Consider the following 57671-nt stretch of genomic DNA (forward strand, 5'->3'; position numbering starts at 1 on the left):
TTCATCATACACCGGATATAAAACCGCAGGTTTTTTAGGAATGGTATATTGTGCTGATACAATAGTGTAAAAGCAAATCAATAAAAATGAAAATACTATTTTAAGAGAACGTAATTTCATTTGGAAGTTGGTTTGGGTTTTCTCCTTTTACAGGAAAATATTTTTTTAATTCAATGCCTGTTTCTAGAATGGCACTTTTTAAAGCTTTATGATAATTTCCTTTGGCAAATTCGGCTGTGATATAATCATGCAGATGATCCCAATAGGATTGATGTACTTTTTCATGGATGCCGACATCTCCAATAATAGTCAGGTATTTTTGTTCAAAATTAACATGGAAAAGCACGGCGTTTCTATCAGTAGTTTTATCCATACAAAGTTCTTTGAAGACCTCGAATGCTGTTTTGGCATGATGGTCTTCAGTATTAGAGTCAATATGCACTCTAATCTCACCTGTAGAATGTTCTTCTGCAGATTGAATCGCCTCCACAAGGGAAGCGATCTGCTGATTTGTAAGGAAATTATTCATTATTTAAATACCTCAGGGGCTTTTTGAGCTCCGGCTTCAGCTTTGAAGTAAGGTTTTTCTTTAAAGTTGGTGAAGTTCGCCAAAATATTATTCGGGAAAGTCTTGATAGATGTATTATAATCCTTTGCAGCATCATTGTAGTAAACCGTTTCTGTTCTGATACTGTTTTCAATAGCTGTATACTCTCTCTGGAAGTTGATATACTGCTGATCTGCTTTTAAATTAGGATAAGATTCTACCACAGCCATTAATCTGCTCAACGCTCCGGATAATTCTCCTTGTGCAGCCTGGAATTTAGCAATATCTGCATCTGTCATATTGGTAGGATCGATATTGATGGAAGTAGCTTTAGAACGTGCTTCTACCACTTGTGTTAAAGTTTCCTGCTCAAATTTAGAATACGATTTCACTGTTCTTTCCAGGTTCGGAATAAGGTTCGCTCTTTTCTGGTAGACCGTTTCTACGTTAGACCATTTTGCGTTGACAGTCTGTTCTTTGTCTACAAAGTTATTATATCCGCTTCTTCCCCAGAAGAATAGAACAGCAACAATAATAAGGAGAGCAATACCGACTGTTCCGGCGCCCAAACATCCTTTATTTTTCATAGTTTATTTTTTTTAAATTTTTGTGCTAATCAAATATACAAATTATGTGCTAATTTTGTAAAAAATTATATTTGAATGACAACAATAGTGGTGGCAATGGGAGAGAAAAATGAAATTGGTTTTGAAAACCAGTTGCTTTGGCATCTTCCTAAAGATTTAAAACATTTTAAAGATATTACTTCCGGACATCCAGTAGTGATGGGAAGAAAGACCTATGAGAGTATTGGGAAACCTCTTCCTAACCGTACCAATATTGTTGTGTCAAGAAAAAAAGACTGGTTTGAAGAAGGGATTCTTATTGTGGGAAGCATCAAAGAAGCTGTGAAATTTGCCAAAAAGATTGATGAAGAAGTTTTTATTATCGGAGGGGGCAACATTTATGAACAAACCATGGATATTGTGGATAAGCTGGAAATTACTCTGGTAAAAGCGGATCTTAAAGCAGATACCTTCTTCCCGAAGATCGATGAAAAGATCTGGAAAAAAATCAATGAAGTCTGCCATGAACAAGACGAAAAAAACGGGTATGATTTCTGCTTCCAGACGTTTGAACGAATAAAGAAGGACGCTTAGAAATCAATAGTCAATTTTTGCTTCGCAAAGTGAATCGTGAATAGCTACCTGATATAAAAATTAACAAGCGCAACGAATTGACCATTCACCATTGACATTTTGAACTTTAAACCTTAATTTTATTATCTTTGCACTTCTAAAATTTAGTAATGAATAAATACATAAAAATTGCGGTAGCAGCACTTCTTATTCTGGCAGGACTTTGTATGATGATTTTCACAAGAAATCTTGGATGGGGAATTGTTGTTTTTCTTTTGGCTGCATTCCCTATTTTACTTTTCTTTAAAAATGAATATATTCTTTTGGCATTCTGGCAATTAAGAAAGCAAAATATGGAAAAAGCTGCGGAATGGCTGAGCAAAATAACGAATTATAAAACACAACTTCATAAATCTCAATACGGATATTTTCACTATTTATTGGGATTGACACAAGCTCAGGATCACCCTGCGAAAGTAGAACCTTTAATGAAAAAAGCGCTTGAGTATGGTTTGAATATGAAACACGACAGAGCAATGGCTACATTGAATCTTGCTGCAGCAGCTATTTCTAAAGGAAGAAAACAGGAAGGACAGAAGCTTTTGGAAGAAGCAAAAAGATTAGATAGTGCAGGAATGATGACCGACCAGATCAAAATGATGAAAGATCAGCTGAAAATGCCAACAATGCAAAAACATATGCACAACCCTAATATGAGAAACAGAGGGAAATTCTTTTAAGCATAATGAATAATATCATAAAGAGGCCGTATCACAACTCGTGAAAACGGCCTTTTTTATGAAATTTTACTGTACTCCTATACGTGAAGTTTTTCATACGATTCTCAATCCACATCGTTTAGTTATGATAGGGCTTCATTACTTCAAAAAAATAATTCTATAACTCCTTGTGCATTATGTATTAAAACAAGAGATTGTAAATAGGTATTTTAAATTAAATCACTAATTATTAATAAACAGTTGTAACTTAAATTAGTTCTAAATGCTTTTTTTTGAGGTGAAATTATAAAAATTATGGGTGTTCTATAATATAATTGCACCTTTATTCAATCTCATTTCTAAAGACTAATATTAATGACAGTATTGAACTAACAATAAATAATAGTGAAGGAAGAATGAACCAACTATTTATTCTTTTATAATTATTTGGATCATAAACTCCAGTTAGAAAAATTAAAGCTATAAATAGACTTATAAAACAAAATATTAAAAGATATCTTTCTTTATATCCCTTGCATGATAAAAATACTATAAAAGTTCCTATAAGAAATACCATTCCTAAACCTTCCCATAAAATTCCATATTCGGGATTTAAAATATCAGAAATAAATTGATATAATGACATAAATATAATTCCAATATTTAGTGTATCATGTTGACTTATACCTTGCGTAAGCAAAAATGCAATTACTGCAATAATTTTGAGAATTTTTACAATCATTATTTACAATTTCTTTTAGTTTGGGGAGCAATTCCATTTGTGCTTGTAGCACCATATTGTATACTATTTGAAAACGAAGTAGGTGTATCAACGCTTATCGGAGTCATATTAATGCCAACATTATTCAGCACAATTATTGCAAAATCGACACAATTATTAAATCTTAAATCATAATTAGTGTTTGCAAAAGCAGAAGATGTTTTAATAATTTCCTGAAGTTGTGCAGGAGTAATATTTCCTATATTCCATGCGGTAGAATAGGGATGTCCACTATCATTACCCATTTGTCCAGGGCCTATTATTTGTTCTAATCCTGAATTTTTAGGATAAAATCCATATGTCATAGTATTACTTCCTTGAGTTATAGATATAAATGCATGCCCTGAAGGACTTGAAGAAAACATTTTAGCTGCATAAACTGTAAGATTAGCAGGTTTACTAGTATCAAGACATTTTAAAAAATCGTTTATATCGTTAATAGGAGTGTCTGGAGGTAGAGGTGGAGTAAGTGAAATTGTAGGAGTGCTATTTCCTCCTCCACCTCCGCCGCCTCCACCGCTGGAGCCTCCAGAACCACCACCATTATTACATTGCCCATACATTTCACATTGTCCAGGTCCTATTATCCCCATGTCGTCTGAAGGATTAGAAGGACCTGTAATTACAACTTCATCAATCTCTGTTACTCCTCCGCTTTTGGAAAACATTTTTTCATTTGGACGATTAACCACTTTTTCAAACGCAGAAAATATATTGTTATACTCTTGGTCAGCATTTTTTAGTTTATATAATCCTAGAAGAGTGTTTTTCTTATTAATAGTAGAAAAATAGATATCAGTAACTTTGCGATTTTTAATTACTGGAAAATACATGTATATATCCCCATTTTTATCTTCAATGATTTGTGAATGTACTCTAAAATTAATATAGGAATCAGCGATTGGACCTTTTACATTAATCCCAGTATAATTTGTTCCATTTTTAAGATCGTATGAATAATAAGCTTGTTGAAAATCTAAAGCGTATAACTTTCCTATAGATGAATTGCTCTGAGAAACCTTATACTGGTAAGAATTATTTTTGTTGAAAAGGTTGAATGTTCTCTCATCATTTTGAGTTTCCAATAATCCATCCTGTTGTCTACAAGAAATTATTCCTAATGCTAGAAATAATAAGTAGAATAATTTTTTTAAATTGTGTTTTATCATATTATAAAATTAAAATATAAATATATAAATTAATTCTTTTTAAAGTGAAATTTTATTCTTCACTTTATGAGCATTAAATTTTATCATCACGGAAGTCCATAAGAGACAAAAAGACTAGCTTAGTCCTGAAATAAATAAAAACATCTCAATTTTTAAAAAAGATAAATTAACATGGATTTTAGAAATTAACAAATCTATTTTATGATATAATTCTATGGCCTAAACTATCATATAAATCATTTTCGGAACGATTCGAAATTACCTCAATGCTTCGTAATGGTAAATTACTCAAAGAAGTTATCTATTTCAAGTTTATCAGGTGCTTTTTGTTAGTTTTTCAATGTTTTATTTACATTTCAGAGGTTTGATCGTACCCATAAAATTTTGGCATCTGCCAATGATATTTTACGGCAAGAGTTCTGATGGCAACGATAAGTAAAATGGTAAATATCTGTGCGAAAGTATAGGAAAGAGTAGTATATCTGGTCATTAATAAAAATGCAGCTCCCCCTACAATACATGCTGTCGCATAAATTTCCTTTCTGAAAATCAAAGGAATTCTATTCAGTAAAATATCCCGTATAATTCCTCCGAAACACCCCGTGATTGTCCCTAAAGCAATACATATCATAGGGTGGATCCCGGCATTCAACCCTTTCTGGATTCCAATAATGGTAAATAGTCCCAGTCCGAAACTATCGAAAATAAATAGAGTAACTTTAAAGTTCTTCTCCAGAGAATTGAATACCATTGAAAAGATACTGGTCACCAAAATTAATGCGCACATCAGGAGATCATGCATCCAGAATACAGGAATGTCAAGCAGTAAATCTCTTACAGTTCCGCCTCCTACAGAAGTTACAAAGGCAATAATGAGTACCCCAAACGGATCAAGGCGCTTTTGCATCGCTGCAAAACTTCCTGACATGGAAAACGCAATGGTCCCAAGGACTTCTATCGCAAAATTGAACTGTTCGTGCATATGATTATATAAGTAATGAGTGATGAGCAATCAGTAATAAAAATTATGCCATTTAAGTTTGAGACAATTTAAATTTATAAGTAGTCATCACTTTTACAAGTTCTTCACATTCTGTTTTTAAATGTAAAATTTTTTCCGGACTTAAATATTCTAATTCTTCAATAATTTCGGGCCAAAGTTGTGTTTCATCAATTTCTTCAACTACAATACATATTTTAGCGAATTTTTCTTTTTCAGATCTAGCCCTTGAAACGGCTCTGTAATTAGCTGCAACTGAAGTTGAAGACCTGATAACTTGCTTCCTTATTATTGAAACATCGTCAGAATATGGTAATATAGAAAATGCTCTAATGATAGCAATAGAAAATTTTTTAGTTCTTTCCCGAAAGATCTGATTAAAATCCATAGTCTCAAAATTACCTATTACCTATTGCTCATTACTTATAATATCTATCTTTCCACTCTCACCGAGTCCGGGACCATGAGCTCGTATTCTCCACCGTGGGTGATGATTTCCCTTACGATGCTGCTGCTGATGAATGATTTTCCGGAAGAGGTTAGTAAGAAGACGGTTTCCAGTTTTTTATGAGCTAATGTTCTGTTGGTGTGAGCAATTGCCTTTTCGAATTCGAAGTCTGCAGGGTTTCTCAGCCCGCGGATAATGTATTGAGCATTCTTCTCAAAGCAGTAGTCCACTGTTAAACCTTCAAATGAATCTACTTCAACATTGGGGAATTCTGCTACAGAGTTTTGGATAAATTCCATTCTCTTCTCAAGAGGAAACATGTATTTCTTCTGAGAATTCTGTCCAATGGCAATAATTAATTTATCAAATAGCGGAGCCGCTCTTTCTATAATATCGTAATGTCCCAAGGTAATAGGATCAAAAGATCCTGGGAAAACAGCAATTTTCATGTTGTATGAATTATGATGATTCTTCTAATTATTTATTAAGTGCTTTTTCAACTTCATTTCCACAAAGATCCATAATGGAAATCCCATAATGTCTTGCCTGTTGAGGAAGAATGCTGGCAGGAGAGAACCCCGGATTGGTATTCATCTCAAGCATATAAGGAATACCATCCATGAGAATATATTCGCTTCGTGAGAAACCGCTCATTCCAAGGGAATTGTAAGCTCTTTTAGCAATTTCTTCAACTTTTTTTGTGGTTTCTTCATCAATCCTTGCCGGAGTAATTTCCTCAGAAGCTCCTTCATATTTTGCTTCATAATCGAAAAATTCATTTTGTGGAACAATCTCAGTAATTCCCAAAACAATCGTTTCCCCTTTGAAGTCAATAACTCCTACAGAAACCTCCATGCCATTCAGAAAACTTTCAATTAGAATTTCATTGTCTTCTTTGAAGGCAACTTCTGTTGCAGCAATCAACTCGGACTTTTCTTTAACTTTTGAAATGCCTAGCGAAGATCCGGATTGGTTAGGTTTTACAAAAAGAGGAAGGCCTAGTTCTTCTACAATTTGATCAATATTGATGTTTTCTCCTTTTCTTAAATAAATACTTTTGGCAGAAGGAATTCCATATTTTGATAATACGGCAAGTGTATCTTTTTTGTTAAAAGTAAGGGCACTCTGGTAAAAGTCACATCCCGTATACTTTTGCCCTATAGCATCCCAGTATGCCTGCAAAATACCATTTTCACCAGGTGTTCCATGGATGATATTAAAGCATACATCAAATTTTAATACTTCATCATTCTCTAAGGTAACAGAAAAATCCCCCTTGTTGATCGCATATTTTTTATCATTTTCTCCTAAAAAATACCATTCATCTTTAAGGACTACTACTTTATATACGTCATACAGATTTCTGTCTAAAGAATCATAGATCAACTGTCCGCTTTTTAAGGAAACCACATATTCGTCAGAATAGCCTCCCATTACTACGGCAACACTTTTTTTGTTCATAACCATATAGTATCAATTAAGGCAAATTTAAACATTTTATGCAATGCAATGAGGGAAATCGGCAAATTTTAAAATCAAAAATGAATTGTGTTAAATAAAAAGCACATTCAGAAATTATTAGTTATATTTGCGGTTGTAATTAAAGTAATTTTAAGTATGCTTAAATCACTTTTCAATTGGAAAGTTTTACTGAATTTAGTAGTAGCCATCGGCGTTTTCGTAGGTCTGGTATGGCTTACATTTCGTTGGTTGGAATATCATACCAATCATGGTCAGGAAATTCCTGTACCTAATATAGTCAATAAATCTGTGCATGATGCCATAAAGATATTGGATGATACAGGCCTTGAATATGAAGTAGATAGTGCGAATTATGACCCTAAATACAGACCTTTTCAAGTGTTGCAAGTGGATCCTGTACCAGGTTCTCACGTAAAGGATGGAAGAACAGTACACCTTAAAGTAAATCCAAGAACTTGGGCTCCTATTGTAGTTCCGGATGTTATCAATAAATATTCAGGATTGGCATTCCAGAGATTGGATCAGGTGGGTCTTAAAATTGGAGATACGATCTATGAGCCTAGTATTCAGAAAGATGCCCTTTTAAGAATATTATATAAAGGAAATGCTGTTAACCCGGGATCACGCTTGCCTAGATTCTCCATGATTGATGTGGTAGTAGGGTCAGGGCCGATGAGAAATATTTCTATTCCTAATGTTGTTGGACTTTCTGTAAAAGAAGCAAGAGCTGTCATTACAAAAAGTATGTTTGAAGTGGGATTGGTAGAGCATGAAGATGGTGGTAAGGATGAGTCTGATATTATCTATTATCAGGATCCGGCTTCAGGAGATGTTCGTGACCAAGGTATGCAGATTGACCTTTGGGCCAGTAAAAAGACTCCGGCCGAGCTGGGTGCTAAAATAGATCAATTGAATTCTATCTATCGTATGAAAGTAGATACTTCTCTGCCTCCGGTACGATATGAAGAAGTTCATAATGAGCCAACTTATGCACCGCCACCGGTACCTAAAAAGGAAACTCCAAAGCCTACACCGGTAAAAACAGAGGCTCCTAAAACACAGTCGACGACCCCAAAACCTACAAGTTCTGGAACGGAAAAACCAAAAACGTCTGTAAGCAATACCAATCAGACTTCAGGAAATAATACCCACAAACCGGCTGCTACAGCTTCTACACCTGCAAAAGAACCTGCAGAGAAACCTAAAGCTAAAAAGGTCGTAGTAGAATAAATACTAAAAAGATTATTAAAATATACTGGCTTCAACTGCAAAATGTTGAAGCCTTTTGTGTAAAAAATATAAAATAATGTCAGAAGATAACGAAGATTTTTTAGATGAAGAATTATTAGATTCCAACAGTATCGAGAATATCGATATTGATGAGGAAAATAAAGGATTGTATGAGCATCTTAATATCACTGTGGATGCAAAACAAGAACCCCTGAGAATCGATAAATTCTTATTGATATACAGACAGAATTCTTCAAGGAATAAAATTTCACAGACCTGCAGGGCCGGGAACGTTATTGTTAATGGTAATGCTGTTAAACAGAATTATCGTGTGAAACCGGGAGATCAGATCTCAGTATTGCTTACCCATCCACCGAGAGAAAATGTGATTATTCCTCAGAATATTCCTATTAATATCGTATATGAAGATGATGATCTGATTGTGGTGGATAAAGAAGCCGGTATGGTGGTACATCCCGGATTTGGAAATTGGGATGGAACATTAGTGAATGCACTGGCCTATCATTTTGAACAGAATGGAGAAAAGTCGGATCTTGACAGAGTCGGTCTTGTTCACAGAATTGATAAAGATACTTCAGGGCTATTGGTCATTGCGAAGAATGAATATGCATTAAGCTTTTTAGCAAAGCAATTCTTCAACAGAACGACTAAGAGGTTGTATTGGGCTTTTGTATGGGGCAACCTTCAGGAAGATGAAGGAACGATCAGAGGACATATCGGAAGACATCCGAAAAACAGAATGCAGATGTTTGTGTATGAAGATGGAAGCCAGGGTAAACATGCGGTTACCCATTACAAAGTCTTGGAAAGGTTCAAATATATGACATGGGTGGAATGTAAACTTGAGACGGGAAGAACCCATCAGATCAGAGCACATTTCAAGCATATAGGACATACTTTATTTAATGATGAAAGATATGAGGGACATACTCCTTTAAGAGGCGTAAACCTACCGAAATATAAGCAATTTATTAAAAACGTATTTGAGATTTTACCTCGACATGCTCTTCATGCCCATACCCTGGGATTTGTACATCCAACAACAAAAAAGGAATTATATTTTGAAAGCCCAATGCCCAAAGATATGACGGATGCCGTAAAAAAATGGAGAAATTATTTGGAAAACTAAAAATATATTGAGAATTTTTTTATATTTGTTGAATTGAAATCAAGATTTGTTATGAGAAAACTATATGCTATCGTATGTTTAGCTCTTTTGTCAAATGCATACAAAGCACAAGAATCACTACCATACTATCAGCAATATCTTTTGGATGGTGATTTCCTGTTCAACCCAGCTCAATACGGAAAAACAGATTACGTACAGCTTAATGCCAACTATCAGCAACAATTTTCCAAATTCAACAATTCTCCGAATGTACAATCAATCGGGATGCATGCGAATATTTTTGATAGAGTAGGTGCTGGTATTTCTGTTTTCAGGGACAGTAATGGACCTATCTCTGCAGGAGGTATTACAGCAGGTGCTTCATATTTTATTCCTCTAAGTAGTGAAGGAGACAGAAAAGATCAGTTCTCTTTCGGTACAAGTGTTAACTTTTATAACATGAATTTTGATTATTCAAAAATCAATACAGAAGAAGGAGGAGACCCATTATTAAGAGGTGAAGAAAGTAACATCTTTATGGTATATGCCAACTTTGGTTTAGCAGCTACCTATAGAGGTCTTTTTGGAGGAGTATCCGTTAATGATATTGCATTGAGTAATGATGCTTCTATCGTAAACAACTACGAACCTTCTCCTATTAAATTCTTCTTAAATTTAGGATATAACTGGAATATTGCTGATAATATTACCATCGCACCATCAGCATTGATTAACCTGAATACCAATTCTACCAGAATGATTGACTGGAACCTAATGGCGACATTCTCAAACGATATCAATGCATTCTCTTTTGGAGTAAGCTATAGAACTGTTCAAAACAGATTTGATAACCAAAACTTAAGTATTTCTCCAATTGTTAAAGTAAGATTCAACAAATTTATGGTTGGAGCTACTTATAACCTTGGAATATCTGATATTCAAAAATATGGAGGGAATAGCTTTATGTTAAGTCTTGGATATAACTTCGACAACTTTATTAATACTAGAGGATTTAGATATTAATCAATTTAATTTAAATAAATTTGAGCTCTGAAAATTTCAGAGCTTTTTTTATGATATACATTCACATTCCGTTCTGTAAACAAAAATGCAGTTATTGTAACTTCCATTTTTCAACATCCCTGAATTTTAAGGATGAAATGATTCATGCCATGAAGACTGAAATCATGCTTCGGAAAGATGAATTACAAAACAAAACTTTAAAATCCCTTTATTTTGGAGGAGGAACGCCTTCTATTCTTTCAGTGGATGAAATAAGTTCCTTAATGGATGAGGTATTACGATATTTCAGTTTTGATAAGGATATTGAAATTACATTGGAAGCGAACCCTGATGATTTGGACAAGAATTTTTTAAAACAACTTTCAGGAACGCCTGTTAATCGGTTATCAATTGGTACACAGAGTTTTTTTGAAGAGGATTTGAAGCTAATGAATCGCGCTCATAATGCTTCGGAAGCAGAAAGCTCTATCAAACGAGCTCAGGACTTTGGATTTGAAAATCTAAGTATTGATCTAATTTACGGTTCCCCTACTTCCAATCTCGAGATCTGGAAAGAAAATTTACATAAAACAATAGCACTTGAGGTTCCTCATATTTCATCCTATGCCTTGACAGTTGAGCCTAAAACCGCTTTAGAAAACTGGATTTCGAAGGGTAAAATAAAAAGTCCGAAAGAGGAAGAACAAAACAGAGAATTCTATTATCTATCAGACTTTTTAAAAGATCATGGTTTTGAACATTATGAAGTTTCCAACTTTGCCAGACCCGGTTTTTATTCCAGACATAATTCTGCTTATTGGAAATACCGGGAATATTTAGGAATTGGACCGTCAGCTCATTCTTATAATGGTTTTGATGTGAGGAGTTGGAATGTGGCCAATAACCAGCAGTATATTAAAAAACTTAATGATAAAACCTTAGCAAAAGAAGAAGAAATTCTTTCCCGGGAAGATCAGTTCAATGAGATGATTATGATTGGTCTACGAACCATATGGGGAGTTGATCTCACTAGTTTAAAAAATAAGTTTTCAGATCAAATATGGGAAGATTTTCAAACGGAAATAAAAGCCAAAATAGAAGAAGGTATTTTAATAATTGAAGATGATCATCTGAAAATTCCGGAAAAACATTGGTTTATGGCGGATGGAATTGCATCAGATTTATTTTTGGTATAGTTGTTTTAGTTGTCTGACTCTAAAATTCACTATTTTTGTATAAAATTTCAGTTCACTTGAAAACGAAAAAACAAGATTATTCGCATCTTTCACCCAGCCAACCTATCGGTATTTTTGATAGTGGAGTGGGAGGGCTTACTGTTGCTAAAGAGATTAAAAGACTTCTACCTCATGAGGATCTGATTTATTTTGGAGATACTAAACATCTTCCTTATGGAGAAAAATCTAAGGAAGCTATTATTGAATATTCTACCAAGATTACCAACTTTCTGCTGGAGCAAAACTGCAAAGCTATTGTTATTGCTTGTAACACTGCCACAGCAAATGCTTTGAATGAAGTGATGCAATCTGTTGCAGGTAAAGTACCTGTAATAGACGTTATCAATCCTGTTGCTGAGAAAGTGTCTTATGAAATCCATAATAATGTGGGAGTAATAGCGACTAAGGCAACTGTAAATTCTGGATTGTACAAAAAGAGCATCCGAAAACATAATAAGTGGATCAAAGTAGATGAGTTGGCTACTCCGTTATTGGTTCCTGCCATTGAAGAAGGATTTAAAAATCATCCGATTACCCATGCAATTATTTATAATTATTTGAGTAATAATAAATTAAAGAATATTGAAACTTTGATTCTGGGATGTACGCATTATCCTCTTTTGATTGATGAAATTAAGCAGTATTATGGAAACAGGGTTCGTGTTATTGATTCTCCAAATATTGTGGCCAATCATCTGAAAATTATTCTGGATAAATATAATCTTCTGAATGATAATAACCCGAAACCGAATTATCATTTCTATCTCTCAGACCTTACTAAAAACTTTGAAAAGATCTCCAAGAAATTCTTCGGTAAAACCATAGATTTAGAGCTTAAAGTATTATAAATAAAAAGTCTGCCTCATCTAGAAGCAGACTTTTTTCTTTCTTGCCCTCGTCATTGGGAACGTAGCGGAGCAATTTCAATAATAGTTTTATTTGAAAAACGTTAAGGTACAAATGATCTTTACTATTTTTCTCGCAGATTTCGCGAATTACGCAGATTTTTTTGTCTGTACTACGGATCTTACAGATTTGCCAGATGTTTGTGGCTATTTGTGTGAAAATTCGTGTCGTTTGTGTTTAATAAATATCTGCGTTATCTGCTCAATCAGCGAGAGAATATCCTATTCGTGTCTCTTGTGAATGAAATCTGTGGAATTGGTATTTATAATTACGCTTCCAGGATCACCTTTTCAGCTTTTAATCTTGATTTTGGATTGAATTTAGGCTGATTGGCATCTGTATCCAACTTTTCTCCGATTGCAACTGTGAAGAGGGTTTCGTATTTATCATTTTTTAGAATTTCATCATAGAGTTCGGGCTCTATTCCTTCCATAGGAGTAGAATCTATTCCCATATCTGCACATGCTGAAAGGAGGACTCCCAATGATAAATAAACCTGATGTCCTAACCAGGATTTAACAAAATGGTCTCCTTTAGGTTTTACTCTGGTTCTGTAATAGTTTACAGCACCTTCAGGAAGATTTTCCACAATTTGTTTTTCAAAGTCTTCAGGGTTTTTAATCACCTGGAAAATAATAAGGTGGCTGCAGTCAGTTACTTTTTCTTTATTGATGAAAGAAACTTCGGCCAATTTTGATTTCAGTTCACCACGATTTACAAAGATAAAATTCCATGGCTGGCTGTTGATGGAAGATGGACTTAGGTTTAAAATTTCCTTAAGTTGTTGAATTTTTTCTTCACTTACGGTTCCCTGTGGATTATACTTTTTTACTGTATATCTCGATTTCATTTTTTCTAAAAAGTTCATAATTTTATACTATATTTTTTATAGTTACAAACTTAATGTAAGTTTATTATCTTTGCAATAACGGTTAAAAATGATAGTATAAAAATGTATATAATAGATAATAAAAGTTACCCTTGCTGTACCAGTGTTACCATGCGATTTATAGGCGGAAAGTGGAAAGCGGTGATTTTACATCACCTTATTGAAGGGGCTAAAAGATATAATGAACTAAGAAAATCTATTCCTACCATTACAGAGAGAACATTGAGTTTACAGCTTAAGCAACTGGAAGATGACGGTATTGTCGATCGGACAGTTTTTACAGAAAAACCTCCTTTAATAGTTGAATATGAATTAACAGGATTTGGGAAAACCTTATTACCTGTTCTGGATGCTATTACTAAATGGGGAATAGAAGCCCCCGTCAATTCAAAAAAAATAATCAGGAATTAAAGTTCCTGATTATCTTCTTTATTAGGTTCAAAAAAACTGAAACTTACATTTCCGTATTTTCGGGTGTCGATCAGATTAGGATGTTCCAGTTTCATACGGCTTTGATGTTCTACGATAAGAACGCCGTTTTCTTTCAAGTATTTATTATTCAAAACCAGAGATATCAATTCATGATATTTCTTTTCTTCCATTTCGAAAGGAGCATCGGAAAAGACAATTTCGAAAGACTTTTTGTTTCTAAACTTTTTAAGCCAGTCAAAGACATCTCCTCTTTGTACATTGATCTGAAGTGCCATGTCAAGATCAGACGCAGTAGAGTTGATAAAGGCCGTATGTTTGGGGTTCAGTTCTACAGAAGTTACATCCTGACATCCTCTGGAAGCAAATTCTAATGAAATGGAACCTATGCCTGCAAATAAATCAAGCACGGAAATGGATTGCATATCATATTTGTTTTCCAGGATACTGAATAAAGCTTCTTTGGCAAAATCCGTGGTAGGTCTTACATCGAAGTTTTTAGGAGCGGCAATTTTTTTGGCTTTCCATTTGCCTGATATGATTCTGAACATATTTTTTAAATTTAGGTAGTAGGTTCTAGGGATTAGGAGTTACAATCATACATCATTATTATCTTTTTAGAAAGGCTAAGCCCTTATTCCTAAGCCCTTAGATCTTAATTAAGTATAAAATTCTTGTTAGGAATGTTGTCAAAAACAATTTTTAAATTTTTAACAAACTTCTGAAGCTCGGAAATGAAGGTTTCATTCTCCGTAGTTTCTCCGTAGGCGTAAAAATTGGTTTCATTAATTCCGAAACCTATTTTACTGAGTGTAAACATGATGAAGTAAAGAAAATCTACTTCCGAATTTACATCCAGGTTGTTATAAAGGATCACTTTTTTATGATCAATAGCAAAAAACTCACATTGATTATGGTAAAGATTGATGTGTATCTCTTTATTGTTTTTATTATTAATTGAGTTTAAAAACTTTTCCCCGGAAAAATTAAAATGTACCGGAATAGCCAGCTCTTTTATTTTTTTGTAATAATTTTTTGGGAAGGTATAATAAAACTGAATATTGAATTTTTTATTGATAGAAAGCATAAGCTCTTCTTTCTCCTTATCGGTAGGAGCATTGAATGCAATCAAATCAAACCCGGCATCATGCTCGGAAAAACCTTCCGGCATCAGGGTAAAATGGTTCAGTGCAGAAACAACCTGAATTTCATCAAAACGTTGTTTTATAAGAACTTCATCAAGCTTTTCTTCAATAAGGTTTGCCGGTGTCTCTTCGGTCACGAAATAAGACTTTTCTTCCAGAATGCTTTTGTTTCTTACAATCTGGTAGATCAATCCGTCTTTGGTAAAAAGTAAATTAAGTACGTTCATAATTTAATTGCTGCAAATTTAGTGAAATTCTACCATTACCGCACCTGATTGATGATGAAGTATTTCCTTATTATAGAAATCAATATTTATCTGGCTTTCCAAAACATCCCGAACCATCCTTTGCAAGGTTCCATCACCAATACCATGAACAATCTCAAGTCTCTTTAAATTATTTTTCCGGCAGAATTCCAATACTTCTATCAGTTTTTCCTTTTGAATGAACAGTCTTTCAAAACTATCATAATCATTAGGATTTTTTACCAAATTATGAAAATGCAGGTCCAAAACCAAATGGTTTTTCTGATGTTTTTTAGAAATTGCTTTTTTAGGTTCAGCTTTTCTTACAGGTTTTACGTTTTCATACAGATCAGCATTCTTTGGAACGAGTTTCTCTTTTGGATATTGATGTGTAAATCCATATTCATCTTTAAAAACCACAATATTTCCCTTCACGGAAGTCACGACTCCGCTTAAATCTTCATCTACTACAGAAACTGTATCCCCAATTTTCATTTTTCAATTTGTTAACCTAGTAACCCTATCGCTTTCAAACTCTTTAAACCCTTGAACCCAATTCAATGACTTCTAAATCCTTTATTTCTTCACCATCTACCACAAAACGCATCATTGTACGCACCTTATGCCAGCCTTGATTTCCACAGGCTCCGGGATTCAGGTGCAAAAGATTGTTTTTCTCATCATACATTGCTTTTAAAATATGAGAATGTCCTGAGATAAAAAGTTTAGGAGCTTTTTCAGCAATTTCTTTCTTGGCTAATGGTGTATACTTTCCGGGATAGCCACCGATATGAATCATTAAAACTTCCAGTTTTTCACAGAAAAAATGGTTTACTTCCGGAAATTCAGCACGGATTTTGGCATCGTCAATATTTCCGTAAACTCCTTTTACAGGTTTTACCTGCTCCAATTGTTCAATGACATCCATGCTACCGAAATCTCCACAGTGCCAAATTTCATCGGCCAGTTTGGCATAATCTAAAGTTCGGTCATCGATATAAGAATGGGAATCGGAAAGAAGAAGGATTTTTGTCATTATCTAAAGGTTCTGGCAGTGATATCTTCGTCGTATTTTTCTTTGAATATAGTAAGACGGTCCGGATTTATTTCCCCGTTCTGGTTGAGAACTCTTTCTTTAAGTAACCATTTTATGATTCTCTCCATTGCTTTTCTGGAATTCATGAAGTTGGCAACTTTCCCTATATCCTTGGATTCTATTTTTACTTTTTCAGTCAGGAAGTTAAGAGCAAAATAATCATCATTTATATAGCTCGGTGTTTCGTTATCTATATATTTATAAAATAAAATTTCCTCGTCGTCTTTCATAGAAAAGAATGAATACTGGGCAAGACTTATTTTTTCAGCTTTTAAAATCTGCTTTCCATCCAAAAATACTTTATTGTCTTTAATCGTAACGTCTTGAGCAAAATATAAATTACAGCTTATCATCAATATAAATACAGCTAATAATCGTTTTGTTGTCATCTTTTAATAATTTTTACTGCAAATATAAGCCTTATAATTTCGAAAGCCTTTTCAAAGTATTAATCCAATATATTTTTTGTTTTTCGAATAGAGTCTAATTTCTTTTCTGTTTGTGCATCAAAGAGTCTTTTTAATTTCAATTCGGTGCTGGTCAATCTTGAGATAATAAAATTACCATTCATAGCAGGATTTGAAGGAAATACAATGGCAAGAGTGCTATCCGATGTTTTTTTCCAGGCCCCTATATAGCGGTCAAATTTTAATGCTTTACTATGGATCTCTTCCAGAATACCATTTCCACTTCCCGGTCGTGGTAAGCTACCTAACAACTTTTCATTTTCCTTAAACTTAAGTCCAAAACTATTGTTATCGAAAACATCTTTCCTTTCATAGGTATAAATATAGGTGTCCAGTTTTTTCAACTTCCACGTTTGCAGAAGTAAAGGATTAGAAACTTTGTCCTGGCTTTTTACAAAATAGTTTGTAAAAAGAGATAATAAAAGGATGTAAATAGACTTTTTCATAAGTGATATCACAGATTGGATGGAAATGTAGGTAAACTTTTAACATTGACAAAATTAACATCTCCTAATATTTATTAAATTTGAGAAAATTAAAAAAAGCAATGAAGCAGAAACTTTCTTTTTTCATTTTTCTTTTGACGGTAGGGCTTTCCAATGCTCAGGTAGAAGAAAAAAAATTGGACGAATTGATCCAAAATACCTTAAAAACTTTTGATGTTCCGGGAATGTCAGTAGGGATTATAAAAGATGGAAAACTAACCTATTCAAAAGGTTTTGGAGTACGTTCACTTACCACAAAACAACCGATGGATGAAAATACTCTGGTAGGTATAGCTTCCAACTCAAAAGGATTTACCTGTGTGGCATTGGCTATTTTGGCAGATGAAGGAAAGCTGAACTGGGATGATAAGGTTTCAAAATATATTCCTGAGTTTCAAATGTATGATCCTTATGTTTCTCAAAATGTAACGATAAAAGATTTAATCACACACAGAGCAGGATTAGGGCTGGGACAGGGAGATCTGATGTTTTTTCCGGAAGGAGGAAGCTTGACGGTAAATGATATTGTTCATAATGTAAGATATCTAAAGCCTGAAAACCCTTTCCGAACTAAACTGGATTATAATAATATCATGTTCATCGTTGCCGGAGAAGTAATTCACAGGATTTCCGGATTGACATGGGCGGAATTTATCGAACAGAGAATTATGAAACCGGTGGGAATGACATCCAGCTTTGGAAGTTATAACAGAGCTAAAACGGTAACCAATAAAATTGATGCTCACGCACCTGTAGACGGAAAGGCAATCGCAGTTCCTCATGATTGGAATGAGACCGCTAATGCAGCCGGAGGAATCATGAGTAACATTAAAGATATGACAACTTGGGCTGAATGTCTGATGAATAACTTTACGACTAAAGACGGGAAAAAACTAGTTTCCGATAAAAATGCTCAACAATTATGGAGCCTTCAGATTCCTGATAGAGTAGCAGCCAAGAATCCTTATGACACGAGTTTTTACGGATATGGCTTGGGATGGTTTTTAAGTGATGTAAAAGGACACAAACAGGTCCAGCATACAGGAGGGTTAATCGGAACAGTGACTCAGTTTACTTTAATTCCTGATTTGAAGTTGGGAATTGTTGTGTTGACCAATCAGCAATCCGGTGCAGCTTTTAATACCATTACCAACACGGTGAAAGACTCCTACCTTGGAGTAGCAGACCGAAATTGGCTGAAAACGTATGGTGATAGAATGTCTAAAGTGAATGCAGACTATGATAAGCAAAAGAAAGATGCATTTGCAAAATCCGAAACTTTTAAGAAGGATAAAGCACTTCATCCAAAAGCTGAACAGGTTGTGGGAGCTTACAATGACGCTTGGTTTGGAGATGTAGAGATAGCACAGCAAGGAAATGTATACAGGATTTCATGTAAAAATTCTCCTAGATTAAAAGGAGAATTGCTTCCTTATTCAAACAATTCCTTCATCATCAAGTGGGATGATAGAAGTTATGATGCCGATGCTTACATTATTTTCGATTATGATGAAAATGGAAAAGCACAATCTGCAAAATTGAAACCGATTTCGGATGTGACGGATTTCAGTTTTGATTTTGATGATCTGGATTTGAGAAGAAAGTAAAAAGAATAAAATTTTAAAGATATTGAACGGGATAGGCTTAGGCTTATCCCGTTTTTATATTTTTCCCGGCTCATAAAAGAACAGAAGTTTCTTTTTAGCACCATCAAATTCAGACCATGAATCACAATCTACTTCAAAACCGGCCACTCCACAGGTTGGGAAATGAAAAATATCTTCAGAAATGGAGTTTGCAAAATTGGAAATTCCGTTATTATGAGAGAAAAAAGCTACCGAGCTTAGATTGTCATCCAAGTCATAAATTACAGATTCAAAATTTCTTTCTGAGGGATTGTATAACTTTTGATCAGTAGAAACGCTTAGCTGATAGGTCTGATTAAAGATTTTACAAGTATTCAACGCACGAACTGCCGGGCTGGATACAAAATGATCAATGGAAATATGGTTGTTTTTTAAGAATCTGGACATGTTCATAGCGTCCTCCAGACCTTTATCTGCCAAGGGTCTGTCAAAGTCCTCCGTTTCTTCCGGCCAGTCGCTTTTTGCATGTCTTACGAGGATGAGTCTCTTCATATATTTGTTTTTTGGAAGATTAAAATTATAAAAAAAAATATGGAATAAAACATGATTTATATAAAAAAACTGCGTTATGAATAAAATCAGTAAATTTTACTAAATTTGCAGACTTATGGGACAAATCCTTGCAATAGACTATGGAAAGGCTCGTTGCGGTATTGCTGTGACGGATGATATGCAGATTATAGCCAGTGGGCTGGAGACTGTAGATACTCGTATTTTATTGAAATTTTTAAAAAAATATTTCAGTGAAAATAAAGTGAGTGAAGTGGTCATTGGGCTTCCCATAGATTTGAAAGGAAACATTTCCGAAGTGGAAACCGATATTTTAAAATTCATTGAAGTATTTCAAAAAGAATTTTCGGATATTGCGGTGCATCGTTTCGATGAAAGGTTTACTTCCAAAATGGCTTCTTTTTTTATTTCCCAAAGTGGAAAAAGTAAGAAAAAGAGACAAGAGAAAGGATTAATAGATAAAGTAAGTGCAACAATTATTTTGCAAAATTTTTTAGAACAAAGATTAAGATGATTTTACCGATAAGAGCTTTTGGGGATCCTGTTTTGAGAAAAGTGGGAAAAGATATAGACAAAGATTATCCCGAATTACAGGAATTGATAGATAATATGTTCGAAACGATGTATAGCGCAAATGGCATAGGTCTTGCAGCGCCTCAGATCGGATTAGACATTCGTTTGTTTGTAATCGATGTAACTCCTCTTGCGGAAGATGAGGATTATGAAGATATTAAGGATGAATTGGCAGAGTTTAAGAAAGTTTTCATTAATGCCCAAATTCTTGAAGAATCAGGGGAAGAGTGGAAGTTTAATGAAGGATGTCTTTCTATTCCGGATGTGAGAGAAGATGTGAAAAGAAAAGGGACTATCGTGATAGAATATTATGACGAAAATTTTGTAAAACATACAGAAACTTTTTCCGATATTAGAGCCCGCGTTATTCAGCATGAATACGACCATATTGAAGGGATCTTATTTACCGACCATCTTAGCGCATTGAAGAAGAAATTGGTAAAAGGAAAACTAGCAAAGATTTCTCAGGGAGATGTAAACATTGGTTACAAAATGAGATTTCCAAAATAATGTAAACAAGGATTTAAAAAGAATAATAAAAAGCAAAAAGCTGAAAGCTGGTTGCAAAATTTACAAAAAATAAAATTATGCTGTTAGAAAAAATAATTTCAATTTCTGGAAAACCAGGACTTTATAAGTTAGTTTCTCAATTAAGAAACGGATTCATCATTGAAGATGTTACCAACAAGAAAAAAGTTAGCATTGGAAACTCAAGCCAGGTAAGCTTATTAGATAATATCGCAATGTTTACATTTGATAAGGAAGTTCCTTTGTTTGAAGTTTTTGAAAATATTGCTAAAAACAATGATTATAAGGAAACTATTTCTCACAAGTCTTCTGATGCAGATTTGAAAGATTTCATGTTAACTTCACTTCCTAATTATGATACTGAAAGAGTATACTCTTCTGATATCAAAAAATTGGCTCAGTGGTACAATATCCTTCACAAAGCCGGATATATCACTCCTGAAAGCTTCGTAAAAGCAGAGCCTGAAACATTAGAAGGAGAACCTGCAGAAGAAGTAAGCATTGAAAAAGAAGCTAAAAAAGCGGCTCCAAAAGCTGAAAAACCGGCTACTCCAAAAGTAAAAGCTACTGCGGCGGCTAAAGCAGCTCCAAAAAGTACACATACTAAAAAAGGATAATTCATTTCTGAATTGACAATACAGATCCCTGTTGAGGTTTTCTCAACAGGGATTTTTTTGTGATGTACACAAATTCTTAGAGAGCCTCATAAAGCTTTTACGGATCAGGTGCAAAATTTGGGCTAGGTAAAAATTAGTTAATCTGAAGAAAAAAATGAATTACCTTTTTACTCCTCTAAGCTTTATATTGAAATTTTATTTCAACGCAAAGACAAGATGCAATTGATTATTGATAAGGGAGCCAAGAAAGCGACAAAAGTCACTGATGAAGCGATGTAGATATGCATGTGCTTAGAAAGGGACTGTCTAAAATACAACACCGGATAATAGCAATCCTTTGCGTGAAATTTTAAAATTAAACAGATCTAAATATTCTAAGTCCCACAACTTTTGCTCTTGTTCCGCTTTTGCGCATTATAAAAACCTAACAGGTTTCTGAAACCTGTTAGGTTTAAAGTTGATACAGATTCTTGTTGAGATTTTCTCAACAAAGATTTATCTTTAAACATTAAACATTAAACATTAAACATTAAACATTAAACATTAAACATTTACCTCAATACCATTCTTGCATTCCACGCCTAAAACTTTCACTCCAAACCACTACCATAGACTCAAAATAACCCTTACATTTGTATAAGATTGAATTTCCAATTACTATGAACACAAAACAGGAGAAGCTAGATGCTTTCGGAAGATTATTGGATATCATGGATGACCTTCGTGAGAAATGTCCATGGGATCAGAAACAAACATTACAATCACTTCGTCATCTTACCCTTGAGGAGACTTATGAACTTTCTGATGCCATCTTACAGAATGATTTGCAGGAGATCAAAAAAGAACTGGGAGACGTTTTGCTTCATTTGGTTTTCTATGCTAAAATAGGTTCTGAGAAGAAAAGTTTTGATATCGCTGATGTTATCAACTCTCTTAATGAAAAGCTTATTTTCCGTCATCCTCATATTTATGGAGATACAGAAGTAAAGGATGAAGAAGAAGTGAAGCAGAATTGGGAAAAATTAAAATTAAAAGAAGGAAATAAATCCATTTTAGGCGGAGTTCCAAAGAGTTTACCAAGCTTAGTAAAAGCCTATAGAATTCAGGATAAAGTAAAAGGAATTGGTTTTGAATTTCACGATGCTGAGGATGCCTGGAAAAAAGTTGATGAGGAGATTAAAGAATTTCATGCAGAAACCGATTTGGATAAAAAAGAACAGGAACTTGGTGATGTGTTTTTCTCATTGATCAACTATGCAAGAATTTCAGGAATCAATCCTGACTCTGCTTTGGAAAGAACAAATTTGAAATTTATTTCAAGATTTCAAAAGATGGAAAACCTTGCAGGTCTGCAAAACTTAAACCTTGCCGATATGTCTTTGGAAGAAATGGATATTCTCTGGGAAAAAGCAAAACAGCTGTCATAGCTTTTTTCATTGTTAATATTTTATTCCTATTTTAGTGAAAAATTTATTACTTATTTAATTAAAAAATAATTATGTTACGTTTCCTCATATTACCAATTCTGCTTTGGGGCTGTAATCCTAAAGCTCAAAATTCACCGGATAAAAATGATAAATTAAAAGAACTGTTTTCTTTTCCGAAAAAACTGAAGGAAGTTTCTGGCCTTGCTTTATCAAAAGATAAAAATACTTATTGGGTAATAGAAGATAGTGGAAATAAGAATACTGTATATGGCCTTAATGGTAAAGGAGAAATGATGACGAAAGTCCCTGTGGAAAATGCAGAAAATATAGACTGGGAAGATATCATCTCGGATACGCAAGGCAATATTTACATTGGAGATTTTGGAAATAACAATAACGACAGACAAGACCTTGCTATTTTGAAAACCGATCTGAAGGATCCTTTCCAGAAAACAACAAAAGTAGTTCAGACAACCAAATTTTATTATCAGGGGCAGAAAGAATTCCCTCCTAAAAAATCCAATTTACTATATGACTGTGAAGGCTTTGTAGAGATGAATGGGAATTTTTATCTCTTTACTAAAAACAGAAGCAAAGGTTTTGACGGTACATTTCTGGTATTTAAAGTTCCCAATAAAGAAGGGAATTTTGAAGCGAAACTGGTTGGGAAATTACAACTTCAGGGTGGTTATAATGATGCCGCCATTACATCGGCAACGATCAATAGTAGCAAGGATAAGATCGTCCTTTTATCCCATAAGAATATTCACGTTCTTACGGGATTTACTGCGGATGACTTTAACTCTGCAAAAATCCAGAAGATTCCTTTACATCATAATACCCAAAAAGAAGCCATCGTATTTCTTAATGATAAAACATTATTAATAGGCGATGAGAAGGCAAAAGATGAAGGAGGGAACGTATATACATTTCCTTTTAAATAAATTTATTGAAATGATTTAAAGCTCCAAAATCCATTTCTGTAGATCGGTTTCTGTAGGAATATTTAGCTTTTTCTTAAGTCTGTATTTCTTTGTCTGTGCAGTACGGATGCTTGTGTACTCAAGCTGACAGATTTCCTTACTGCTGAGGTTGAGTCGCATGTATGCACAGAATTTCAGATCATGTTCTGATATATTGGGGGTGTGGGCCAATAGTTTTTCATAAAAATCAGGATAAACTTCCTTGAAGCGGATAAGGAACAATGGGCTTCTTTCATTCATAAGTTTTGCGAGCTCTTCAAAAGAGTCATTGATCTGCATTTTAAGTTTATACGTTTCTGCATTTTTTTCTTCAAGCTGTTGATCCTTTTTAAGTTGTTTGTTCAGATATATTCTTTTTGTAATAAATACTGCGGCTATGGAAATGATTATAATGGCTGCAATCAGTATATAAAGCTTATTTTCTTCCCTTTCCTTTTCCTTATTTTTGAATTCCATGAGTTTTGCAACCGCTAAATCCACTGCCGCCTTTTTATTGGTATCTATTGTATTGCTAAGATTTGTATATTTTCTTAAATATTCATTTGATTTCTCAAAATTATTTAGATGTTTATAAGTACTGGAAATAGAATCATAAGCTACTAAAATTTCTAAATCACCATATGATTCAAGAATACTAAGAGATTTAAGATAATAATCAAGAGCTTTTTGATGATCCTTTTTTACGGTGTATAAATCACCGTAACTAAACCATGCAATTGCTTTTTCTCTAGCGGTTGCTTTGTCGGAGAATGAAAGCGCTTTATTCATATAGTATTCTGCAGAGTCCGGCTGTTTTTGTTCTATAAAACGGTCTGCAATTCTTGTATAGCTTATAATTCCCGGGTCGATTTGGAGCATTTTTTTTTCTACACTAAGCATAGAGTCTGTTGCTTTAAGCTCAAAAAAAAGCTGCCTTTTCCAGGAATAGTTCAAAGACAGATAGTAGACTTTTTGTTTTTGATCCGGAATTTTGTTAATGTATTCCTGAGAAAGATTAAAAGATCTGCCGGATTGCTCGAATAGGCCTAAGCGGGAATAATTTTTCCCATATTCATTAAATAAATAAGCTTTTAATGAGGGCACAGTATTGTCATTACGCAATATTTCTTTGGCTTTGTTCAGATATTCTATACTTTCTTTATATTTTGCGGTAATGAACAAAAGGTTCCCTATATTGATATATACAGCAGCCATATTCTTTTGATCATTAATCTTCTTATACTTTTCAAGCTCAGCCGTATTAAATTTCATGGCATTATCATAACTCCCTGTATAAAGGTACTCTTTAGTTGTTTTAACGGGCTCAGGTAAAAAAGAATATTCCTGTGACCAATATCTTGTTGTAAATAATACTAAAAAAAGCAATATTATTTTAAGCTTATAACTTGAAAACATGTAGAATAAATATGAATTCAAATGTAATTATTTAGTATAAAAAAATAACAAACTATAAAACAAAAAGGAAAAAATACTTTAAAAGAGATAATATGTCCACTTTTTTGTTGCACTTCAATAATACTTCATTTATTTTGTAACATATTGATTGTCATTATTTTGTATTTAGAGTAGTACCATAGTAGTAACTTTTTTAAGGAATTTCGGTGATACATTTGCAACATACAAATCGAACGACTCGGACCGGTCAAGTTTTAGTTTTACGATTCTTTAAACACATGATACAAAATAAAGACTAATGAAAAAAAATGTAATACTTTTAACTGCAGTGATGCTTTCGGGTTTTGCTTTTTCCCAAGTTGGAGTTAATACTCCTTCTCCCAAAGCAAGCTTGGATATCACTGCGAAAAATCCAAAAGGGACCACCACTTCCCCGGAAGGTTTGCTTATTCCCAGAGTAGACCGCCAAAGAGCACAATCTATGACCGGAGTGGTAAATTCTACTTTGATTTATGTAGATAATGTTACAACCGGAAGTAGAACGGGTAACGCACTGAATATAGATGCCGTAGGATATTATTATTACAATGGAACTGTTTGGGCTAAGATTGATCCTGGGATTCCTGTCAATGATAACCTTTATAACTCCAATGGAACTTTTACAGGTAACCGTACTGTACAGCAAAGTGATAAAACTTTAGCTTTTACGAGTACGGCTAAAACAGGAAGTAACCATTTTTCTGTAGCAGGTAATACCTTTTCTGTGGATGCTGCTAATGATAGAGTCGGGATGGGGACATTAATACCTCAAAACAAACTAGATATGGGGCCTTCAGTAGGTAGTACTATTACAGATGTAGCAGGTAAAAAACTAGCTGTGTATAATTCTACTACAGGTACTTCTTTTTATGGATTGGGAGTAAGTGGTAATACCCTTCAGATCCATGCCAGTTCAACTGCTAATGCAGCTCCGGGAATGGTATTAATGAATACAGGAAGACTAGGAATTGGAGATCCTGCCCCTACTGTCAATTTTGATTTGGTGGGAACTCTATTCGGAATTAAAAATGGAATTACAGCCAATAGCTGGAATAATTTATGGTTTAATGTAGGTTCAAATGGTCCAACCATTAATGCGTCCAATGCTTCCGATGGAATGCAGTTCAGAGTAGGAAGCAATGCTACAGGAACGTATGGTAATGGTCAGACATTAAGGACAGTCGCTACGATGACCTCTACAGGTAATATGGGAGTAGGTAATACGACTCCAGAGCAAAGATTGAGTGTAGTAGATGTCGCGAATGCAAATCCCTATTCAGGGATAGCTGGATTTGAAGCACTTAACCGTACTCAGGGAGTAGGTATTGGCTATGCAGGAATACAATCCATAGGTACGGGCGCCAATGTATCCCTTAATCTGAATGCGAAAGCCGCACAAAGTATTAATCTACAAACCCAGGCAGTGGGTAATGTAGGGATTGGAACTGCCTCTCCCAGTGCAGGTGCTATTTTAGATCTAACTTCTACCACAAAAGGATTTCTTCCCCCAAGAATGACCACGGCACAAAGAGATGCCATGTCAGCAAGACCGGCAGGAACCATTGTTTATAATACTTCATTGAACTGTATGCAATATTGGAGTGGAACGGCGTGGAGAGACAATTGTGCTGGTAGTATTGCTACATTGAGTTGTTCCACAGTAACTAATAATGGTACTTTAACTAAGGGAATGGTAGCGTCAGGAGTTAGTTCAAGTATTTCATATACAGGTGGTAATGGAAGACCTTATAGTGGTCAATCTATACAATCCACAGGAGGAATTACAGGTTTAACAGCTACCTTAACAAGTGGTACTTTCGCAAATGGTGCCGGCACTCTTACTTATACAATTACAGGGACACCTTCTGCTGCCGGGACAGCAAATTTTATTATCAATATAGGAGGTCAGACATGTACTTTGACAAGAACAGTAGCAGCGCCTCCTATACCATATACAGCAACCAATATTCTTACTTTTAATAGGACAGAGAAAGTGGGACGAGCTGTTGGTTATTATCTTGATCACACTATTATTGGAGGAGCAGGTGGTCCTATCAGCTGGTCAGAACAAACGATAGATTTAGGTCGAGGATTATTTGCCCGCTTACTGGCAGGAACAGCTGGTGCGGGACAAAATGTGATACGTTATTGGATTTATGGTACTCCGACTTCAGCAGGAACAGTAATTTTAAATGTTAGTATTGGTGGAATAACCCGTCAAACAACATTTGTAATAAGCAATTAATCGAACTATACTTATATAGATGTAATAAAATACAAACGCAGTTAAAAATCAACAATGAAAAAAAATATAATTATACTATCGACCTTATTATTTTCAGTATTAGCTTTCTCTCAGGTTGGAGTGAATACTCCAACACCAAAAGCAACATTCGATATAACAGCAAAGGCTTCACGAGGAACAGCTATAACTGCCGAAGGATTACTTGTTCCCCGGGTAGACCGCCAAAGAGCTCAGTCTATGACCGGAGTGGTAACATCTACATTAATCTATGTAGACAGTGTGACCACCGGAACCCAAACCGGTACGGCAGCTCAGATAGATGCAGTAGGATATTATTATTTTAATGGAACTTCATGGGTAAAGCTTATTGCTGCAGCTCCAGCCAGTGTCAACATTTATAATAACAATGGAACTCTTACAGATAATCGCACTGTACAGCAGGCAGGTAATACATTAGCTTTTACCAGTACAGCTACTACAGGAACCAATCATTTCTCTGTAGATGGGAGCACTTTTTCTGTCGATGCCGTGAATAATAGGGTTGGAATGGGGACTACAGCTCCTCAAAACAGATTGGATCTTGGAAGCACAGCAGGAAGCAGTGCTACAGATGTTAACGGTAAAAAGCTTGCAGTATATAATAATGCAACAGGAAGCTCTTTTTATGGGCTTGGAGTTCATTCTAATACGCTTCAGATCCATGCGGCTTCAACAGCAACAGCAGCACCGGGAATGGTATTAACCAATACAGGAAGAGTTGGTATTGGAGATCCTGCTCCTGTGGCCAACTTTGATCTGGTAGGTAATACATTTGGAATTAAAAATTCTACAGGTTCAGGAAGCTGGGACAATTTATGGTTTAACGTAACTGCCCAAGGTGCTACCATTAATGCCTCAGGAGCAGAAAGTGGAATGCAATTCAGAGTGGGGAAAAATACTGCAGGAACCTATGGTGACAGTCAAACTCTGACCACTGTGGCTACGATGATGCCTGACGGTAATATGGGGATTGGAAATACGACTCCTGGAGAGAGGCTGAGTGTAGTAGACGGAGGTAATGCCAATCAATATTCTGGAATTGCAGCATTTGAAGCCAATAACCGTACCCAAGGGGTAGGTATTGGTTGGGCAGGAATCCAGTCTATAGGAACAAATGGCAGTGTTGCACTGAACCTTAATGCCAAAGGAAGCGGAAATATTATTATGCAAACCCAATCTACAGGGAATGTAGGAATAGGAACTGCCTCTCCTAATGCTAATGCTTTATTGGATCTTACCTCTACGACCCGAGGGTTTTTGCCGCCAAGAATGACAACGGCTCAAAGAGATGCAATTACTACGAGACCTGCAGGGTTGATGGTCTACAATTCAAGTACAGCCCGTTTAGAATATTTTAACGGAACTGCCTGGGTGGCATTTTAAAATTCTCAATGACTAATACAATATTATAAATTATAAGAGACCCTGAAAAGGGTTTAATCTAAGAATCATAGATGTTTTTTTTCATCCTTGTGTTTATGTTAAAGCAGGAGTATTATCATCCTACTACTCTTGCGATTTTGTTAAATATCAATAGGACCGGAAGTAGAATCACGACCGGAGCAGAATAGCTATTCCTGTTATATTTAGAGTTTGTGTTGGGTAGCAGGGATGATCTTTCCCTGCTATCTTTTTTAAAAAATAATTTAAAAAAAATAGAATTATGAATTTAGTTAGAAAAGCATGTTTTGCATTGGCATTAATGACATTAACAGGTGTGGTAGTATCATGCTCCAATAATAACGATATGGAAACGATAGAGCCAAGCCTTACTCCATCACAAATTTTATCTTCCACTCCATGGGAAACAACCGGCGCTAAAGACAGAAACGGTAATGCTGTAGATCTTAACGATCCAAGAGTAAACGGGTTTGTTGGTTTTGCTTATTTCAGAGCAGATGGAAACTTTGCCATTTATGGATTGAATAATGTTCTGAGATCATTAGGAACATGGACTGTAGATCCGCAAGGGAAAACCAGGAATATTAAAATATTGAATCCTGACGGTAAGGTCCTTTTAGATCGAGATGTGGAGATCTTGGAACTTAATAAAAATATTTTTACCTATAGAATTCATAGTGATAGCAGTGATCCTACAAATTACTATGATATTATCCATACCAAAACATCTCATGCAGAACCTACTAATGGGCAGGTGACTTTAGCTTCTACAGCTTGGGAAACTACCGGGGCCAGAGATAATGCAGGAAATCCTGTAGCATTGGATGATTCAAGAGTAGTTAATTTTGTGGGATACTCTTACTTCAAAGGAAACGGACAGTTTACTATTTTCGGATTAAATGATGTATTAAGATCCAGTGGAGCGTGGTCTTTATCAGCAGACGGTAAGGTAAGAAACCTGAATGGTACTGTTGCGGCTACGGGAGCTCCTTTCAATCGTGATGTGGAAGTTTTGGTATTAAACAATGGTGAATTTACATACAGAATAGCTGATATGGCAGACCCATCCATATTCTTTGATATCGTGCATACACCGGTTAAACATATGGAGCCCTAATATTTAGATAAATGACATGTAAATTCATGTTATCGGTTTTGACGACAGGAGCTTATAAGCTCCTGTTTTTTATTTAAATAGAAAACAATCGAAAAGAGAAAAAAATATCATAAAAAAAAGATAACTCCTCTTTTTAGTAACACTTCAACCATACTTCACTGATTTTGTTTTCGTCTGGTTTTCAATTGTTTATCTTAATGTAGTATTGAAGACGTAACCCTTTGGGCTTCTGATGGTGATACATTTGCAATATACAAATCGAATGACTCAGACTGATCAAGTTTTAGTTTTACGATTCTTTAAACACATTATAAAGAAATAACAATGAAGAAAAATGAAATCTTTTTAACTGCAGCAATGCGCTCAGGTATTGCTTTTTTCTAGACCGAAATGAATATTCCCTCATCCAAAGAAAATTGGACATTGGTTTAATAATTATAGCAAACCTTAAATGGGTTTCACTCAAGAATCATACACACTTTTCATCTTTGTGTTTATGTTAAAGCAGGAGTATTATCATCCTACTACTCTTGCGATTTTTTGTTAAATATAAATAGGAGTAGTCGCCGGGAGATGGAAATAATGATGAACAGAATAGCTATTTCTTTTGTATTTAGAGTTTGTGTTGGGTAGCAGGGAGGATCTCTTCCCTGCTATCTTTTTTAAAAAAAATAGAATTATGAATTTATTTAGAAAAGCATGTTTTGCATTGGCATTAATGACATTAACAGGTGTGGTAGTATCATGCTCCAATAATAACGATATGGAAACGATAGAGCCAAGCCTTACTCCATCACAAATTTTATCTTCCACTCCATGGGAAACAACCGGCGCTAAAGACAGAAACGGTAATGCTGTAGATCTTAACGATCCAAGAGTAAACGGGTTTGTTGGTTTTGCTTATTTCAGAGCAGATGGAAACTTTGCCATTTATGGACTGAATAATGTTCTGAGATCATTAGGAACATGGACTGTAGATCCGCAAGGGAAAACCAGAAATATTAAAATATTGAATCCTGACGGTAAAGTCCTTTTAGATCGAGATGTGGAGATCCTGGAACTTAATAAAAATATTTTTACCTATAGAGTTCATAATGATATCAATGATCCTACAAATTATTTTGATATTATCCATACCAAAACATCCCATGCAGAACCTACTAATGGGCAGGTGACTTTAGCTTCTACAGCTTGGGAAACAACCGGAGCCAGAGATAATGCAGGAAATCCTGTAGCATTGGATGATTCAAGAGTAGTTAATTTTGTAGGGTACTCTTACTTCAAAGGAAACGGGCAGTTTACTATTTTCGGATTAAATGATGTATTAAGATCCAGTGGAGCGTGGACTTTATCGGCAGACGGTAAGGTAAGAAACCTGAATGGTACTGTTGCGGCTACGGGAGCTCCTTTCAATCGTGATGTGGAAGTTTTGGTATTAAACAATGGTGAATTTACATACAGAATAGCTGATATGGTTGACCCATCCATATTCTTTGATATCGTGCATACACCAGTTAAACATATGGAGCCCTAATATTTAGATAAATGAAACGTAATTTCATATTATCGGTTTTGACGACAGGAGCCCTGTAAGCTCCTGTTTTCTATGTTTTTTTATAATAAGGTAATAGCCACAGACATTCTCTGTGGCTATTTTTGAATATAGTTGATAGGATTGAAGTTTAAATACATTAATGCGACCTCGATAATAATTTAATTGATATGCAATACTTAATATAATTTTGATGTCGTGTTATAATAACTGCAACGATTTCACAAAGGGATATTCTGTTGCTTTTTATTAATTCCTTATATTACTATTTATGCTGATCATTTGTTTATATCCTTAGTATTCTAAAAATCCCCACACTTGTCCTCTTGCAAAGATCTAAACGGATCATCTCATACATCAAGAATGGTCAAACTTAGACGGATATTTGTGGATAGCGTTGCCCCAATCCTACAGGGATGACAAAAGACAACAGATGATACAAATGATAATGAGACACGAGCTTTGCGGTATGATAAAATAGGTGTAAAGTTCTATCATAAAGCTATTTCAAAGTAATTTATTATAGAATCTTTATAGACCTTGTGCTAAAAAATATATCGAGTTCACGTTAAGGAGTAAGGTAAGAGATATGGATATTACCGCTCGATAATCTAAAGTCCTGGGTATACACACAACGTACCCTGAAGGTATCCCCCACATTAAAAAAATTGATAGAAGAGAGATTATGACTTAATCCTGTTGTACGTTCTCCATGGCCTGTTGATATTGCAGAAAGTCTGATGGTGGTCGGAGAAACCTTTTGAATATAGGACAGTGCTGTTCCGGCTGTTTGTCCATTAGGATTCAGATTCAGATCATAGGTAATATAGGGAACAATATTATAAAATCCTGGTTTTACAACGGTAAATAAACCTGTGCTGGTACTGTATGTAAGATAAGCATTGTCTATTTTATTGGTTACATTATACACATAAGTTTGTGTATAACTTTCGTGGGCACTGACAGGGGTACTATGTGTCCCTGTATAGCTGCCACTGGAAGGGTTGATATCGGTTTTATTTCCTACATAAATGACCTTTAAGAAATTTTGAGACTCTATGGTTTTCCATTCCGGAGCATTTCCGGTCCCGTTTGACATTAAAAACTCGCCTTTGTTTCCTGAGTTGCCTTTTGTATTGGCGCTTCCGCCTACATTGATATCTTTTACCACCTGAAGAGCACCGTTGACATGTAGTGAATGTTGTGGAGTGGGTGTTTGTATCCCTACTTGAGCGTTTATACTTATGGACATGACAAATAATGTCATGTAAAATAACTTTTTTTTCATCCGATTGTTTGTTTTATGAAATAATTTTAAGACAAATATAAAATCTTTTTGAAATGTCTGTTTTTTTTAAAATCAATAAACATATTAATCAATCTGTGTATATGATCTAAATGACTGAAAATATGACTTTTATTTGAAAACCATATTTGGGTTATGTGTGAAAAATGCTAATTGAAAATTAGAATTATTAAATTTTAGTTAAATTATTTTTTTACGAAATATTTATTTTTATCTATTGTAATTAATTGATTTTCAATAGGTAATTGTTTTAAGTGCTTATGGGTGTTTAATGTTGAAAATTGGAGTTAATTTCATTTCTTTTTTAACGGGTGAATGATTTAAAATTTCATTCCTATTCCTGCAGAAATCCTTCCTCCATCAGAACCATAGAAATAATTCAATCTTGCAGACATCATTTCGACAATGCTCAACCATACTCCAGCACCTACAGACTCATGCCATTTTCTGGAATTTTCATTGTCATTCCATACACGGCCGATATCATATCCGATTAGAATTCCCATATTGGCGGGAATAATGTTGTTTCTTATTCTTCCAAAATCCCAACGTATTTCCGAATTGTTGGTAAAGTAAGATCTTCCGGAAAACCTCTCATTTCTGAAAGCCCTCATTCCGTTATTTCCACCAATGGCTGCAGCCTGATAAAATTCAAAATTGTTGTTATTGATCCACATGACATTGCTGGAATTGGCAAATACAAAATTTCCTTTTTTGTCAATTCTATGATCAATCGCAAGCATTCCTTTAAAGGTCAGGAAGTTTTTGTTGAAGTCGGAAAGAGTCGCTTTCCAATCAGCATTAAGCATAAATTCCAATCCCAGTGTAGGGAAGGCAACATTATCCGCGTTTTTATAGCTGAAGGTATAGTTGGCTCCTACAAATTGTTGGCTGTTGAATACTTCAGGTCTTACATCAGGTGATGTATTGATGAAACGGCCTTCTTTTCTCTGTACTTTATTGTCTTCAAAACTAAGCTGCACCTGATGGTTGAAGTTCATCCAGCTTTTTTTGGAGATAGATGGTGCTACAATGAATTTTGAAATTCTGGCTCTGTTAAATTCTCTTTCCGTATGTTCTTTATCATAATCACTTTGGTTAGAGAATCCAAAGAAATTTTGAGAGAACCTTGGTGTAGTATAAGAAGCATCCAGGTTGAAATCCCATCCTGAAATTGCCTTTTTAAAAATCCCTTTATAAATAAGACTAAAACCGGCTGTAGCAGTATAAAAATTAGCTTTTAAACTGTGTTTTTGTGTATAAGGATCACGAAGGAAATTATTAACGGTATAATTAGCCAAAACACCAATGATAACACCATCATCCGGGTTATAGTCAGCATTAGGATAGCCGGCAAAGGAATTATATTTCGGATGTTTATAATTATAGGTGTTAATATCGTAATCATCAGTAATGTTCTTTGTAGCATTACCTGCGTTATACGTATTTTTTTGAGATTTGAAATCGTAGATTTTTACCTTTCTTCCATCAGCTACATTGTATACATCATGATTGTAACCACCGATCAGTCTGATATTCATTTTAGGATTCCCGGTACCTACGACGTCGTAAATGTCATCATCTTCCAGTCCATAAATCCACAATTCTTTTGTTTTTGAATCATCATATTTTTTTTCAAAAACCAGTTCGTTTTTATCTTTGTTTTTACCTAATTTATATTGTTGTACAAGTACAGAATTTTTATTCTTTGTAATAACGAATTTATCCGGATTTATCGTTCCGGCAAGAGGGACCTTTTTTTGCAGGACATCATAATATTCGGAAGCGTAATTCTGTAGTTTGGTTTTACGTATTTTCAGTTTTCTTTGAATATCGGCAATGGTTTCATCCTGAACTTCTTTTGGAAGATTGTGGAAAGCATCGTCAATATCTGTATCGGTCAAATGTTCCTGGATATATTTTGCTTGTGTTTCCCAATCTTCCTGGGTAGCACTTTTTAAGAAAACCAAATCCATAGGATAGGGCTCCATATTTACCCATTTAACACTGCTGATATCTTCTGTGAATGTCTTCATATGGCGGATTGCAGGGACATTCATAATGAGCTTAAATGCTGCACCATCATATTTACTAAACGCCTGATCTCTGTCTTTCGGAATCGGTTTGTAAACAATTTTATCGCCCACTTCATATTCTGCCCATTTCCACTGATCTGAATGCCTGTCCCAGTCACCAATCAGCATATCAAAAATTCTTGCTCTGATATAGGATTCCTTATCAACGGAATATTTAGTATTCTTGGCTAGATTTTTTAATACATCATCTGTTGACAGGATATCTCTGGCATTATCCAGTGAAGCTAATGTTTTAGGATCAGAGGAGAAACGTTCTTCAATCATATACATTTCATCCCCATAGTTTTCATTGTATTTTCCTAAGGCTTGTTGTTTGGGAATATAATATAATCTGGGATTACTGTGGAAAATATTCAGTTTATCAGACATATTCCCTACTGAAAACGGAGTGAAAGGATGGTTGGTCGTATAAAAGTCCAACAAAAATTTTTCCGGAAAAGTATCAGTAAGCTCTTCTCCGATAGTACTTTTCTTAAAAGCCATATTGTTGAGGAATCGGATAGCACTTTTTTTCACGCCACGCATGACGAATTCCTGTCCGTCCGTCGCTTTTAATCTTAAACTGTTGGATTGATTTCCTCCGCCTTCTCTGAAAGGAATATATCCTCCATCCAATGTTGAAAGATTAGCCGTGGGGGCTTCAATAGGAATTCCATAATATTTTCTGTAATGTTCTCCCCAAAGCCAACGGTAGAATTTTCTTTTTTCCGTCAATGCAACCGGGTAAATGCTTGAGGTCATGGTTGCCGGGAAAGTATTGGGGAAGTTATTAACAAATACATCCGGTTTGGAAATTACCGAGATATGTGATAGCTTTTGAAGTTGGGCATCTTTTGTAGAGAAATACTCAATATCTGTACTTTGATCTTTTCTGATATTCAAAATAGCGAAGCCACTTCCTCCGTAAGAAAAGTCAGTTTGTTCCACAATCGTAGACGGATCGGTTTTGGATCCTGCTCCGCTGATGATTTGTCTGATGTTTCTATCCTCATGATATTGCAGATTATGATCATGGCCGGAAACAAAAATGATATTTTCTTTATCCTGTACAATACTTTTCAATCTATTAGCCAGATCTGCATAATGTTGGTTGTTGAGGTCGGCCGGGCTTATTCCCGAAGAGCTTCTGAGAAGGTTGGCAAGGCTGGCAACACCAGGCATCGGAACCTTACTTTTGAAAGGATAAAGATGAGATCTTGCAGAGGTAAAACCTGCATGCGTTCCACTGCTTATGATGGGGTGGTGTAGAGCCACTATAATCCTTTTGCCCTGATTTTTAGTGATGAGGTCTTTAAATTCCGTGAAGAAATCTTCCCTGTTTTTGATATTACATTCCTTATTAATACCCGGATGTTGATTCCAATTCGTGATAATCCATTCCGTATCAATGACGATTAATTTAATGTCTTTGGAAATACTGATATCGTCAATAGGGCATCCGTTTTTGGGAAGAAAAGATTTCTTATCATCAAAATATTTTTTTACAAATCCTTCCTGTGCTTTTAATCCTCCCAATCCATTATACCAGTCATGGTTTCCCGGAATAACCAATGTTTTTCCTTTGAAATTTTTGGTAATAGCCAGCTGGTTTTCCAGTTTCTTCTGAGCAAGGGTATAATGTTTGTCTGTTTTTTCAGGCATCCCACTGGGATAAATATTGTCTCCTAAAAAAATCAACATAGAATTGCTGTCTGCCGAATCGAGTTTGCTTTTTAGTAAATTTAATGTCTTTTGTGCCTGAGGTTCATCTGCATTCCCTGCATCTCCAATAAGGAAAACTTTGAAATCAATATCGGATTTAATATCGGAATCTTTTACTTCAAATAAGTTTTTTCCTTTTTGTACGTTATATGTTGCGCAAGAATACAGTACTCCTGCGGACATTACTGTTCTCAGAACAATAGAAGTATTTTTTAAATGTGTTTTAAAGGATAAATTCATAAATTTACATTAACAAAAATTCAGGAATGGGCATTCTACACAAAGCTAAAAATTATGTTGAAATCTTATTCAAAGATAAGTTATCTTCCGTATACTTTTACCATAATTTTATCCATACGACCTACACGGTAAATAAGGCCGAAGAAATTATGAGAAATACTCCTGTCTCCAACGAAGATCAGGAAAAAATCCTTGTAGCTCTGTGGTTTCATGATACCGGATATATAGAATGTGCACAAAATCATGAGGAGAGGAGTGTGGAAATCATGAAAAAATTTATGCATCAGGAAGATTATCCCGAAAATTATATTCAGGATGTTGAAAAACTGATTCTGGCAACCAAGATCAATTATGTGCCTCAAAACTTACTTGAAGAAATTGTAAAAGATGCGGACTTTAGCCACTTTGCCGGTCATGATTATAATGAGATGTCTGATGCTTTAAGAAAAGAATGGGAACTTACCAACGTAAAATGTTTTTCTAATGATGAATGGAATGCCGGAAACCTTGAAATGCTAAAAAATAAGCACACTTATTATACCGACTATGCAAAGCAGAATTGGGAACCTTTAAAAAATAAAAATATCAAAAAAATCGAAAAGAAGCTGGGAAAAGAAGAAGAGAAAAAAGAGGGTAAAAAGGATAATTCTGAAGGAAAAAAGGAGAAAGAAAAATCCGACAGAAGTGTAGATACCTTATTCAGGGTTACTTTGAATAATCATACGAGACTGAGCGATATTGCAGACAGCAAAGCCAATATTCTGCTATCCGTTAATGCCATCATTATTTCAGTTTGTCTTTCTGTGTTGGTGCCGAAATTAGATGCCCCTAAAAACTCACATTTGATTCTTCCAAGTTTCATTCTGCTGTTGTCTAGTGTACTGACAATTATATTCGCGATTTTGTCTACAAAACCGAATGTTACCAAAACGACATTTTCAGCTCAGGATATTGAGAACAGAAAGGTAAATTTATTGTTTTTCGGAAATTTTCAGCAGATGTTGTTTGATGATTATCATAATGCGATGAGAGATCTGATCAAAGACAGGGATTATATTTATGATTCTATGGTGAAAGATCTTTATTATCTGGGGAAAGTTCTTGACAGAAAGTATAAGCTTTTATCAATAACTTATAAGATTTTCATGGCCGGAATTATTATTTCCGTATTGTCTTTTGGGGCTGCTTTTCTTAGTTTGTAAATAATAATACGAGTTATTTCAGGCAGTGTTCTGATCTGATGAATTTTACTTTTGACTGTTTATATTAATTTAAGCCAAATAAAATTAGTCTTTATGCAGAATCTGGATATTATAGAAAGTTGTCCTAGTGGATACAAAATAGTAATGCCCGATGCTAAAACGATAATACTCACTAAGCAATAATTCAAGGGTTGTAAAAAAATGAATTCCAATAATTAAATTATGAAATAAAATTTTAATTGAACAACATCATAAATGAAAGGTAAGTTTCTACTTATATTGATCTTGATAAGTAATTTTTTCTTTGCTCAGGAAATTTCTTCGAATATTATAAAATATTATGAGTTTAATTTTTGTAACTCACCACAAACTCTTATTCTGATAAAGGAAAAGAATAATAAATATCTTGGATACATTAAAACTTCTTTAAAAAAGAAAAGGAAAAGAGATTATAAAGAAATTGTAAAAAAATCAAAAATCACCCCTGAACAAGCAAAAAGGATTATTTCAATATTGGAAGACAAAGGAATTGACTTAGTGGATTCAACTTATGACGATGATTTGGTAACTTATTTGGATGGTGGTTTTTTTACAATTAAACTTTTAAAGGATAATAAAGTTCAATCTTTTTCTTTTGATGAAATCTATCCTGAAAGCAAAAAGAAAATTGAGACGACCCCTTTGAGAGGTAAAATTCAGAGTTGGTTATCTTTTATAGATCATGAACTTATGTTAAAAGAGCAGTTTTCTTCTGTAAAGAAAAAACTTAATAAAGGGACTTATTGTTATGATAGTGGGACAGATACGGTATGTTTCAATAAAAATTAAAATTTGAACATGGCTTTACGCTAAAGAAACCCTCAAAGCCAACAATCCCGTAATTCCTTGCAGATCTTCTACCTTTAGAAACTCCACATCATGTTGTAGAACTCCTTTCTTTTGAAGTTTGGAAATATAATCGAGGTATTCTTTCTGGTTTTCCATGCCGAAATAAACGATCGTGATTTTGCCGGGTGCGGTAATTCTTTCTGAAGAATCTTTTACATGGGCTTTATCCAGACGTTTTTTGATGATTTCGTAGTAAGAATTATAGGCTCCATCTACATCAAAACGTTTTTCATCCATTCTGAAACGGATGTCTATTTTTTCGTTATACACAAAGATTAACGAGGCAAAGTCCAATGGTACCGGAAGGTCCTGTTTGAAAGACTGGAATTCATGCTCCATTTTACAAATGGTTTTCAATTGCCAGTATCTTAATTTATGAACGACTTTTGAGGTATAATGAAGGTCCGGAGCAATGGTTTGTCCAATGTAAAGATTGTGTTCAACACCATCAGATTTAAATCTTTCATAGTAATGTGGGAAAATCTGCTGAGCTTTTATCTGGCTTTCATCCAACATGTCAGCAAGTTTTCTGTTGACGAGTGTGATAGAGTCATCCAGTTTTTTTCTGTGGTTATAAAACAGGTCAGTTTGGGCAAATACCGAAGAAAAATAATCTTTTATTTTTGATTTTACTTCCCTGGATGTTCTTACTTCAAGTTTTCCTTGTAAAAAGGGATGGAGCTCTTCTCTTAAAAGTCGTTGAAAGCGCTGCTCAGTATCTGCTTTGATTTCATTGTTTAATTCACTTTCGAAAATGTCCAATGCCAGAAGGAATTTCTCCGATTCGGAGTTGGTGAGAGCCAAAATGTCCTTAAGGTGCCCAATTTGTTCATTAAGGTCCTCCAGCATCAGATTAAAACGTTTTTCCGAAGAAGCACGGATGTCTGAAACTCCAAACAAAGGGGTAAGGGTTTTAAAAGAGATTTCCTTTAAAGAATACATTTTCTTTCCAAGAGATGCTGTAAAATACTTTTCAGCTTCATTTCTGAATTTCCAGACCACACTATCGTGAATGGTGGTGTATTCTCGTTGAATAATCGCTTCTATCTGATAATTTTTTTCAAAATAAAACCTGTTCAAAGAGAAAAGAACCATGTCGGTGAAAAACTCTAGTTTTTTAAGCTTTAAACCATTGAAACCTCCTGTTATTGGAGAAGTAAATTCCATGATAGCGAGAAGTTCCCCGTCTTTCATGATGGGAATGACCATGAAACTGTTGACATTATTATCTTTTAAAATGCTGAAAGAAGGTAGTTGTTTTACATTTTCATCCAGGTTATTCACATTGGAAACCACAATAGGTTTAGAATTGTGATTTAAGTTATTAAAAGTATTTTTTCGGGTTTCCTCGTCAAAAGTATTGATCCAGAAATCGAGAATATGATTCGTTAAAAGACTTTCGTAAATGGGAAGTTTATCCAGCTTTTGTTCCTTTTTGTTAAAGGTCATCAATCCGAAATTGAGTTTCGGGATATCAAAATACGATTTGAAAATTTCAGTCAGATTTTCATTGGGATTCATATTTTCAGGATCGATCTCTATCATACTGGATTTCAAATCTGATAAGGCTACTTCAGAAGTACAGTCTACCAGTGAAATAATAGTGAATCCCTTTAATATCCAGGATTGTGAAGGGAAGTATTTTTTCCACAATTTGAAATCACTCAGGTTTTCAAGAAGCATATCCAAAACATCATCAGGTGGAATCTTAGCATCTTCTGTAGGATATATTTCCGTAAAGTCTGAGTTGACGGTAATTTTATAATGTTTCATAATCCCCTGATTGTTGGGGATGTCATAATAAAATGGAATCGTACTTTTAATATCTTTCTTGAAATAACTTTGAAGGATCAGACAACAGCAAAATACATAAAATTCGTTGTCGGTTATGTTTCTGAGTTCTATTTCAAAGTCTTTTCCTGCATCTTTGAGAATGCCTTTAAATCTTTCGGTATAGTTGAATGTGATATTGGAAAGAGGAATACTTGCCGCCTTTATTTCGTTATGTGTAAGACCGGTAGGGAAAAGATCGGCAAGAAGCAGTCTGATGAGGTCTTCATTTTTCTCCAGAAGACTTATATCCTGAAACCCTTCTTTTATTTCTTTAAAATTTTTAGTGCTTTCGATCAGGGATTCGGCATAATTAACCCGATATTCCAGGCGGTCATTATATCGGATATGCTCCAATACATCCAAATATTTTTTGAATGATATATACACCTGAAAGGGTGAGTCTTTTTTATAAAGATTTGCCAAAAACTAAAATTTCAAGTAAAGTTATGAAAAAAAGTTGCCTCCAACAGCTTTGAGGCAACCTTAATTCTATGAAAAATATTTTAATTGCCAATTCATTATTGGAATTGACTTTTATTCAAATTCTTATCGCGAATTTTAAAATTTAATATTATACCCAAGAATAAACTGAGTCCCGAATATACTAAAATGTTGTGCGTCATAACTGGACTGCTGATACCTTCCATTAAATGTAACGCTATTATAAACTTCATCATAAGTTTTGTCTGCCGGTAGATTTCTTAATTCCCATTTAGGAAGAATATTAAAGAGGTTTAAAACTCCAAAATTAATAGTGTTTTTACTATTGATGTTGTAATTAATCGTAAGGTCTGTAGTTAGCCTTGGTTTAAATCTCAGATAAGATTGTAAGCCTGCATTAGGATCATTCCACGCAAGGTTGGCACCAGGCATTCCGCTGTTGGCATAAGTGGCTTTACCAAACAAAGTATTATTCAGTGATACATTCCATTTTTTTATACTGTAGTCTATTCCAAATACTGCTTTCAAGGCAGGTCTTGAGGTGGTTGCCAAAGCTTCTTCCGTTCTGTTGAATGGTGCTACAAGATTGAGCCCATCCAATTTATCCGAATTTTTGGTTATTTTGGAATGATTCATATTCAATGCAAGATTAAAAGCTAGCTTGCCGGTAGCCAGGTCTATATTTCTGTAATTGGCTACAAGGTCAAGACCGATGGTTCTGGTATCTACTCCATTGATGAAGAAGCTTGCCGCATTAATGTTGGATACGCCAATATTGCTTAAAGGATCAAAAATAGTGGCTTTATCATTCATTCTTGAGCTTAATAAAATCCTGTCATATACATTGATGAGGTATCCGTCAATGGTAATGGAAAAGTTTTTATTTGGCTGAATTCCTAATCCCAGTGTGAAGTTCAATGATTTTTCAGCATCTAAACTCGGAATACCAATTGCTTTTGCTTCTTTGCCTACATTGTTGAATAGTCCTTCTGCTACTACAATTCCATTATTAAAAACATTTTGGATGGTAGAAAGATATACCTGCTGAAGAGTAGGGGCCCTGAAGCCGGTAGAAACAGATCCTCTGGCTACCAATTTCTTTCCTATGATATTCTGTCTTGCGCTTAATTTCCATACTAATGCATTTCCAAAATCACTATAATTCTCAAAGCGTGCTGTGGCATTTAAAGTTGTCGCTTCAGAAAAATCAAAGGCAGCATCTGCGTATACTCCAATATTAAATCTGGAAAATATTCCGGAATTTTCGGGAAGTGATCCCGGGAAAGAAATAGCTCCTGTTTTATAATAAGATGCAGGATCACCTGCATAGATTTCATATTCTTCTCTTCTTGCTTCAGAACCAAATGCTAAAGCAACGTGTTCTGATAATCTTTTAGAAATATCAATATTTCCGACGATATTATTAAACCTGAAACCTCCCGGCTTGAAATTGATCGGGCTGGCAGCGCCCAATGCCGCATTGAAAGTGTTTCCAACGGTATATAAAATTTTATTACCTCCAAAAGTCGCACTAAGATCTACATTCCATTCGCTTTCTGTTTTGGTTTTATATCCTAAAGTGGCTCCATAATCCGTAAGATCACCAATGAATGTAGGGGTAAAGCCGTCGGGTGCATTCAGTACATTGGCCGGGTTTACCCAATATGGAGTTCTATGATTCGCAAAACTGCTTACTTTTTTTGTGGCAAATGATGCGTTAGCATAAAGGCTGGCTCTTTCGGAAACAGGAATAGAAGTATTCACCAAGAAACTTATACTGTTCTTTTTGGGATAAGCATTTTTGTTTTGTGCATCGGGATATTTTGCTAAATAAGCATCCACTTCTTTTTGATCGGCTCCAAAAGTTTGGGCCTCCCAATAAGGATTTACGTTTCCATTTCTATAGGCATAATCGTTGTTTTGAAGATTACCGGAAAAGGTAATAAAACCTCCGTTTTTAAAAGTAGATCCGGTAATGATATTCAGATTTTGTGAGAAGCCGTCACCTTTGGAATATAATCCTAAATTGGCAGTAGCTTCTGTAAAATTAATTTTATCTTTTAATAAAATATTGATGACTCCGGCTATCGCATCAGAACCATATTGAGCGGAAGCACCATCCCTTAGAATCTCTACTTTCTTAATGGCTATAGAGGGAATAGATGATAAGTCAGCCCCTGTTTCTCCCTTACCAATTGTGTTTTGAGTGAAAATGAGAGAGGATTGGTTTTTTCTTTTACCATTAATTAAAACCAAGGTTCTTGAAGACCCCATATTTCTGATCTCAAAAGGATCCAGCAATGAAGTGGCATCCTGTACAGCAGCACTGGTAGAGTTGAATGACGGAATTCTATATTGTAACGCTTGTCCTACGGAGCTATGTCCGGAGGACTGAATGACTGCTGCATCAATATTGTCAATGGGTAATGGAGTGGATATGCTAGATCGTGGAGCTGCTCTGGTACCTACCATAACCACTTCATCCAATTTTTTTGAAGTTACAGAGTCTTTTTCCTGTGCTTGCAGTATGCCTATAGAACATAATAGAAATGCCGAAGCAGCATTGATTTTTGTCTTCATCGCTTAAGTGTTTTTTATTGTATTGTATTCGAAATAGAAGACAAATGTAGAGAATATTGTTTTGTTTTTATATTGTATTTTAACTTTTTTTAATACGGTATTTTATTTAAAATTAAATTTTGTTTATTTAATTTTAAATATTAATGATTTAATAGTATGTAATTGATATTTTTTTTATTTCGTTGTTTTTGGTTGATTTTATTCCAATGTGTAGAATAGTGATTATTTATTAAATCTAAATACTGTGATTTATTTAAGATGTATGAGTGGTGTCAATGTTAAAAATCAATTGAATTTAGCCAAAAACGACCGGAAAGTTTTTTAACCCTCTTATAATAGTACTGGTGCGCCATTCCGGCATGTTTATTTCAGGATTGAATCTTAGGTTGGGTAAACGTTTTAGAATAGTATTTATTGCTATTTCGCATTCTAAACGGGCTAAAGGAGCGCCAATGCAAAAGTGGATTCCATGTCCGAAAGCTAAGTGTTTATTGCTTTTTCTTGTAATGTCAAAACGCAATGAATCATCAAATTTGGTTTCATCCTGGTTAGCTGATGAGAACAAAATTAAAATGCCATCACCTTTTTTAATGGTAGCTCCTTTCATATGAATGTCCTCAGCAGCTAATCGCATTGTGGAAGCTAGCATAGGACCGTTATATCTCAGCATTTCTTCTATGGCTGAGTGAATTAAATGTGGGTTGTTTTTTAAGAGATGTAGTTGCTCAGGGTGCGAGAGTAAAGCATGGATCCCGTTACCAATAAGATTTACGGTGGTTTCATGACCGGCAAGAATAAGCAGGTAGATCATTGAGTATAGTTCATTTTCACTCATGTGATCGTTTGTTTCTTCTAGTTTTAAAAATGCACTGATAATGTCTTCTCCGGGATTTTTTCTACGTAAGGCAAAGATTTTTTTTAAATAGGCAGTGAAAGCTTCTGAAGTCTCGTCTATCAATTGCTTGTTTTTTTCAGTGATCTGAACTTCAATTAAGATATCGGACCAATTTCTCAGCTTTTCCCGATCTTCATTAGGAAGGCCTAGTAAGTCGGCAATGATAATAATAGGAAGAGGGTAGGCGAAATCATCAATAAGGTCAAATTCTTTTTTTCTTTCAATATTGTCTATAAGTTCGTTGGTAATCTGTTGAATTTTAAGCTGTAATTCCGAAAATACTTTTTTTGTAAATACTTTCTGGGCAAAATTCCTTAATCTTGTGTGTTGAGGAGGGTCGTTGGCGAGCATGTGTAGCCTTCTGAGAATATAAGTTGGCGAATTGCGTTTTGTTTTTCCTTTGGAGGCTTCATGATTATGCCTTCGTAAATTATCCGGAGATTTTATAAATCGAGAATCGCGGAGTACGCTAACAGCGTCATCGTAGGTGGAGATTAACCAAATCGGAAAATTATCATCCAGAGTAATTTGATGAATTGAATTGGAGTTTCTGAGCTCTTGGAATTTTAATTCGGGATTGTTGGTAAAAGAGGGATCTTCAAAATTGACAATAACATGAGATTGCCTGGTATATGGGCATGTAGAGTTTGTATGGACAGGGCATGACTTCCCGTCCGTAATTGTGTTTTTCATAACGGTAATTTTAATGATTAAATGAGGGGGTTAAATCATTTAAAGTTTGATAAGTGAAATCTGTCTGAAAATAAAAGAAAAAAAATCTTGATCTTTTCTAATTCCTATTCGATATCAATCCGTTGACTGGTAATGGATTTGATAAATTTTGTCTTGTTTTTTTAAGTGCATGATTGATATTGTGTGATTGTGTATTACGAATATAGTAAAAAAGAATAAATAATTTGTGTTTTTAATATTAATAATGATTAAAATTTACGTATTGATTAATTTAAAATTAATATGTTTAATTATTTGTTTGTTTTTTATTGTGCTGTATCGTGTTGATTTTCTAAATTTTGAAATAGATATTTAACCCATAAAGAGATAGCTTTATCTTTTTGCTTAATTTTTTAATTGAACAAAAAAGAGACTGCCCTTTTGAGGCAGTCTCTGAATTTTTAAAATCTAAAAACTCTTGTTCTTCTTATTGTTTAATAAATTTTTGAGAGGTTTTTCCTTCCGTAGAAAGAATTTCAATAATATAGGTTCCCTTTGTAAGGTCATTTACATTAAGTGAATTTTTACCGTTTTTCAGGGTTGTCTCTTTTATAAATTTTCCTGAAGCGTCATACAATCTGGCATTCGCATTTTTGAGTGTAGATGTATCAATGGTTACAAAATCTCCCACCGGATTAGGGTATATATTTACTTTTTTTGTTGTATTAATTTCTGTTGTCCCAAGTGCTGGAAATGATATTTTTCGGATGCGGTGGTTACCATTGTCTGCAACATAGAGGTTTCCGGTGTTTATAATTATTCCGGAAGGTAGTTTAAATTGCGCTGCTGTACCGGATCCATCGGCATTTCCTTCTGTACTCCCTGCCACAGTGGTTACTTGTCCTTGCTGAGTTACTTTTCGGATACGGTTATTAATATGATCACTCACATAGAGATTTCCTGAAGGATCGATAGCTATTCCGTAGGGATAGTAAAATTGTGCTGTTGTACCCGATCCATCAGCGTAACCTGATGTACTTCCTGCCAAGGTGCTTACTTGTCCCTGTGGCGTTATTTTTCGGATGCGATGATTATTACTGTCTGCAACGTAGAGGTTTTCGGAAGGATCAATGGCGATTCCGGTAGGATTGTTAAACTGTGCTGCTGTTCCGAGCCCATCAACGTATCCTTGTGTACTTCCTGCGAATGTACTTACTTGTCCCTGTGGCGTTATTTTTCGGATGCGGTGATTGTCATAATCCGATACGTAGAGGTTTCCTGATCCATCGATGCATATTCCACTGGTTGAATTAAATTGTGCTGCTGTACCTATTCCATCAGCATATCCTGATGTACTTCCTGCCAAGGTGCTCACTTGTCCTTGTGGAGTTATCTTCCGGATGCGGTGGTTAGCATTATCGGATATGTAAAGGTTTCCGTTAGAATCACTGCATAGCCAGGAAGGGTTTTTAAACTGAGCTGCTGTGCCATTACCATCAGCATATCCTGATGTACTTCCTGCTATAGTTGTAACAGTCTGTGCCTGTACCGATGAATAAATAAATAGGGCCATTAGCCCAAGCGTTAATTGGGTAAAATAATTTTTCATTACATTATGTTTATGATTGTTGATGGATGAAAATTATTTTATTTTGAATATATTTCAAAATAAAAAGTGATAAAAATGATTATTTGATATAGAAATTAAATAATTAGCACGAAATGAAGATTGAAATGGTTGTTTTTGTTTTCAAATCGGTAATTTTTTAATTATTAACCAATGCATAACTTATGTAAATTATAGATGAGTTTTGCAGAAAATTCACAAAAAAATGTATTAAAATTACATAATGTGGGTTGAGAATCACTTAAATGCTACTAATGAATTTCATAAAAAAGGTCGTTTTCACAATTTGTGGAACGACCTTTATGGATAAATTTTTAATTTTACTATTGTTTGATAAATTTCTGAGAAGTTTTTCCCTCCGGAGAAAGAATTTCAATAATATAATTTCCTTTTGGAAGCTCGCTTAATTAAGGGTATTTTTACCGTTTTTCAGGGGGGGGCTTTTTATTAATTTCCCGGAAGTATCATACAATCTGGCACTGGCATTTTTGAATGGGGAGGCGTCAATTGTTACGAAGTCTCCGGCAGGATTGGGATATATTTTTACTTTCGAGGTTTTATTGGTTTCTGATATTCCTAGTGTTTGTATTGTTATTTTCCTGATGCGATTATTATATGTATCTGTCACATATATATTCCCTAAATTATCAACTGACACCCCGCTAGGACTGAAGAATTGAGCGGCAGTGCCCTGTCCATCCGCATACCCTTGTGTACTTCCTGTCAGGGTACTTACTTGCCCTTGTGGGGTAATTTTTCGGATTCGATTATTATTATCATCTGCCAAGTAAAGATTTCCTGAAGTATCAATTGCTAACCCGGTAGTACTATCAAATTTTGCTGTTGTACCCAATCCATCTGCATAACCTTTTGTACTACCTGCCAATGTAGTTACCTGTCCTTGTGGGGTGATTTTTCGGATGAGGTAATTGGCTCCATCTATTACAAAGAGATTTCCTAAAGTATCAATACACATTCCGAAAGGTTTATTAAATTTTGCTGCTATACCAATTCCATCTGCATAATCTTGTGTACTCCCCGCCAGGGTGGTTACCTGTCCTTCTGGAGTAATTTTTCGGATACGATGATTATATGTATCTGCTACATAGAGATTTCCGGAAGGATCAATGGCTAGGCCATTAGGATTATTAAACTGTGCTGCTGTACCCACTCCGTCAGCATAACCTTTTGTACTTCCTGCCAGAGTAGTTACCTGACCTTGTGGGGTAATTTTTCGGATACGGTGGTTGCTTTCATCCGCAACATAAAGATTTCCGGAAGGATCAATAGTGATATGCCTTGGATAGTAAAATTTTGCTGCTGTGCCAAGTCCGTCAGCATAGCCTTTTGTACTTCCCGCCAGGGTGGTTACTTGTCCCTGTGGGGTAATTTTTCGAATTCGATTATTAACGTAATCTACTACGTAGAGATTTCCAGAAGCATCATTGCATAATCCCTGAGGAAGGTTAAATTGCGCTGCTGTACCAAGTCCGTCGGCATAACCTTGTGTACTTCCCGCAAAGGTTGTAACGGTTTGTGCTTGTAAAGGATAATTGAGCAAAACTGTTAACCCAATCATTAATTGTGTAAAAATAGCTTTCATTAGATTTTGTTTTATAATTTTTATGGGTAATAAAATTATTTTTTTTTATAAATATTTCAAAATTAAACTTGATTAAAGTTTTAATCTGTTTGCTATTGGTGTTGTTTGTTGAAATATTGTTATTAAAATATGTTTATAATGTTATAAATCGGCATTTTTTTAATTATAAAGCAATGGCGATTTATATAAATAATAGGAAGATTTTATCGAATATTGATAAAAAAAACCTTCCAGAATTCTGAAAGGTTTTTAATATTGTATGGATAACTTTTTATAATCCGAACACTTTTGCAAACAGATCCGGGAAAACTCCAAGGATGATAATTGAAGCGATTACAAATACCGCAACAATATTGTAAGTAAGTGTTACTTTTTCTGATGATTTGAATGTTGATTCTTTAAAGAAGAACATCGCGATAATCAGTCTTAAATAGTAAGCAATAGATAGGGCAGAACCTAGAACTGCTACTAATACTAAGAAAGCTGCTCCGTTCATTGCCTGGGAGAATAAAGCAAATTTCCCCATGAAACCAGCTGTTAGCGGAACTCCTGCCATTGAAAGCATAGAAATAGCTGCTGCTGTTGCCAATAAAGGTTCTGTTTTTGCCAATCCTTTGAAAGCTCCGAAAGAAGTTTCTCTTTTTAATTTCTCTACCCAGATCAGACACATGAAAACTCCTACTGTAGATAAAGCATAAGCGAATAAATAGAACGCTAAGTTATAAGTAGAAAGACTTGTCATTCCAAAGAATACCAACCCGATGTATCCTGCGTGAGATACTGAAGAGTAAGCCAACATTCTTTTTGCATTCGTCTGAGCAAGACCCATAACGTTTGCCAATAATAAAGTAATGATTAAGAATACTCCAAGTACATTAATCCATTCGTGAGTCACTCCGGCAAATCCGATTGTCATTAATCTGAACAATGCGAAGAATCCTGAGATTTTCACAACACTCGCCATGAAAGCTGTAATTAATGAAGGTGATCCTGCATATACATCAGGGCTCCACATGTGGAAAGGTGCTAATGCAACTTTAAATGCCAATGCACAAAGGATAAGCAATACTCCTAAGATGAACATTACGTTCGAAGCGTTTGCTACTCCAAAGTCGTGGATCTTATATAAATCAAAGCTTCCTGCACTTCCGTAGATGAACGCGATTCCGAAAAGTAAGAAACCTGTCGCGAATGCACCCATTAAGAAATATTTAATTGAAGCTTCGTTTGATCTCAGATCAGTTTTGTTGGCACCAGCCATTACATATAAAGGAATAGAAAGGATTTCAACACCCAAGAACATTGTTACCAGGTTCTGGTATCCGAAAAGAACAATTCCTCCCACTAATGCAAATAGCATCAATGCATATAATTCTGATTGGTGGCTTCTGTGGTTGCTGAACGCAAAACCTCCAAGGAAAAATAACAATAAGGTTGTTACAATTGATATTTTGGTAAATAATGCGGCATTAGCACTGTACTCATACATATGTTTGTAATGATCGAAAAACGAGCATTCAGGCATGAAACTTACGTACAATGCAATGATTAAACCCAAAATCCCAATGTATCTTGCGAATTTTCCTTGTTCAAAAACTCCTGAAAATAACGCAATAACTGCCGTTAGGAAAACAATAATTAAAACACTCATAATATAGATTTGAGATGTGAGATTTGAAGTTTAAAGTTTCTGGTTCAGAGTTAAAAGTTTCCGGTTCAAAAGTTCCAGTCTCTTATCTCTTCGTCTTTTATCTTTATTCTCTCTAATCTCTTATTTTTTTAATTTTTAAATCTTTTAATTTTTTAGTTAGCCATCGCTGTGTAGATAAACTTCACTGAACTACTCACCATATCGATTACCGGTTGTGGGAAAATACCAAGTAAGATCACAAAAACCGCGATACTAGCCAATACAGAGAATTCTACACCAGATAAATCTTTTGCTGTGCTTAAAACTTCTGCATTTCCTTCTCCAAACATTGCTTTTCCGTAGAATCTCAATAAGTACACCGCACAAAGAATTACCGTAAGACCAGCAATTACTGCTGCTGTTCCGTTGAAATCATATACTGATTTTAACAGGATAAATTCTCCGATGAATCCATTCGTCAATGGAACTCCCATTGAACCTAATACAATAATCAGGAACAACACTGCAAATTTAGGCGCTACTTTAGCTAAACCACCCATTTGTCTGATGTCTCTTGATTTAAATCTCTTGTATAAAATATCACAACAGTAGAATAACCCTACCACGTTAATACCGTGAGCGAATGTCTGTACCAATGCTCCTTCAGCTCCTTCTACATTGAAAGTTCCTCTTAAAGTAACCACTGCAGAAGCAAAGATCCCTGCTACCATCAATCCTACGTGAGAAAAAGATGAATAAGCGATGATTCTCTTCATATCCGTCTGGATGATCGCGATCAAAGCTCCGTGAACAATTCCCACAATAGCAAGGATGATTACAATCTGTCCGGAAATTCCTGCAATCGGAAGCGGAGTGATTGGAAGTAAATAACGCATTACCCCATACACCGCCATTTTAAGCATGATACCGGATAACAACATCGATCCCTGAGTAGGAGAGTAGGTATACGTATCAGGCTGCCATGTATGGAAAGGGAATACCGGTAATTTCACTGCAAAAGCAAAGAAAATGAACCAGAATACCACAGTCTGTTGCGTTTCGTTCAGTTGCGCATTGTATAGATCCGTTAAAGCGAATGATGCAGAGTGGTTGTACACATAGATCAATCCGGCTAACATAAATAAAGATCCAACGAATGTATATACGAAGAATTTCGTAGTGAATTCAAACCTTTTATTCTCTTGTCCCCAAAGTCCGGCAATAAACCAAATTGGAATCAAAGTTACTTCCCAGAAAATGTAGAACAATAATCCGTCTAAAGAAGTAAATACTCCCACAAGACCGAATTGCATCAACAGAATCAAGCCGTAGAATGTATTTCTGTAGTTTACACTTTCATTGAAAGAAGATAAAATAATGATCGGCGCCAGAATGTTGGTCAACAATAAAAGAAGCATGCTCATCCCATCGATACCGAAGTGAAGAGAGCTCTTCATAAATTGTGACCAAGGGTAATTGATCTCATGCTGCAATACGCTGTCTACCGTCGGAGTAAAATCAAAATCCGAAAGGATGTAAAACGTAAGAAGCATTTGAACCAATGCAATTCCCAGTGCCAAATATTTGCTGGAATTACTCTTCCATGCAAAAACTAATCCCGAACCTACTAGAGGTAATAGTAATAATGTTAATAATAAACAAGACATTATTATTGTAATAAAAAGTTAACAATTAATATAATTCCCACAGCTAAAGACATGATAAGAATATACGTCTCTACATTTCCGTTTTGTACGCGCTTCATAGCTTTTCCGCTATCTTCAGCACCATCACCTACAAAGTTTACAAAACGATCCAAGATACCCTTATCAAACATTTTTCCTCCGCGTCCTAATCCTTCAACAGTTTTTACAATCAATGCGTTGTAAAGTTCGTCAACATATAATTTTTTAGCAGAAAGCTTTTCCCATCCGGTATAGTTTTCTTCTGCAACAGCCATTTTCTTCTTCGCTACGTAAGTATTTCTAACGATAAACCATACAGAGAAGAACATAATTACTGTCGCTGCTAATAAGATCATTTCAGTATTGAAATCTACTCCTGAAAGAGTAGCTTCCATCTGGCTGTAGCTTTGTTCCGTAAGAACTGGTTTTAACCATTCCATCAGTTTAGCATAGTGCCCGTGACCGATGAAGTGTGGCAAGTTGATGAAACCTCCGATTACAGAAAGGATAGCCAATACGATCAATGGTAATGTCATATTAGACGGGCTTTCATGTAAGTGGTGTTTTTGCTCTTCAGTACCTCTGAACTCTCCGTGGAAAGTCAGGTAGTATAATCTGAACATATACGTTGCAGTCATTGCCGCTAAAACAAATAAGATTACCCAATACATTGGGTTTTTAGCGAAAGCTGCTACTAAAATTTCGTCTTTAGAGATCATCCCTGATAATAAAGGGAAACCTGAGATGGCTAATGTTCCGATAAGGAATGTAGCGTGGGTAAGAGGAATATATTTTTTAAGACCTCCCATGAAACGCATATCCTGCTCGTTGCTCATTGCGTGGATTACAGAACCTGCTGCTAAGAATAATAAAGCTTTAAAGAAAGCGTGCGTCATTACGTGGAACATCGCTGTTGTATACGCTCCAAGTCCCAAAGCGATGAACATAAATCCAAGCTGTGAAACGGTAGAGTATGCCAATACTTTTTTGATGTCGTTTTGACGAAGCGCATAGAATCCTGCTAAAGCCGCCGTTAAGAATCCGATGAATAAAATTACTCCCTGTACAGTAGGTGCTAAAGTAAATAAGAAGTTAGATCTTACTACTAAATAGATTCCCGCTGTTACCATCGTTGCCGCGTGAATTAACGCAGAAACAGGAGTTGGCCCGGCCATCGCATCCGGTAACCAAGTATATAATGGAACCTGAGCCGATTTACCGGTAGCACCGATGAATAAACTCGCTGTGATAAAGATAATCACTGTTCCGTCTAATTCAAATTTTGAAGCGTTTTCTGCTACAGAAAGATAATCTACAGCATTGGTTTGAGAAGCGATCATAAAGATACCGATCAATAATGCCAAGTCACCAATTCTGTTCATGATGAAAGCTTTTCTTGCTGCCTTACCGTATTCTTCGTTGGTATACCAGAATCCGATCAACAGGTAAGAACAAAGACCTACACCTTCCCATCCGATGAATAAGATAAGATAGTTGCTTCCCATTACTAACAATAACATGGAGAAGATGAAAAGATTCAGATAAGTAAAGAACTTATAGAATCCTTTATCATGACTCATATATCCGATAGAGTATAAGTGGATCAGTGAACCGATACCCGTAATAATCATCACCATCATTAAAGACAGCTGATCGATCTGGAATCCAAAATTGATCTGAACTCCGTTTACTCTAAACCATTCAAAAGCTTTTACGATTACAGGCTGGCTTTCAGAATTGAAATTCATGAAAAGACTTACAGCAATACAGAATGATCCGAAAACCATTGCTGTAGCCAAAGAACCAACTACTATTTTTGGAAGATTTTTTCCGAATAAACCGTTTATAAGAAACCCTAAAAGTGGTAAAAGTACTATTGCATATACTAGATTCTCCATTCTTATCCTCTTAATTTATTAAATATACTCACATCTACAGAACGGGTATTTCTATACAGCATAGCAATAATTGCCAGACCTACCGCTACTTCCGCAGCAGCTACCACCATAATGAAGAAAACTAAAAGTTGTCCGTCGCCGTTGCCTTTGTATGCTGAAAAAGCTGCCAACAAAAGGTTTACAGAATTTAGCATAAGCTCTACACAGCCCAGAATCACAATAGCATTTTTTCTAAGCAAAACTCCCATCACTCCTAAACTGAACAATACTGAACAAAGGATGATGAAGTAATCCAAAGGGATGCTTTGTATAAATGTATTTACTTCTCCCATAATTTTATAAATCTTTTTTACCGATTAATACCGCGCCTACAATCCCTGCTAAAATCAGGATGGAAGCAAGCTCAAACGGTAAAACATATTCATTAAACAAAAGTCTACCCAGGTTCTTCGTAAGACCAACACTTCTGTCTACATTCTCAACAACAATGTGGTTTTGCTGAACTCCTCTGAATACTCCTAAAACTCCTACCAAAAGAAGACCTGCAGTAAAAACTCCAATAAATTTTAAAGTATTACCCTTCTTACTTTCGTCTGCTTTATTAAGGTTAAGCATCATTAAGATGTAGAGGAAAAGTACCATGATGGCACCTGCGTACACTATAATCTGGATGATTGCTAAGAACTGTGCATTCAGAAGAATATACATTCCTGCAATTGAAAACATCGTAACAATTAATGACAAAATAGCATATAAAGGATTTCTTGCAAATACAAAATACACTGCACTTGCCACTGCTAAAAACGCCACCAAGAAAAATAAAAACTGATCCATTATTTTACCGCATTTTTTTGTTTCTCGGATTGTCTTGTCGTGATGTCAATCCTTTCATTTATTTTTTCAACTAATTTATCTTTTCCGTAAATGAAAGAACCTCTGTTGGTTTCTACGTCTACCAATCTGTCAGTAAGATAGATTGCAGATTTAGGACAAGCCTCTTCACACATCCCACAGAAAATACATCTTAGCATATTGATTTCATATACTGAAGCGTACTTTTCTTCTCTGTAAAGACCTTTTTCCTCTTTAGTTCTTTCAGCAGCAGTCATTGTAATGGCTTCTGCAGGACAAGCTACCGCACAAAGTCCGCAAGCTGTACATCTTTCTCTGCCTTCCTCGTCTCTTTTTAAAACGTGCTGACCTCTCCAGATGGTAGTTCTTGGCTTCTGTACTTCCGGATACGAATATACTGCGGGAGCACCTTTTATCACGGTTCTTACAGCATGCTTAAATGTAATCCCCATCCCTGTAAAGATTGCAGGAAGGTAGATTTTTTCAGCAAGGGTCATTTCTTTATTGGAAACAACTTTTGATCTGTTAGTTAATTTCATTATATAATTTGAAATTTGAAGTTTGAGATTTGAAATTCATTAGTGAGATTTTATCTCTCAAACCCTTAATTATTAATTATTATTTCTTTTAAATTTATTTCCGTTGTGGTCTGTCATCTTCAAATAATTTATAAATCCTGACAGCTTTTTAGACAAAGATATTGTTTGGCTTTTTAAAAAATTAAAATTTCTTCATCTAAATAATTTCGGTCAAAAGCTCTGATTAATTGGGAGCGTACTTCTCCTGCAGAACCTTTAGACATGGTAAGAAAGTTTATAAATTCTTTATTACCCTCTCTTTCAAACCCTTCGGCTATATTATCCATGATTGATGCAGATGACCTGTCAATCTGGTTTTTATCGTGGTTTAGAAATTTTGGATTCAACAAACATTCTTTCTGAATCAATTGGCAAAGACTTCTCGACTGCTGCCATATTTCTAAATCTTCAAAATTATTTATCGTTGCCATGTATTTGATATTTGAAATTAATACTCTTAAAATTACTAATTTAAAGTCAATTCGTTGAATCTCAAATTTCAAACATCAAATCTCAAATTTACTGGAACGCTAGAATTACAGCTCCTGTAATTAATAGGTTTACCAATGCCATTGGGATTAATGTTTTCCATCCTAAGTGCATTAACTGGTCATATCTGAATCTTGGAAGCGTCCATCTGATCCACATGAAGATCAAGATTCCGATTACCGTTTTCGTCAAGAATGCTACGATACTCAAGATTCCTGCAGTATTTTCACCCCAGTTCTGAGTTACCCATTCAATACCAGGATAGTTATACCCTCCGAAGAAAAGAACTACCATGAAAGCATTAGAGATAAACATGTTCACGTATTCTCCGAACATATACAACCCTAACTTCATGGAAGAATATTCTGTAGAGTATCCTGTTACCAATTCAGATTCACACTCAGGTAAATCGAACGGGTGTCTGTTTGTTTCTGCTAAAGCGGCTACAAAGAATACAAGGAAAGCGATTGGCTGGTAGAAAATATTCCAGTTCATACCCGAAACCCAAGGAATGATTCCCCATAGCTTACCATGAGTCTGGTTTTCAGTGATAACTTTTAAATCTAAACTCCCTGACATCATGATGATAGAAAGAAGTGCCAATCCCATTGCCAATTCATAAGAAATCATCTGAGAAGAAGCACGAATAGCACCTAATAATGAATATTTGTTGTTCGAAGCCCAACCTCCGATCATAATTCCATACACCCCGATGGAAGCCATTCCGATGATGAAAAGTACACCAACGTCAATATTAGCCACCTGAAGATCAAAAGAAGTACCTGCAATATTTAAACTTTTACCCCAAGGAATAACGGCCCCGGTGATTAGTGAAATAAACATTACTAAAGCCGGTCCCAATACGAAAAGGAATTTTTCAGCATTAGCAGGCGTAAAGTCTTCCTTAAAGAAGAATTTACCACCGTCAGCAAGAGGTTGCAGTAATCCGAAAGGTCCGGCTCTGTTAGGACCAATTCTATCCTGCATGATAGAGGCAACTTTTCTTTCTGCCCAGGTAGAGTAGGCTGCAATCGTTAACGAAAGCAGGAAAAGTGCTAGTACAAGTATAAGTTTAAATGTAAGTAAATCCATTTTTGTTTTAAAGATTTTTAGATGTGAGATGTCAGATACTAGATATGAGGTTAAGTCTGATGTCTTGTGTCTGAAATCTAATTGTCTTTATTAAAATTATTTTTCGTCTTTTTCACTGATTTCCTTAGCCATCGGATTGTCTAAAACTCTTAGCTCGTCTTTTGGCTTTTCGTAGTGGTTCAATGAAATTACAGAATGTCTGTCGATGTGTCTAGGACCTTCGATGTTCCAGTCTGATAATGCTTTTCTTTCGAAACGGCATGTATCACAAATGAATTCTTCAACTTCACCCCACTGGTCTTTTCTTGCCGTTACTCTTACGATTTCTTCACCTTTCATCCATACTACAGCTTTTCCGGAACATTTATCACATTTGCAAGAAGCATTCATTGGTTTTGTAAACCATACTCTGCTGGCAAAACGAGCAGTTCTGTCCGTTAATGCTCCTACAGGGCAAACATCGATAACGTTTCCGATGAAGTCATTGTCTAAAGCTTTATTTAAATAGGTTGAAATTTCAGCGTGATCTCCTCTGAAAAGGATACCATGCTCTCTTTCACCTGTCAATTGATTAGCCGCTAATACACATCTGGCACAAAGAATACAACGGTTCATGTTCAATTTGATGTGTGGTCCAAGATCATCAGCTTCGTAAGTATTTCTTTCGAATTCTGTTCTTGTACTTTCTACACCATGCTCATATCCTAAGTCCTGAAGGTGGCATTCTCCTGCCTGATCACAGATAGGG

The 57671-nt window shown here is 35.2% G+C and carries 53 protein-coding genes and 1 pseudogene (1 of these 54 running past the window's edge); 20 read left to right on the forward strand and 34 right to left on the reverse strand.

Going from position 1 to position 57671, the window contains the following annotated elements; translation table 11 throughout:
- Positions 1-100: 100 nt before the first annotated feature.
- Positions 101-529 (reverse strand): TPM domain-containing protein, encoded by a 429-nt coding sequence (locus CW752_RS16300; RefSeq protein ID WP_410493652.1) that lies wholly within the window; start codon positions 527-529, stop codon positions 101-103.
- The gene (locus tag CW752_RS16305; RefSeq protein ID WP_101240759.1) at positions 529-1134 is read right to left on the reverse strand and encodes a LemA family protein; all 606 of its coding nucleotides are present in this window, start codon (positions 1132-1134) and stop codon (positions 529-531) included. Before CW752_RS16305 ends, CW752_RS16300 begins: the two co-directional genes overlap by 1 nt.
- 75 nt (positions 1135-1209) lie before the next feature.
- Between CW752_RS16305 and CW752_RS16310 the strand changes: the two genes are divergently transcribed.
- Both CW752_RS16310 and CW752_RS16315 read left to right on the forward strand, forming a co-directional pair.
- Positions 1210-1707 (forward strand): dihydrofolate reductase, encoded by a 498-nt coding sequence (locus CW752_RS16310; protein WP_101240760.1) that lies wholly within the window; start codon positions 1210-1212, stop codon positions 1705-1707.
- A gap of 149 nt (positions 1708-1856) precedes the next feature.
- Complete coding sequence (locus tag CW752_RS16315; RefSeq protein ID WP_101240761.1) at positions 1857-2426, forward strand: hypothetical protein; 570 nt, start codon at positions 1857-1859, stop codon at positions 2424-2426.
- A 322-nt stretch (positions 2427-2748) separates the two neighbouring features.
- Here CW752_RS16315 and CW752_RS16320 read toward each other — a convergent pair whose 3' ends face one another.
- The 6 genes from CW752_RS16320 to CW752_RS16345 form a co-directional block, all read right to left on the reverse strand.
- Positions 2749-3147, reverse strand: a complete 399-nt coding sequence (locus CW752_RS16320; RefSeq protein ID WP_101240762.1) for a hypothetical protein — start codon at positions 3145-3147, stop codon at positions 2749-2751.
- On the reverse strand, positions 3147-4355 hold the full coding sequence (locus tag CW752_RS16325) for a hypothetical protein (protein WP_101240763.1): 1209 nt from the start codon (positions 4353-4355) through the stop codon (positions 3147-3149). The genes CW752_RS16320 and CW752_RS16325 overlap by 1 nt, the downstream gene beginning before the upstream one ends.
- A 349-nt stretch (positions 4356-4704) precedes the next feature.
- A complete protein-coding gene (locus tag CW752_RS16330) occupies positions 4705-5337 on the reverse strand; it encodes a trimeric intracellular cation channel family protein (protein WP_101240764.1) in 633 nt (210 codons plus the stop codon).
- A gap of 52 nt (positions 5338-5389) precedes the next feature.
- Complete coding sequence (locus tag CW752_RS16335) at positions 5390-5743, reverse strand: four helix bundle protein (protein WP_101240765.1); 354 nt, start codon at positions 5741-5743, stop codon at positions 5390-5392.
- Positions 5744-5787: 44 nt separating this feature from the next.
- Positions 5788-6252: a pantetheine-phosphate adenylyltransferase gene (coaD, locus tag CW752_RS16340; RefSeq protein ID WP_047098871.1), complete on the reverse strand. Its 465-nt coding sequence runs from the start codon at positions 6250-6252 to the stop codon at positions 5788-5790.
- A gap of 28 nt (positions 6253-6280) precedes the next feature.
- Positions 6281-7264, reverse strand: coding sequence for a D-alanine--D-alanine ligase (locus tag CW752_RS16345; protein ID WP_101240766.1), 984 nt, complete (start codon positions 7262-7264; stop codon positions 6281-6283).
- Between the two features lie 156 nt (positions 7265-7420).
- On the opposite strand from CW752_RS16345, the gene CW752_RS16350 reads away from it, so the two are divergent.
- From CW752_RS16350 to murI, 5 genes are all read left to right on the forward strand, one after another.
- Complete coding sequence (locus tag CW752_RS16350; RefSeq protein ID WP_101240767.1) at positions 7421-8515, forward strand: PASTA domain-containing protein; 1095 nt, start codon at positions 7421-7423, stop codon at positions 8513-8515.
- Positions 8516-8591: 76 nt separating this feature from the next.
- The gene (locus CW752_RS16355; protein ID WP_185117653.1) at positions 8592-9665 is read left to right on the forward strand and encodes an RluA family pseudouridine synthase; all 1074 of its coding nucleotides are present in this window, start codon (positions 8592-8594) and stop codon (positions 9663-9665) included.
- Positions 9666-9716: 51 nt separating this feature from the next.
- Positions 9717-10667, forward strand: coding sequence for a PorP/SprF family type IX secretion system membrane protein (locus CW752_RS16360; RefSeq protein WP_101240768.1), 951 nt, complete (start codon positions 9717-9719; stop codon positions 10665-10667).
- Positions 10668-10717: 50 nt separating this feature from the next.
- A complete protein-coding gene (hemW, locus tag CW752_RS16365; protein WP_101240769.1) occupies positions 10718-11842 on the forward strand; it encodes a radical SAM family heme chaperone HemW in 1125 nt (374 codons plus the stop codon).
- A gap of 56 nt (positions 11843-11898) precedes the next feature.
- The gene (murI, locus tag CW752_RS16370; RefSeq protein ID WP_101240770.1) at positions 11899-12729 is read left to right on the forward strand and encodes a glutamate racemase; all 831 of its coding nucleotides are present in this window, start codon (positions 11899-11901) and stop codon (positions 12727-12729) included.
- A 326-nt stretch (positions 12730-13055) separates the two neighbouring features.
- Here the strand turns inward: murI and CW752_RS16375 are convergent, their stop codons facing one another.
- The gene (locus CW752_RS16375) at positions 13056-13655 is read right to left on the reverse strand and encodes an NAD(P)H-dependent oxidoreductase (RefSeq protein WP_101240771.1); all 600 of its coding nucleotides are present in this window, start codon (positions 13653-13655) and stop codon (positions 13056-13058) included.
- A gap of 84 nt (positions 13656-13739) precedes the next feature.
- On the opposite strand from CW752_RS16375, the gene CW752_RS16380 reads away from it, so the two are divergent.
- Complete coding sequence (locus CW752_RS16380) at positions 13740-14087, forward strand: winged helix-turn-helix transcriptional regulator (protein ID WP_101240772.1); 348 nt, start codon at positions 13740-13742, stop codon at positions 14085-14087.
- Here the strand turns inward: CW752_RS16380 and rsmD are convergent.
- From rsmD to CW752_RS16410, 6 genes are all read right to left on the reverse strand, one after another.
- Positions 14084-14656 carry a 16S rRNA (guanine(966)-N(2))-methyltransferase RsmD gene (gene rsmD, locus CW752_RS16385; protein WP_101240773.1) on the reverse strand — a complete coding sequence of 191 codons (573 nt, stop codon included), beginning with the start codon at positions 14654-14656 and terminating at the stop codon, positions 14084-14086. The two genes, CW752_RS16380 and rsmD, sit on opposite strands and share 4 nt — an antisense overlap.
- A gap of 104 nt (positions 14657-14760) precedes the next feature.
- Positions 14761-15477: a DUF3822 family protein gene (locus CW752_RS16390; protein WP_101240774.1), complete on the reverse strand. Its 717-nt coding sequence runs from the start codon at positions 15475-15477 to the stop codon at positions 14761-14763.
- Between the two features lie 18 nt (positions 15478-15495).
- Entirely contained in the window at positions 15496-15990 is a 495-nt protein-coding gene (locus CW752_RS16395) for a Smr/MutS family protein (protein ID WP_101240775.1), read from the reverse strand.
- 43 nt (positions 15991-16033) lie between these two features.
- Positions 16034-16531, reverse strand: coding sequence for a metallophosphoesterase family protein (locus tag CW752_RS16400; protein WP_101240776.1), 498 nt, complete (start codon positions 16529-16531; stop codon positions 16034-16036).
- Positions 16531-16980, reverse strand: coding sequence for a hypothetical protein (locus CW752_RS16405; protein ID WP_101240777.1), 450 nt, complete (start codon positions 16978-16980; stop codon positions 16531-16533). Before CW752_RS16405 ends, CW752_RS16400 begins: the two co-directional genes overlap by 1 nt.
- Before the next feature lie 59 nt (positions 16981-17039).
- A complete protein-coding gene (locus CW752_RS16410) occupies positions 17040-17504 on the reverse strand; it encodes a hypothetical protein (RefSeq protein ID WP_101240778.1) in 465 nt (154 codons plus the stop codon).
- A 101-nt stretch (positions 17505-17605) separates the two neighbouring features.
- Here CW752_RS16410 and CW752_RS16415 point away from each other — a divergent pair, with 101 nt between their 5' ends.
- Entirely contained in the window at positions 17606-19150 is a 1545-nt protein-coding gene (locus tag CW752_RS16415; protein WP_101240779.1) for a serine hydrolase, read from the forward strand.
- Positions 19151-19204: 54 nt separating this feature from the next.
- On the opposite strand, the gene CW752_RS16420 is transcribed toward CW752_RS16415, so the two are convergent.
- Positions 19205-19681: a SixA phosphatase family protein gene (locus CW752_RS16420; protein ID WP_101240780.1), complete on the reverse strand. Its 477-nt coding sequence runs from the start codon at positions 19679-19681 to the stop codon at positions 19205-19207.
- Between the two features lie 115 nt (positions 19682-19796).
- Between CW752_RS16420 and ruvX the strand changes: the two genes are divergently transcribed.
- From ruvX to CW752_RS16445, 5 genes are all read left to right on the forward strand, one after another.
- Entirely contained in the window at positions 19797-20213 is a 417-nt protein-coding gene (ruvX, locus tag CW752_RS16425; protein ID WP_101240781.1) for a Holliday junction resolvase RuvX, read from the forward strand.
- Positions 20210-20782 (forward strand): peptide deformylase, encoded by a 573-nt coding sequence (def, locus tag CW752_RS16430; RefSeq protein ID WP_101240782.1) that lies wholly within the window; start codon positions 20210-20212, stop codon positions 20780-20782. Before ruvX ends, def begins: the two co-directional genes overlap by 4 nt.
- Before the next feature lie 77 nt (positions 20783-20859).
- Positions 20860-21417, forward strand: coding sequence for a DUF5606 domain-containing protein (locus tag CW752_RS16435; protein WP_101240783.1), 558 nt, complete (start codon positions 20860-20862; stop codon positions 21415-21417).
- A gap of 659 nt (positions 21418-22076) precedes the next feature.
- Positions 22077-22844, forward strand: coding sequence for a nucleoside triphosphate pyrophosphohydrolase (mazG, locus tag CW752_RS16440; protein WP_101240784.1), 768 nt, complete (start codon positions 22077-22079; stop codon positions 22842-22844).
- A 71-nt stretch (positions 22845-22915) separates the two neighbouring features.
- A complete protein-coding gene (locus CW752_RS16445; protein ID WP_101240785.1) occupies positions 22916-23788 on the forward strand; it encodes a hypothetical protein in 873 nt (290 codons plus the stop codon).
- A 15-nt stretch (positions 23789-23803) separates the two neighbouring features.
- Here CW752_RS16445 and CW752_RS16450 read toward each other — a convergent pair whose 3' ends face one another.
- The gene (locus tag CW752_RS16450) at positions 23804-25243 is read right to left on the reverse strand and encodes a tetratricopeptide repeat protein (RefSeq protein ID WP_133121705.1); all 1440 of its coding nucleotides are present in this window, start codon (positions 25241-25243) and stop codon (positions 23804-23806) included.
- Between the two features lie 277 nt (positions 25244-25520).
- Between CW752_RS16450 and CW752_RS16455 the strand changes: the two genes are divergently transcribed.
- From CW752_RS16455 to CW752_RS16980, 4 genes are all read left to right on the forward strand, one after another.
- Positions 25521-27506 carry a hypothetical protein gene (locus CW752_RS16455; protein ID WP_101240787.1) on the forward strand — a complete coding sequence of 662 codons (1986 nt, stop codon included), beginning with the start codon at positions 25521-25523 and terminating at the stop codon, positions 27504-27506.
- A 54-nt stretch (positions 27507-27560) separates the two neighbouring features.
- On the forward strand, positions 27561-28928 hold the full coding sequence (locus CW752_RS16460; RefSeq protein ID WP_133121706.1) for a hypothetical protein: 1368 nt from the start codon (positions 27561-27563) through the stop codon (positions 28926-28928).
- A gap of 280 nt (positions 28929-29208) precedes the next feature.
- Positions 29209-30063 carry a DUF4822 domain-containing protein gene (locus CW752_RS16975; protein WP_185117654.1) on the forward strand — a complete coding sequence of 285 codons (855 nt, stop codon included), beginning with the start codon at positions 29209-29211 and terminating at the stop codon, positions 30061-30063.
- A 679-nt stretch (positions 30064-30742) separates the two neighbouring features.
- Positions 30743-31597, forward strand: a complete 855-nt coding sequence (locus CW752_RS16980; protein WP_185117655.1) for a DUF4822 domain-containing protein — start codon at positions 30743-30745, stop codon at positions 31595-31597.
- A 586-nt stretch (positions 31598-32183) separates the two neighbouring features.
- On the opposite strand, the gene CW752_RS16475 is transcribed toward CW752_RS16980, so the two are convergent.
- Positions 32184-32903, reverse strand: coding sequence for a hypothetical protein (locus CW752_RS16475; RefSeq protein ID WP_101240789.1), 720 nt, complete (start codon positions 32901-32903; stop codon positions 32184-32186).
- Between the two features lie 338 nt (positions 32904-33241).
- Positions 33242-36958, reverse strand: coding sequence for a metallophosphoesterase (locus CW752_RS16480; protein WP_101240790.1), 3717 nt, complete (start codon positions 36956-36958; stop codon positions 33242-33244).
- Positions 36959-36984: 26 nt separating this feature from the next.
- Between CW752_RS16480 and CW752_RS16485 the strand changes: the two genes are divergently transcribed.
- A complete protein-coding gene (locus CW752_RS16485; RefSeq protein WP_101240791.1) occupies positions 36985-38160 on the forward strand; it encodes a Pycsar system effector family protein in 1176 nt (391 codons plus the stop codon).
- Positions 38161-38415: 255 nt separating this feature from the next.
- Positions 38416-38988 (forward strand): RNA polymerase sigma factor region1.1 domain-containing protein, encoded by a 573-nt coding sequence (locus tag CW752_RS16490; RefSeq protein WP_101240792.1) that lies wholly within the window; start codon positions 38416-38418, stop codon positions 38986-38988.
- A 15-nt stretch (positions 38989-39003) separates the two neighbouring features.
- Here CW752_RS16490 and CW752_RS16495 read toward each other — a convergent pair whose 3' ends face one another.
- The 15 genes and pseudogenes from CW752_RS16495 to CW752_RS16560 form a co-directional block, all read right to left on the reverse strand.
- Positions 39004-41304 (reverse strand): GAF domain-containing protein, encoded by a 2301-nt coding sequence (locus CW752_RS16495; protein WP_101240793.1) that lies wholly within the window; start codon positions 41302-41304, stop codon positions 39004-39006.
- Between the two features lie 135 nt (positions 41305-41439).
- Positions 41440-43902: a TonB-dependent receptor plug domain-containing protein gene (locus CW752_RS16500; RefSeq protein ID WP_101240794.1), complete on the reverse strand. Its 2463-nt coding sequence runs from the start codon at positions 43900-43902 to the stop codon at positions 41440-41442.
- Between the two features lie 295 nt (positions 43903-44197).
- Positions 44198-45490: a cytochrome P450 family protein gene (locus tag CW752_RS16505; protein WP_101240795.1), complete on the reverse strand. Its 1293-nt coding sequence runs from the start codon at positions 45488-45490 to the stop codon at positions 44198-44200.
- Between the two features lie 466 nt (positions 45491-45956).
- On the reverse strand, positions 45957-47078 hold the full coding sequence (locus CW752_RS16510) for a T9SS type A sorting domain-containing protein (protein WP_101240796.1): 1122 nt from the start codon (positions 47076-47078) through the stop codon (positions 45957-45959).
- 341 nt (positions 47079-47419) lie between these two features.
- Positions 47420-47476: a hypothetical protein gene (locus CW752_RS17155; RefSeq protein ID WP_410493653.1), complete on the reverse strand. Its 57-nt coding sequence runs from the start codon at positions 47474-47476 to the stop codon at positions 47420-47422.
- A gap of 23 nt (positions 47477-47499) precedes the next feature.
- Positions 47500-48699 carry an SMP-30/gluconolactonase/LRE family protein gene (locus tag CW752_RS16515; RefSeq protein WP_117614373.1) on the reverse strand — a complete coding sequence of 400 codons (1200 nt, stop codon included), beginning with the start codon at positions 48697-48699 and terminating at the stop codon, positions 47500-47502.
- A gap of 271 nt (positions 48700-48970) precedes the next feature.
- On the reverse strand, positions 48971-50350 hold the full coding sequence (locus tag CW752_RS16520; protein ID WP_101240797.1) for an NADH-quinone oxidoreductase subunit N: 1380 nt from the start codon (positions 50348-50350) through the stop codon (positions 48971-48973).
- A gap of 152 nt (positions 50351-50502) precedes the next feature.
- Entirely contained in the window at positions 50503-51996 is a 1494-nt protein-coding gene (locus tag CW752_RS16525) for a NuoM family protein (protein ID WP_101240798.1), read from the reverse strand.
- Positions 51997-51998: 2 nt separating this feature from the next.
- Positions 51999-53912 (reverse strand): NADH-quinone oxidoreductase subunit L, encoded by a 1914-nt coding sequence (gene nuoL, locus CW752_RS16530; RefSeq protein ID WP_101240799.1) that lies wholly within the window; start codon positions 53910-53912, stop codon positions 51999-52001.
- A gap of 2 nt (positions 53913-53914) precedes the next feature.
- A complete protein-coding gene (gene nuoK / locus CW752_RS16535; protein ID WP_050019497.1) occupies positions 53915-54244 on the reverse strand; it encodes an NADH-quinone oxidoreductase subunit NuoK in 330 nt (109 codons plus the stop codon).
- A gap of 4 nt (positions 54245-54248) precedes the next feature.
- On the reverse strand, positions 54249-54746 hold the full coding sequence (locus tag CW752_RS16540) for an NADH-quinone oxidoreductase subunit J (RefSeq protein ID WP_101240800.1): 498 nt from the start codon (positions 54744-54746) through the stop codon (positions 54249-54251).
- The gene (locus CW752_RS16545) at positions 54746-55303 is read right to left on the reverse strand and encodes a NuoI/complex I 23 kDa subunit family protein (RefSeq protein ID WP_040996950.1); all 558 of its coding nucleotides are present in this window, start codon (positions 55301-55303) and stop codon (positions 54746-54748) included. Before CW752_RS16545 ends, CW752_RS16540 begins: the two co-directional genes overlap by 1 nt.
- A 72-nt stretch (positions 55304-55375) precedes the next feature.
- Positions 55376-55773 (reverse strand): annotated as a pseudogene (locus tag CW752_RS16550) (four helix bundle protein).
- An 88-nt stretch (positions 55774-55861) separates the two neighbouring features.
- A complete protein-coding gene (gene nuoH, locus CW752_RS16555; protein ID WP_101240802.1) occupies positions 55862-56923 on the reverse strand; it encodes an NADH-quinone oxidoreductase subunit NuoH in 1062 nt (353 codons plus the stop codon).
- Between the two features lie 96 nt (positions 56924-57019).
- A protein-coding gene (locus CW752_RS16560) for a 2Fe-2S iron-sulfur cluster-binding protein (RefSeq protein WP_101240803.1) crosses the window boundary here: on the reverse strand, positions 57020-57671 show its 3' portion. It continues 347 nt past the right edge of the window; only the last 652 of its 999 coding nucleotides appear in the window; its start codon lies beyond the right edge, outside the window — the gene reads right to left on this strand; the stop codon is at positions 57020-57022.

Origin of the sequence: Chryseobacterium sp. PMSZPI (assembly GCF_002835665.1) — a bacterium.
Classification (GTDB): domain Bacteria; phylum Bacteroidota; class Bacteroidia; order Flavobacteriales; family Weeksellaceae; genus Chryseobacterium.

What these genes read in the sequence shown, in the direction of transcription:
- CW752_RS16300 (WP_410493652.1), bottom strand. Translation starts at nt 529, where the DNA reads ATGAATAATTTCCTTACAAATCAGCAGATCGCTTCCCTTGTGGAGGCG.
- CW752_RS16305 (WP_101240759.1), bottom strand. Translation starts at nt 1,134, where the DNA reads ATGAAAAATAAAGGATGTTTGGGCGCCGGAACAGTCGGTATTGCTCTC.
- CW752_RS16310 (WP_101240760.1), top strand. Translation starts at nt 1,210, where the DNA reads ATGACAACAATAGTGGTGGCAATGGGAGAGAAAAATGAAATTGGTTTT.
- CW752_RS16315 (WP_101240761.1), top strand. Translation starts at nt 1,857, where the DNA reads ATGAATAAATACATAAAAATTGCGGTAGCAGCACTTCTTATTCTGGCA.
- CW752_RS16320 (WP_101240762.1), bottom strand. Translation starts at nt 3,147, where the DNA reads ATGATTGTAAAAATTCTCAAAATTATTGCAGTAATTGCATTTTTGCTT.
- CW752_RS16325 (WP_101240763.1), bottom strand. Translation starts at nt 4,355, where the DNA reads ATGATAAAACACAATTTAAAAAAATTATTCTACTTATTATTTCTAGCA.
- CW752_RS16330 (WP_101240764.1), bottom strand. Translation starts at nt 5,337, where the DNA reads ATGCACGAACAGTTCAATTTTGCGATAGAAGTCCTTGGGACCATTGCG.
- CW752_RS16335 (WP_101240765.1), bottom strand. Translation starts at nt 5,743, where the DNA reads ATGGATTTTAATCAGATCTTTCGGGAAAGAACTAAAAAATTTTCTATT.
- coaD (WP_047098871.1), bottom strand. Translation starts at nt 6,252, where the DNA reads ATGAAAATTGCTGTTTTCCCAGGATCTTTTGATCCTATTACCTTGGGA.
- CW752_RS16345 (WP_101240766.1), bottom strand. Translation starts at nt 7,264, where the DNA reads ATGAACAAAAAAAGTGTTGCCGTAGTAATGGGAGGCTATTCTGACGAA.
- CW752_RS16350 (WP_101240767.1), top strand. Translation starts at nt 7,421, where the DNA reads ATGCTTAAATCACTTTTCAATTGGAAAGTTTTACTGAATTTAGTAGTA.
- CW752_RS16355 (WP_185117653.1), top strand. Translation starts at nt 8,592, where the DNA reads ATGTCAGAAGATAACGAAGATTTTTTAGATGAAGAATTATTAGATTCC.
- CW752_RS16360 (WP_101240768.1), top strand. Translation starts at nt 9,717, where the DNA reads ATGAGAAAACTATATGCTATCGTATGTTTAGCTCTTTTGTCAAATGCA.
- hemW (WP_101240769.1), top strand. Translation starts at nt 10,718, where the DNA reads ATGATATACATTCACATTCCGTTCTGTAAACAAAAATGCAGTTATTGT.
- CW752_RS16375 (WP_101240771.1), bottom strand. Translation starts at nt 13,655, where the DNA reads ATGAACTTTTTAGAAAAAATGAAATCGAGATATACAGTAAAAAAGTAT.
- CW752_RS16380 (WP_101240772.1), top strand. Translation starts at nt 13,740, where the DNA reads ATGTATATAATAGATAATAAAAGTTACCCTTGCTGTACCAGTGTTACC.
- rsmD (WP_101240773.1), bottom strand. Translation starts at nt 14,656, where the DNA reads ATGTTCAGAATCATATCAGGCAAATGGAAAGCCAAAAAAATTGCCGCT.
- CW752_RS16390 (WP_101240774.1), bottom strand. Translation starts at nt 15,477, where the DNA reads ATGAACGTACTTAATTTACTTTTTACCAAAGACGGATTGATCTACCAG.
- CW752_RS16395 (WP_101240775.1), bottom strand. Translation starts at nt 15,990, where the DNA reads ATGAAAATTGGGGATACAGTTTCTGTAGTAGATGAAGATTTAAGCGGA.
- CW752_RS16400 (WP_101240776.1), bottom strand. Translation starts at nt 16,531, where the DNA reads ATGACAAAAATCCTTCTTCTTTCCGATTCCCATTCTTATATCGATGAC.
- CW752_RS16405 (WP_101240777.1), bottom strand. Translation starts at nt 16,980, where the DNA reads ATGACAACAAAACGATTATTAGCTGTATTTATATTGATGATAAGCTGT.
- CW752_RS16410 (WP_101240778.1), bottom strand. Translation starts at nt 17,504, where the DNA reads ATGAAAAAGTCTATTTACATCCTTTTATTATCTCTTTTTACAAACTAT.
- CW752_RS16415 (WP_101240779.1), top strand. Translation starts at nt 17,606, where the DNA reads ATGAAGCAGAAACTTTCTTTTTTCATTTTTCTTTTGACGGTAGGGCTT.
- CW752_RS16420 (WP_101240780.1), bottom strand. Translation starts at nt 19,681, where the DNA reads ATGAAGAGACTCATCCTCGTAAGACATGCAAAAAGCGACTGGCCGGAA.
- ruvX (WP_101240781.1), top strand. Translation starts at nt 19,797, where the DNA reads ATGGGACAAATCCTTGCAATAGACTATGGAAAGGCTCGTTGCGGTATT.
- def (WP_101240782.1), top strand. Translation starts at nt 20,210, where the DNA reads ATGATTTTACCGATAAGAGCTTTTGGGGATCCTGTTTTGAGAAAAGTG.
- CW752_RS16435 (WP_101240783.1), top strand. Translation starts at nt 20,860, where the DNA reads ATGCTGTTAGAAAAAATAATTTCAATTTCTGGAAAACCAGGACTTTAT.
- mazG (WP_101240784.1), top strand. Translation starts at nt 22,077, where the DNA reads ATGAACACAAAACAGGAGAAGCTAGATGCTTTCGGAAGATTATTGGAT.
- CW752_RS16445 (WP_101240785.1), top strand. Translation starts at nt 22,916, where the DNA reads ATGTTACGTTTCCTCATATTACCAATTCTGCTTTGGGGCTGTAATCCT.
- CW752_RS16455 (WP_101240787.1), top strand. Translation starts at nt 25,521, where the DNA reads ATGAAAAAAAATGTAATACTTTTAACTGCAGTGATGCTTTCGGGTTTT.
- CW752_RS16460 (WP_133121706.1), top strand. Translation starts at nt 27,561, where the DNA reads ATGAAAAAAAATATAATTATACTATCGACCTTATTATTTTCAGTATTA.
- CW752_RS16975 (WP_185117654.1), top strand. Translation starts at nt 29,209, where the DNA reads ATGAATTTAGTTAGAAAAGCATGTTTTGCATTGGCATTAATGACATTA.
- CW752_RS16980 (WP_185117655.1), top strand. Translation starts at nt 30,743, where the DNA reads ATGAATTTATTTAGAAAAGCATGTTTTGCATTGGCATTAATGACATTA.
- CW752_RS16475 (WP_101240789.1), bottom strand. Translation starts at nt 32,903, where the DNA reads ATGAAAAAAAAGTTATTTTACATGACATTATTTGTCATGTCCATAAGT.
- CW752_RS16480 (WP_101240790.1), bottom strand. Translation starts at nt 36,958, where the DNA reads ATGAATTTATCCTTTAAAACACATTTAAAAAATACTTCTATTGTTCTG.
- CW752_RS16485 (WP_101240791.1), top strand. Translation starts at nt 36,985, where the DNA reads ATGGGCATTCTACACAAAGCTAAAAATTATGTTGAAATCTTATTCAAA.
- CW752_RS16490 (WP_101240792.1), top strand. Translation starts at nt 38,416, where the DNA reads ATGAAAGGTAAGTTTCTACTTATATTGATCTTGATAAGTAATTTTTTC.
- CW752_RS16500 (WP_101240794.1), bottom strand. Translation starts at nt 43,902, where the DNA reads ATGAAGACAAAAATCAATGCTGCTTCGGCATTTCTATTATGTTCTATA.
- CW752_RS16505 (WP_101240795.1), bottom strand. Translation starts at nt 45,490, where the DNA reads ATGAAAAACACAATTACGGACGGGAAGTCATGCCCTGTCCATACAAAC.
- CW752_RS16510 (WP_101240796.1), bottom strand. Translation starts at nt 47,078, where the DNA reads ATGAAAAATTATTTTACCCAATTAACGCTTGGGCTAATGGCCCTATTT.
- CW752_RS16515 (WP_117614373.1), bottom strand. Translation starts at nt 48,699, where the DNA reads ATGAAAGCTATTTTTACACAATTAATGATTGGGTTAACAGTTTTGCTC.
- CW752_RS16520 (WP_101240797.1), bottom strand. Translation starts at nt 50,350, where the DNA reads ATGAGTGTTTTAATTATTGTTTTCCTAACGGCAGTTATTGCGTTATTT.
- CW752_RS16525 (WP_101240798.1), bottom strand. Translation starts at nt 51,996, where the DNA reads ATGTCTTGTTTATTATTAACATTATTACTATTACCTCTAGTAGGTTCG.
- nuoL (WP_101240799.1), bottom strand. Translation starts at nt 53,912, where the DNA reads ATGGAGAATCTAGTATATGCAATAGTACTTTTACCACTTTTAGGGTTT.
- nuoK (WP_050019497.1), bottom strand. Translation starts at nt 54,244, where the DNA reads ATGGGAGAAGTAAATACATTTATACAAAGCATCCCTTTGGATTACTTC.
- CW752_RS16540 (WP_101240800.1), bottom strand. Translation starts at nt 54,746, where the DNA reads ATGGATCAGTTTTTATTTTTCTTGGTGGCGTTTTTAGCAGTGGCAAGT.
- CW752_RS16545 (WP_040996950.1), bottom strand. Translation starts at nt 55,303, where the DNA reads ATGAAATTAACTAACAGATCAAAAGTTGTTTCCAATAAAGAAATGACC.
- nuoH (WP_101240802.1), bottom strand. Translation starts at nt 56,923, where the DNA reads ATGGATTTACTTACATTTAAACTTATACTTGTACTAGCACTTTTCCTG.